The sequence below is a fragment of the Leucobacter viscericola genome, assembly GCF_011299575.1.
Lineage (GTDB): Bacteria > Actinomycetota > Actinomycetes > Actinomycetales > Microbacteriaceae > Leucobacter > Leucobacter viscericola.
The window spans coordinates 2357493-2415163 of record NZ_CP049863.1 but is presented as its reverse complement, the minus strand read 5'-3'; the positions used below and the strand labels follow the sequence as shown (position 1 = coordinate 2415163).

48 protein-coding genes, 1 tRNA gene and 1 pseudogene (2 of these 50 cut by a window edge) are annotated in these 57671 nt (G+C 63.6%); 19 read left to right on the top strand and 31 right to left on the bottom strand.

Translation table 11 applies throughout. The features are described from left to right. Nucleotides 1-179 carry the 3' end of an MFS transporter gene (locus G7068_RS10560; protein WP_166291851.1) on the top strand. The gene continues 1234 nt to the left of window position 1, outside the view, so only the last 179 of its 1413 coding nucleotides appear in the window; the start codon falls outside the window, past its left edge; the stop codon is at nucleotides 177-179. Between the two features lie 73 nt (nucleotides 180-252). Here G7068_RS10560 and menD read toward each other — a convergent pair whose 3' ends face one another. Both menD and G7068_RS10550 read right to left on the bottom strand, forming a co-directional pair. Next, a complete protein-coding gene (menD, locus tag G7068_RS10555) occupies nucleotides 253-2094 on the bottom strand; it encodes a 2-succinyl-5-enolpyruvyl-6-hydroxy-3-cyclohexene-1-carboxylic-acid synthase (protein ID WP_166293125.1) in 1842 nt (613 codons plus the stop codon). A 35-nt stretch (nucleotides 2095-2129) separates the two neighbouring features. Next, complete coding sequence (locus G7068_RS10550) at nucleotides 2130-2609, bottom strand: PLD nuclease N-terminal domain-containing protein (RefSeq protein ID WP_166291849.1); 480 nt, start codon at nucleotides 2607-2609, stop codon at nucleotides 2130-2132. A gap of 76 nt (nucleotides 2610-2685) precedes the next feature. Between G7068_RS10550 and G7068_RS10545 the strand changes: the two genes are divergently transcribed. Then, complete coding sequence (locus G7068_RS10545) at nucleotides 2686-3117, top strand: DUF4229 domain-containing protein (RefSeq protein ID WP_244304445.1); 432 nt, start codon at nucleotides 2686-2688, stop codon at nucleotides 3115-3117. 186 nt (nucleotides 3118-3303) lie between these two features. On the opposite strand, the gene G7068_RS10540 is transcribed toward G7068_RS10545, so the two are convergent. Beyond that, nucleotides 3304-3591 (bottom strand): hypothetical protein, encoded by a 288-nt coding sequence (locus tag G7068_RS10540; RefSeq protein ID WP_166291847.1) that lies wholly within the window; start codon nucleotides 3589-3591, stop codon nucleotides 3304-3306. A gap of 26 nt (nucleotides 3592-3617) precedes the next feature. Between G7068_RS10540 and G7068_RS10535 the strand changes: the two genes are divergently transcribed. Next, nucleotides 3618-4241, top strand: coding sequence for a PadR family transcriptional regulator (locus tag G7068_RS10535; protein ID WP_166291845.1), 624 nt, complete (start codon nucleotides 3618-3620; stop codon nucleotides 4239-4241). Next, on the top strand, nucleotides 4238-5752 hold the full coding sequence (locus G7068_RS10530) for a DHA2 family efflux MFS transporter permease subunit (protein WP_280116195.1): 1515 nt from the start codon (nucleotides 4238-4240) through the stop codon (nucleotides 5750-5752). Before G7068_RS10535 ends, G7068_RS10530 begins: the two co-directional genes overlap by 4 nt. 135 nt (nucleotides 5753-5887) lie before the next feature. On the opposite strand, the gene G7068_RS10525 is transcribed toward G7068_RS10530, so the two are convergent. The 3 genes from G7068_RS10525 to G7068_RS10515 form a co-directional block, all read right to left on the bottom strand. Further along, entirely contained in the window at nucleotides 5888-6844 is a 957-nt protein-coding gene (locus G7068_RS10525; protein WP_166291843.1) for a 1,4-dihydroxy-2-naphthoate polyprenyltransferase, read from the bottom strand. Further along, nucleotides 6841-8085, bottom strand: a complete 1245-nt coding sequence (locus G7068_RS10520; RefSeq protein WP_244304444.1) for an AMP-binding protein — start codon at nucleotides 8083-8085, stop codon at nucleotides 6841-6843. Before G7068_RS10520 ends, G7068_RS10525 begins: the two co-directional genes overlap by 4 nt. Before the next feature lie 403 nt (nucleotides 8086-8488). Next, nucleotides 8489-9415: a 1,4-dihydroxy-2-naphthoyl-CoA synthase gene (locus G7068_RS10515; protein ID WP_166291841.1), complete on the bottom strand. Its 927-nt coding sequence runs from the start codon at nucleotides 9413-9415 to the stop codon at nucleotides 8489-8491. 74 nt (nucleotides 9416-9489) lie between these two features. On the opposite strand from G7068_RS10515, the pseudogene G7068_RS10510 reads away from it, so the two are divergent. Beyond that, nucleotides 9490-10490 (top strand): annotated as a pseudogene (locus G7068_RS10510) (o-succinylbenzoate synthase). Between the two features lie 190 nt (nucleotides 10491-10680). On the opposite strand, the gene G7068_RS10505 reads toward G7068_RS10510, so the two are convergent. After that, nucleotides 10681-11301 carry a hypothetical protein gene (locus G7068_RS10505; RefSeq protein ID WP_166291839.1) on the bottom strand — a complete coding sequence of 207 codons (621 nt, stop codon included), beginning with the start codon at nucleotides 11299-11301 and terminating at the stop codon, nucleotides 10681-10683. A gap of 648 nt (nucleotides 11302-11949) precedes the next feature. On the opposite strand from G7068_RS10505, the gene G7068_RS10500 reads away from it, so the two are divergent. Next, nucleotides 11950-12375: a VOC family protein gene (locus tag G7068_RS10500; RefSeq protein ID WP_166291837.1), complete on the top strand. Its 426-nt coding sequence runs from the start codon at nucleotides 11950-11952 to the stop codon at nucleotides 12373-12375. Between the two features lie 12 nt (nucleotides 12376-12387). On the opposite strand, the gene G7068_RS10495 is transcribed toward G7068_RS10500, so the two are convergent. Further along, nucleotides 12388-14145, bottom strand: a complete 1758-nt coding sequence (locus tag G7068_RS10495; RefSeq protein WP_166291835.1) for an AMP-binding protein — start codon at nucleotides 14143-14145, stop codon at nucleotides 12388-12390. An 80-nt stretch (nucleotides 14146-14225) separates the two neighbouring features. On the opposite strand from G7068_RS10495, the gene G7068_RS10490 reads away from it, so the two are divergent. Beyond that, entirely contained in the window at nucleotides 14226-15170 is a 945-nt protein-coding gene (locus G7068_RS10490) for a methyltransferase family protein (RefSeq protein WP_166291833.1), read from the top strand. A 12-nt stretch (nucleotides 15171-15182) separates the two neighbouring features. On the opposite strand, the gene G7068_RS10485 is transcribed toward G7068_RS10490, so the two are convergent. Then, a complete protein-coding gene (locus G7068_RS10485) occupies nucleotides 15183-15740 on the bottom strand; it encodes an adenine phosphoribosyltransferase (RefSeq protein WP_166293121.1) in 558 nt (185 codons plus the stop codon). 163 nt (nucleotides 15741-15903) lie between these two features. Between G7068_RS10485 and G7068_RS10480 the strand changes: the two genes are divergently transcribed. Beyond that, nucleotides 15904-15977, top strand: a tRNA-Arg gene (locus G7068_RS10480). Between the two features lie 59 nt (nucleotides 15978-16036). Here G7068_RS10480 and G7068_RS10475 read toward each other — a convergent pair. Further along, entirely contained in the window at nucleotides 16037-17578 is a 1542-nt protein-coding gene (locus G7068_RS10475) for a CitMHS family transporter (protein WP_166291831.1), read from the bottom strand. A 167-nt stretch (nucleotides 17579-17745) separates the two neighbouring features. On the opposite strand from G7068_RS10475, the gene G7068_RS10470 reads away from it, so the two are divergent. Both G7068_RS10470 and G7068_RS10465 read left to right on the top strand, forming a co-directional pair. Then, nucleotides 17746-19518, top strand: a complete 1773-nt coding sequence (locus tag G7068_RS10470) for a sensor histidine kinase (RefSeq protein WP_166291829.1) — start codon at nucleotides 17746-17748, stop codon at nucleotides 19516-19518. Next, on the top strand, nucleotides 19515-20183 hold the full coding sequence (locus G7068_RS10465; protein WP_166291827.1) for a response regulator: 669 nt from the start codon (nucleotides 19515-19517) through the stop codon (nucleotides 20181-20183). The genes G7068_RS10470 and G7068_RS10465 overlap by 4 nt, the downstream gene beginning before the upstream one ends. 46 nt (nucleotides 20184-20229) lie before the next feature. On the opposite strand, the gene G7068_RS10460 is transcribed toward G7068_RS10465, so the two are convergent. After that, entirely contained in the window at nucleotides 20230-22305 is a 2076-nt protein-coding gene (locus G7068_RS10460) for a leucine-rich repeat domain-containing protein (protein ID WP_166291825.1), read from the bottom strand. Nucleotides 22306-22623: 318 nt separating this feature from the next. Between G7068_RS10460 and G7068_RS10455 the strand changes: the two genes are divergently transcribed. Next, nucleotides 22624-25125 (top strand): helix-turn-helix transcriptional regulator, encoded by a 2502-nt coding sequence (locus G7068_RS10455; RefSeq protein WP_166291823.1) that lies wholly within the window; start codon nucleotides 22624-22626, stop codon nucleotides 25123-25125. A gap of 8 nt (nucleotides 25126-25133) precedes the next feature. On the opposite strand, the gene G7068_RS10450 is transcribed toward G7068_RS10455, so the two are convergent. From G7068_RS10450 to G7068_RS10440, 3 genes are read right to left on the bottom strand one after another with little or no spacing between them, the layout of a single operon-like run. Beyond that, nucleotides 25134-25907, bottom strand: a complete 774-nt coding sequence (locus tag G7068_RS10450) for an anti-sigma factor (protein ID WP_166291821.1) — start codon at nucleotides 25905-25907, stop codon at nucleotides 25134-25136. Continuing rightward, on the bottom strand, nucleotides 25904-26503 hold the full coding sequence (gene sigK / locus G7068_RS10445; RefSeq protein ID WP_205881277.1) for an ECF RNA polymerase sigma factor SigK: 600 nt from the start codon (nucleotides 26501-26503) through the stop codon (nucleotides 25904-25906). The genes G7068_RS10450 and sigK overlap by 4 nt, the downstream gene beginning before the upstream one ends. A 42-nt stretch (nucleotides 26504-26545) precedes the next feature. Beyond that, nucleotides 26546-28264 (bottom strand): cytochrome c biogenesis protein DipZ, encoded by a 1719-nt coding sequence (locus G7068_RS10440; protein WP_166291819.1) that lies wholly within the window; start codon nucleotides 28262-28264, stop codon nucleotides 26546-26548. Between the two features lie 324 nt (nucleotides 28265-28588). Between G7068_RS10440 and G7068_RS10435 the strand changes: the two genes are divergently transcribed. After that, the gene (locus G7068_RS10435) at nucleotides 28589-29263 is read left to right on the top strand and encodes a fasciclin domain-containing protein (protein ID WP_166291817.1); all 675 of its coding nucleotides are present in this window, start codon (nucleotides 28589-28591) and stop codon (nucleotides 29261-29263) included. Nucleotides 29264-29330: 67 nt separating this feature from the next. Here the strand turns inward: G7068_RS10435 and G7068_RS10430 are convergent, their stop codons facing one another. Continuing rightward, a complete protein-coding gene (locus G7068_RS10430) occupies nucleotides 29331-29951 on the bottom strand; it encodes a GNAT family N-acetyltransferase (RefSeq protein ID WP_166291815.1) in 621 nt (206 codons plus the stop codon). Between the two features lie 126 nt (nucleotides 29952-30077). After that, nucleotides 30078-32477, bottom strand: a complete 2400-nt coding sequence (locus tag G7068_RS10425; RefSeq protein ID WP_166291813.1) for an MMPL family transporter — start codon at nucleotides 32475-32477, stop codon at nucleotides 30078-30080. Between the two features lie 80 nt (nucleotides 32478-32557). Between G7068_RS10425 and G7068_RS10420 the strand changes: the two genes are divergently transcribed. After that, complete coding sequence (locus G7068_RS10420; protein WP_166291811.1) at nucleotides 32558-33130, top strand: TetR/AcrR family transcriptional regulator; 573 nt, start codon at nucleotides 32558-32560, stop codon at nucleotides 33128-33130. A 239-nt stretch (nucleotides 33131-33369) separates the two neighbouring features. Here the strand turns inward: G7068_RS10420 and G7068_RS10415 are convergent, their stop codons facing one another. The 6 genes from G7068_RS10415 to G7068_RS10390 are packed head-to-tail and all read right to left on the bottom strand — an operon-like array spanning nucleotide 33370 to nucleotide 41237. Then, entirely contained in the window at nucleotides 33370-34059 is a 690-nt protein-coding gene (locus tag G7068_RS10415; RefSeq protein WP_166293119.1) for a response regulator, read from the bottom strand. After that, a complete protein-coding gene (locus tag G7068_RS10410) occupies nucleotides 34055-36649 on the bottom strand; it encodes a DUF4118 domain-containing protein (RefSeq protein ID WP_166291809.1) in 2595 nt (864 codons plus the stop codon). The genes G7068_RS10415 and G7068_RS10410 overlap by 5 nt, the downstream gene beginning before the upstream one ends. 2 nt (nucleotides 36650-36651) lie before the next feature. Further along, a complete protein-coding gene (kdpC, locus tag G7068_RS10405; protein WP_166291807.1) occupies nucleotides 36652-37263 on the bottom strand; it encodes a potassium-transporting ATPase subunit KdpC in 612 nt (203 codons plus the stop codon). A 10-nt stretch (nucleotides 37264-37273) separates the two neighbouring features. Beyond that, entirely contained in the window at nucleotides 37274-39472 is a 2199-nt protein-coding gene (gene kdpB, locus G7068_RS10400) for a potassium-transporting ATPase subunit KdpB (protein WP_166291805.1), read from the bottom strand. Between the two features lie 2 nt (nucleotides 39473-39474). Continuing rightward, entirely contained in the window at nucleotides 39475-41148 is a 1674-nt protein-coding gene (gene kdpA / locus G7068_RS10395) for a potassium-transporting ATPase subunit KdpA (protein ID WP_166291803.1), read from the bottom strand. Next, entirely contained in the window at nucleotides 41148-41237 is a 90-nt protein-coding gene (locus G7068_RS10390; protein WP_166291801.1) for a potassium-transporting ATPase subunit F, read from the bottom strand. The genes kdpA and G7068_RS10390 overlap by 1 nt, the downstream gene beginning before the upstream one ends. A gap of 271 nt (nucleotides 41238-41508) precedes the next feature. Between G7068_RS10390 and G7068_RS10385 the strand changes: the two genes are divergently transcribed. Then, the gene (locus G7068_RS10385) at nucleotides 41509-43173 is read left to right on the top strand and encodes a SulP family inorganic anion transporter (RefSeq protein ID WP_166291799.1); all 1665 of its coding nucleotides are present in this window, start codon (nucleotides 41509-41511) and stop codon (nucleotides 43171-43173) included. 80 nt (nucleotides 43174-43253) lie between these two features. Beyond that, nucleotides 43254-43667: an EVE domain-containing protein gene (locus G7068_RS10380; protein ID WP_166291797.1), complete on the top strand. Its 414-nt coding sequence runs from the start codon at nucleotides 43254-43256 to the stop codon at nucleotides 43665-43667. A gap of 73 nt (nucleotides 43668-43740) precedes the next feature. On the opposite strand, the gene G7068_RS10375 is transcribed toward G7068_RS10380, so the two are convergent. The 3 genes from G7068_RS10375 to G7068_RS10365 all read right to left on the bottom strand — a co-directional run bounded on the left by G7068_RS10375 (nucleotide 43741) and on the right by G7068_RS10365 (nucleotide 50507). Continuing rightward, nucleotides 43741-45624: an ABC transporter ATP-binding protein gene (locus tag G7068_RS10375; protein WP_166291795.1), complete on the bottom strand. Its 1884-nt coding sequence runs from the start codon at nucleotides 45622-45624 to the stop codon at nucleotides 43741-43743. 61 nt (nucleotides 45625-45685) lie between these two features. Further along, the gene (locus G7068_RS10370; protein ID WP_166291793.1) at nucleotides 45686-50065 is read right to left on the bottom strand and encodes a DUF7507 domain-containing protein; all 4380 of its coding nucleotides are present in this window, start codon (nucleotides 50063-50065) and stop codon (nucleotides 45686-45688) included. 130 nt (nucleotides 50066-50195) lie between these two features. Next, complete coding sequence (locus tag G7068_RS10365) at nucleotides 50196-50507, bottom strand: thiamine-binding protein (protein ID WP_166291791.1); 312 nt, start codon at nucleotides 50505-50507, stop codon at nucleotides 50196-50198. A gap of 88 nt (nucleotides 50508-50595) precedes the next feature. On the opposite strand from G7068_RS10365, the gene G7068_RS10360 reads away from it, so the two are divergent. Then, nucleotides 50596-51141, top strand: a complete 546-nt coding sequence (locus tag G7068_RS10360) for a MarR family winged helix-turn-helix transcriptional regulator (protein WP_166291789.1) — start codon at nucleotides 50596-50598, stop codon at nucleotides 51139-51141. A gap of 33 nt (nucleotides 51142-51174) precedes the next feature. Here G7068_RS10360 and G7068_RS10355 read toward each other — a convergent pair whose 3' ends face one another. The 4 genes from G7068_RS10355 to G7068_RS10340 all read right to left on the bottom strand — a co-directional run bounded on the left by G7068_RS10355 (nucleotide 51175) and on the right by G7068_RS10340 (nucleotide 54401). Then, on the bottom strand, nucleotides 51175-51600 hold the full coding sequence (locus G7068_RS10355) for a DoxX family protein (RefSeq protein ID WP_166291786.1): 426 nt from the start codon (nucleotides 51598-51600) through the stop codon (nucleotides 51175-51177). Nucleotides 51601-51683: 83 nt separating this feature from the next. Further along, nucleotides 51684-52133: a cytidine deaminase gene (locus G7068_RS10350; RefSeq protein WP_166291784.1), complete on the bottom strand. Its 450-nt coding sequence runs from the start codon at nucleotides 52131-52133 to the stop codon at nucleotides 51684-51686. A gap of 220 nt (nucleotides 52134-52353) precedes the next feature. After that, nucleotides 52354-53499, bottom strand: a complete 1146-nt coding sequence (locus G7068_RS10345; protein WP_166291782.1) for an ABC transporter permease — start codon at nucleotides 53497-53499, stop codon at nucleotides 52354-52356. Continuing rightward, nucleotides 53496-54401, bottom strand: coding sequence for an ABC transporter ATP-binding protein (locus tag G7068_RS10340; RefSeq protein ID WP_166291780.1), 906 nt, complete (start codon nucleotides 54399-54401; stop codon nucleotides 53496-53498). The genes G7068_RS10345 and G7068_RS10340 overlap by 4 nt, the downstream gene beginning before the upstream one ends. A gap of 144 nt (nucleotides 54402-54545) precedes the next feature. On the opposite strand from G7068_RS10340, the gene G7068_RS10335 reads away from it, so the two are divergent. Both G7068_RS10335 and G7068_RS10330 read left to right on the top strand, forming a co-directional pair. Beyond that, nucleotides 54546-55844: a sensor histidine kinase gene (locus G7068_RS10335; protein ID WP_166291778.1), complete on the top strand. Its 1299-nt coding sequence runs from the start codon at nucleotides 54546-54548 to the stop codon at nucleotides 55842-55844. Beyond that, nucleotides 55841-56524, top strand: a complete 684-nt coding sequence (locus tag G7068_RS10330; protein ID WP_166291776.1) for a response regulator — start codon at nucleotides 55841-55843, stop codon at nucleotides 56522-56524. Before G7068_RS10335 ends, G7068_RS10330 begins: the two co-directional genes overlap by 4 nt. Before the next feature lie 77 nt (nucleotides 56525-56601). On the opposite strand, the gene G7068_RS10325 is transcribed toward G7068_RS10330, so the two are convergent. Further along, a complete protein-coding gene (locus G7068_RS10325) occupies nucleotides 56602-57186 on the bottom strand; it encodes a GNAT family N-acetyltransferase (RefSeq protein WP_425280479.1) in 585 nt (194 codons plus the stop codon). Nucleotides 57187-57263: 77 nt separating this feature from the next. Here G7068_RS10325 and G7068_RS10320 point away from each other — a divergent pair, with 77 nt between their 5' ends. After that, nucleotides 57264-57470, top strand: a complete 207-nt coding sequence (locus G7068_RS10320; RefSeq protein WP_166291772.1) for a hypothetical protein — start codon at nucleotides 57264-57266, stop codon at nucleotides 57468-57470. Between the two features lie 3 nt (nucleotides 57471-57473). Here G7068_RS10320 and G7068_RS10315 read toward each other — a convergent pair whose 3' ends face one another. Next, on the bottom strand, nucleotides 57474-57671 hold the 3' portion of the coding sequence (locus G7068_RS10315) for a DapH/DapD/GlmU-related protein (protein ID WP_244304442.1). It continues 381 nt past the right edge of the window; 198 of the gene's 579 nt are visible here — the last part of the coding sequence; its start codon lies off the right edge, out of view; the stop codon is at nucleotides 57474-57476.

The following is a 57671-nucleotide window of genomic DNA, read 5'->3' as shown; positions in this document are numbered from 1 at the left end:
GCATCATTGCGGTGTCGCTCTTCGTCTACATCTTCTTCTTGAAGAACAAGGGAACCAACTGGCTCGACAACGAGGCCGAAATGAACGCCAAGGTCCTGGGGCGGCAGAGCGCACCGCTCGACGCGCAGCGGGTCGAGGCTGCAGGTGTGAGCGAGTCGGTTTCGAACTCCACGCGCTAGACCGTTGGGGCGTGCGGGTTGTGCGGCGGATCGTCGTTCAGCCCGCCGCCAAGCGCTTCGAACTAAACACTGTCTACCGCCCCAGCGGAACCTCCACCAGCATCGGCCCGGTAACCGGCACCGTAAGCAACTGCTCAAGCTCGCCGCGGGTCGACACGAGTCGATACTCCCACCCGTAGGCCTCGGCCAATGCCGAGAGCGACACCTTCTGCGGGGTGTACAGCACCCGGTCAAAGGCCGATCGTGAGGCGGATCCCGCAACCTCAAGACCGTCAAAAATCGTGCCACCGCCGTCATTGCCGACAAACAGCTGGATGCGCGGGCGATCCTCACCCGCTGCTAGGGCCAGTGATCCGGCGTCGTGCAGCAGCGCGAGATCACCGAGCAGCACGCGGGTGGTGCCGACAGACTGAGCAGGATCCTGCGCGGCCTGGCTGGCAGTAGCAACACCGAGGGCCGTCGCGACCGTACCGTCAATGCCGGCGAGTCCGCGGTTCGAGCACACCTCGAGACGGCGCGCGGGGGCGAGGCCGTCGAGCACCCGCACCAGGCGAGACGCCGCAAGCATCAGGCGGTCGTGCGGCCACGTCGCCCGCCACACACTTTCAACGAGCAGTTCACGGGTCACGCCCTCGCGCATCACCGCAACCTCGGCGCGGGCGTAAGCGTTGCGCTCCTTGTAACCGCTCGCGAGAGCTGCATCAAGATCGGGTTCGTGCAGGGTGCTGCGCTCGCGCTGCAGGGCGCGATCCGCAACGACCCACGCTCCCAGCCAGCCGTGCAGAGAACGCGGATTGTGTTCATCGGCCACAATCGCGGATCGCACGATGCGAGCGCGGCGACTCGGGTTGAAATGGTCCGTACTGGTGTGCGGGTCCACAACAATCACTTCGACGTCATCGCGTTTTAGCAGTGCAGGAACCTGCCTGGTCAGCGTGGGGTGCCCGAACACGATCGCCTGCTCAACAAGGCCCCCAAGCCGGGGATCGTCGAGCAGCGTCGAGTACGCGGTGATGGCCTCACGCCCAAAGCGCGCTCCACTCACGACCTCGGCGAGCAGCGGGATGCCTGCTGCGTGCGCGAAGGTTTCGGCCTCGGGGCCTGCACCCTCACCCGCAACGACGACGGCGAACGGAGGTTCGGTTGGCTCAGGATCGGCGCCGCTCGACGCCGAGCCACTCACGGCCCCGAACACAAATGACTCCGAGTCCGACCACTCGCCCAGGTGGATCTCCCAGCCCTCTGCGGTGCTTCGCTGCACGGCCCCGCGCGGTCGCTGAGCCGCCGCGTCGGCCGCATACGCGGCATCCTCCGCCGCCTGCTCGAACCCGGCGGCGATCATCTCGTCAAAACCTGCCGTGCCCGAAAGTGGCTCAGCAAACGCCAGGTTCAACTGCACAGGGCCAGCGGGCGCCTCACCTGGAAATCCGTTCGCCGCAGCGAGCGCTGCGATTGCAAGGCGGCTCGGATCCCGGTCGTCATCACGACGCAGATCCCCGTCATCGCCGAACTCAGGCGCGGGTACGTTGAGAGACAGCCGCGCGAAACGCTCAAACATGCCGGCCTGCGCCGTAGTCTGGTTGCTGCGAATACCGTGCAGCTCGGGCGGTCGATCCGCCGTGAGCAGGATCATCGGCACGCGTGCCTCGTGAGCCTCCAGCACGGCCGGAGTCAGGTTTGCAACGGCGGTCCCGCTCGTCACGATGACGGGGGCGGGTTGCCCGGTTTCACGTGCAACGCCGAGGGCAAAAAACGCAGCGGAGCGCTCGTCCGAGCGCACATGCAGCCGCATCGCCCCCGCCTGCTCGGCCGCGGCCGCGGCAAGAGCGAGGGCCTGGGATCGGGATCCGGGACAGACCACAACATCACGAACTCCACGGCGGATCAGCTCAGCGAGCAACTCCACCGCAAACATCGACGCTACTGCCGGTGCCGGCGATTCAACACCGCTCACTTGCGGGCCGCGCCTGCGTCGCCGTCAGGTTTTGGTTTGACCTCGGGGTCGGTTGTATCTGCCTTGCCGTCGTCAGGCTTCTGGGGGGCCGGATCCTGAGCCGCAGGCTTCTGGCCCGTTTGCGGCGCGGGATCCTTCGCCTTTGCCTGATCCTCACCCGGAAAAACCTCGTCGTCGAGCTCGCGAAGGCGGGCCTCGAGATCACGCATGTGCTCGTCTACGGCGGCCTTCGACATGCGGGTTCCGGCGAATCGTGGATCGTCGTCTGGCGGGGTGGGTCGCTTCGCCGGTGTCGCTCCCTTGCCGATCATGAACCACAGCAGACCGCCAATAACGGGAAGCACAATCACAAGCAGAACCCACACGGGTTTACTCACTCCGCGCGCGCGGGCGCCATCAGTCATCGCCGCATCGACCAGCGCGTACAGCGTAAACGCTACGGCGATGACAATTCCGATGATCACGAAACGCACCATACCGCAATGCTACCCGTTTCACCTGGTATCGGGCGGGGCGTGCGAAGTCTCAGAAGGCCCGGGTAAACTCGGTCGGGTGAGTAACCCCCGTTCTGCCTGGTTCATATACATCGTGCTGCGTCTGCTCTTTTTCGTGGCGCCTTTTGTGGTGCTGATGTTGCTCGGGATCTGGCCGTGGCTCTCCGCCGTGTTTGCCGCCCTGATCGGGGTATCACTCTCAATCATCTTCCTCGCAAAGCCACGCGCTGCCGCCTCCGAGAGCATCTACGACTGGCGCAACCGCGAGCGCACCGCTGACGACATCGTTGAGGATGACGCACTGGATGGCGCTGAGGATCCGGCTCCCGCTGCCGAAGCTGCACCTGCTGAGGCGAGCGACGGCTCTGAGGTTGGCATCGATTCTGATACCGCTGGCGATCCCGACGCCGCTGGTGATCCCGACGTCGCTGGCGATCCCGCCGATGCTAATGATCCCGCCCCTCAAGACGAGCAGGGCACGCGAGCTTAGTTTCGCCCGAAAGAGATTGCAGCCGACGCTGCATCTCGGGCTCGAACCTGCATCGCGGGCCCGAACCTGCACCTCAGGCCCGAACCCGCGTCTCGGGCGCGATCCTGCATCTCAGGCTCGAACCTGCATCTCAGGCTCGAACCTGCGCCTCGGGCCCGAACCTGCGGTTCACCGCTGAGCCTGCAGTTAGGGACCGCAGGCTCGGCGGTCAACCGCAGGCTCGGCGGTGAAACGCAGGCTCGGCGTTGAAACACGGGATCGATGGTGAAACGCGGGTTCGGCAGCGAACTGCAGCCTCGACACTGAACCGCAACTTCGAGATCGAACTGCGCTCGCGGCTAGTTCTGCTTCTCCGACCGCAACTGGTCGCGCCCACGCGAGCAGCCCCGCAATAAAGCGCGGATTCCACAGCGAAACACGCACGATCCCCACCCCGGGCTTGCGCGCAACCCCACCCGCGGTGCTATAGTCCATACGAACTATTACGAATGGACCATCTCATGCCTCGCACTGCCGTCAAGCTCACTCCCCTTGGGATCATGCTGCTTGCACTGCTCTACGAAGACGACATGCACCCCTACGAGATGCTGTGTCTGCTGAAGCAGCGTAAGCGCGATCGGCTCGTTTCCGTCACCAAGGGCGCGCTCTACCACACGGTCGCGAAGCTTGAGAAGGAGCAGTACATCGCCGAGGTGCGCGTGGATCGCGAGGGCAACCGCCCCGAAAGAACCACCTACACGCTCCTTGAGCTCGGTCGCGAGGCCGTGACCACCTGGGTGCGCCACGAGCTTCCTCGCATCGACCACCCCATCGCCTACGGAGTTGCCCTCGCGGAGGCGCACAATCTGCCGCTCGAAGAGGCCGTCGAACTACTCACTCAGCGGCGAGACGCTCTCGCAGAGGCCCTCGTCACCGTGGAGGCCGAGCTCACGGCCACCCGCCAAGAGGGCACGCCCGAGCAGTACCTGCTCAACTTCGAGCGCACGGCGATCCTGCTCGATGCCGACCTACGCAGCAACACCGCAGCGATCGAGTGCATCTCGACCCCCAATTTTCCGTGGGGTGGCGGCATCACCGCCACCCCTGCCAAATATGAACTGCACCGAAAGGCAGCACAGCAGTGAACTCCACTACAAAACCACGCAGCCCGTGGCCCGCTCTCTGGGCCATGGTCATCGGGTTCTTTATGATCCTGGTCGACACCACGATCGTGTCCGTCGCGAATCCCGCAATTAAGGCCGCGCTGGATCCCAATACCAACAACCTCGACAACGTCGTGTGGGTGACCAGCGCTTACCTGCTCGCGTACGCCGTGCCGCTGCTGATCACCGGACGCCTCGGCGACCGCTTCGGCCCGCGCAGCATCTACCTCATCGGGCTCGGGATCTTCACGATCTCGTCTCTGGGTTGCGGCCTCTCGACGTCGCTCACCACACTCGTCATTATGCGCGCGATCCAGGGCATCGGCGCGGCACTCATGACGCCGCAGACGATGGCCGTAATCACCCGCACCTTCCCGCCCGCCAAGCGTGGCGCGGCGATGGGTCTGTGGGGCGCTACCTCGGGTGTTGCCCTGCTGGTTGGTCCGCTTGCCGGCGGTCTGCTGGTCGACGGACTCGGCTGGGAGTGGATCTTCATCGTCAACGTGCCCGTTGGTGTGATCGGGTTTGTGCTTGCGTGGATTCTCGTACCCAAGCTCGAGACGCACCCACACCGCTTCGACTGGTTCGGAGTTGTGCTCAGCGCCATCGCGCTCTTCCTGATCGTGTTTGGCCTGCAAGAGGGTCAGACCTACAACTGGGGCGTCATCTGGGGCCCGATCTCGGTGTGGCTGCTGATTGGCTCCGGCATCGTGGTGCTCGGTCTCTTCATCTGGCAGCAGGCGAAGACCCGCAGCGAACCGCTCGTGCCGATGGCCCTGTTCAAGGATCGCAACTTCTCGGTGGCCAACCTCGGCATCGCGACCGTCGGCTTCGCCGTGACGAGCATGTCGCTGCCACTGATGTTCTTCACGCAGCTCGCCCGTGGGCTCACGCCGACCGAGTCAGCGCTGCTGATGATTCCGATGGCCCTCGCCGCCGGCATCCTGTCGCCGTTCGCGGGCAAGCTGCTGGATCGCCTCGACCCGCGCCTGCTGCTCGTTCCCGGGCTGTCGTTCGTGGTCATTGCGATGGTCTGGTACTCGTCGCTCATGAACGTTGACACCCCCATCTGGATGCTCCTACTGCCCTCAACCCTCATGGGTATCGGCAACGCAGGTATGTGGGGCCCACTCGCCACGAGTGCGACCCGAAACCTCGATCCGCGTCAGGCGGGCGCCGGATCCGGCATCTACAACACCACCCGCACCATCGGCTCCGTGCTCGGTTCGGCTGCGATCGCCGCGTTCATGCAGGCGCGCCTCGAGGCGAACCTGCCCGCTGCCGCTGAGGCTGGCTCCGGCGGATTCGGTGGCGGCACACTGCCCGAGATGATCGCGACACCGTTCGCGACCGCCATGTCGCAGACGATCCTGCTGCCCGCCGCCGTGCTGGCGGTCGGCGTGATCTTCGTGCTGTTCATGAAGAAACCGCCGATGCTTGCGGGCAAGAGCAAGACGGTGACGGCTCCGGCTGCCGCGACGTCCAAGCCCTAGCCTTTCTCAATCCGGTGTAGCCATATTGCTAGTTGAGCGAATGCCAACTAGCAATATGGCTACACCCGTTTTGGGGGTTTGGGGGTTTGGGGTTTTGGGGCACGGGTGTAGCGGCCCCTGGGTAGCCACGCCGCGCTAGAACGCGAAAGCGACACCAACCAGAACGCCATACGCAAGCGCCGCGAAGCTCGTCAGCTGCAACACCAGGATGAGCTCTCGCGGCGTTTTTGCCGTAATCACAATGATGACTGCGGGCAACACCAGCACCAGCACAAACCACACCAGGATCATGCCCGGCAGCAGCGTGCCGTACAGCAGCGGCAGCAAAAACGGCAGCAGCACACAGGCGATGTAGAGCGAGCGCGAAGCCCGATCCCCCATTCGCACGGCGAGGGTGCGCTTGCCCGCGAGTGTGTCTGTCGGAATGTCGCGCAGGTTGTTCACAACGAGCACGGCCACGGCAAACAGGCCGACCCCGGCTCCGGCCACCCAGGCATCCTGATTCTGGATCTCGGTCTGCAACCACACCGTTCCGACGGTCGCAACAAGCCCGAAGAAGATGAAGACCATCACCTCGCCGAGGCCAGCGTAACCGTAGGGTTTTTTGCCCCCGGTGTAGAACCAGGCGGCGAGGATCGCAACGGCTCCGAGTGCGAGGAACCACCAGCGCTCGCTCATCACCACGGCGATCAGACCTGCCACTGCGGCAAGCCCGAAGAAGACCAACGCCGTTACGAGGACCTTTTTGGGTTTCACCAAACCGGAACCGGTGAGGCGGGCCGGTCCGACCCTAAAGTCGTCCGTGCCGCGGATGCCGTCGGAGTAGTCGTTCGCGTAATTCACGCCGATCTGCAAGAACACGGCGACGGCGAGGGCAAGCAGGGTCAGGGGCCACGAGAACGCGTGCAGCATCTGTGCGATACCCGCGCCCGCCGCAACCGGCGCGACCGCGAGCGGCAGCGTGCGCAGTCGCGCCCCGTCAACCCAGTTTCGCCAGGTGATGCACGGGAGTTCGCCCGATTCCATCTGACGCTCGGCGGCGGCGCGCTTTGCGGGATTGCCGGATCGGCTCAGATTCTTGGGGTGGCTCACTTGGTGTCCTTACTATCTGCGTTCAGCCGCGCTGGCTGGGCGACCTGTGCAGCGCGGGTCTCCCTAAAGCTCGCGCGCAGTTGCCGCAACCATTCTTCCACCGCGACAAGATCTGGTTTGCCACCTGGCAGACGTGGGATCTCTTGCGATTCGGTTACCCACTCCGGGGTTGCCGCCGGTCCGAGTTTTTCGCGGATCGCGGCGCGCACCTCGTCGAACGGCACGGATCCTTCTCGAGTCTCAACAACCAGCATTGGCCGCTCGCCCCACTCGGGATGCTCGGTCGCGAGGGCGATGGTCGTCTCCCAGCCCGCAAATTCGCGGGCAACCTGCTCGATTTGGTCGAGCGAGACGTTGACCCCTCCCGAGACCAGCACCCGGTCGAGGCGGCCCGTCACGGTGAGCATGCCACCGAGCAGTTCACCCGCGTCGCCGGTGCGGTACCAGCGGTTGAGTTCTCCGTTGCGATCCGTCTCTTCGATGAAACTCGTGGCGGTCAGCTCGGGATCGCCAAGGTACCCGAGAGCCAGCGCTGATCCTGCCAGCTGCACTTCGCCGCCGCGGATTCGCACTCGTGTGTCGCCGATCTCAACGCCGTCGTACACGCAGCCGCCGGAAGTTTCGGTCATGCCGTAGCTGCGCTTGAGCGCGACGCCGAGTTCGTGGGCGCGCTGCCGCAGCGCGAGCGAGATCTGTTGCCCTCCAACGAGCACCGCGTCGAAACGGCGCAGTGCATCTGCCGCTTCTTCGTCGCTCTCGGCGAGGTCGAGCAGGCGCGCGAACTGCACGGGAACCAGGGAGACGTAGCGCCGCCCGACGTTCATGCCCTCAGCGGCATGTAAGAGTTTTTCAGGATCAAACGGGCCGTCGACGAACACGGGATCGATGCCCGAGGCCGCGCTGCGAACCAGCATCTGCAGCCCAGAGATGAGGTGGATCGGCAGCGCGACAAGCCAGCCCCCCGGGCCTCCGAGCGCCTCGTGGGTTGCCTCGGCGCTCGACTTGAGGGCCTTGGCCGAGAGTGCGACCGCCTTGGGAACACCGCTTGAGCCGGAGGTGCGAATGACAAGCGCGGTCTCTGCCGGCAGCGGCTGCTCGAGGATCCGCTCGACTTCTGCGGAATTCACGCCGTCTGCGACGGGCAGTACGGGTGCGCCGCCCTCAAGCGCATCGGCGAGAGCGGCCAGCAGCCAGGCGCGATCCTCGGTGGGAATGGCACGGAGTCGGTGTTGCGAAGTCACGGTTTAAGGGTACTCGGTGGCTCTGACATTCGGCGGGCGGGTGCCTATCGCCCTCGATTTACGGGTCAGAAATATGTATTAAGCCGCGATTTAGTACCTTTTTCTGACCCGCAAACTTCGGGGATGATCGCGCGGGCGAATAAACTGGACGCCCGCGAGAAACCTCGTGATCATCACTAACATCAGGAGAAAGAATGGGCCGCAAAAAGAGCGGCAAGCTCAAACCCGTCAAAACCAGGAACGAGAAACTGGCCGAGGGCATGCGACAACTTGCGCAGTCAAGTGCAGCTGGCACGCACGACCCGAGGCCACGTCGGCAGCGAACTCGCGCCGACTCGAAACGCTCCGCCATCGCCTACGATCGCGGGGCGTTTTCCGTTTTCTGGCGTGTTTGCCGGGTCTCCTAGAAGGCGTACGGAAACGGGCTCCAGTCAGGATCGCGCTTCTGCAGGAACGAATCGCGACCCTCGACGGCCTCGTCAGTACCGTAGGCTAGACGCGTCGCCTCACCCGCAAAGAGCTGCTGGCCAACGATGCCGTCGTCGACCGCGTTGAAGGCGTACTTGAGCATGCGAATCGCGGTCGGTGATTTGCCGAGGATCTCGCGCGCCCATTCAATCGCGGTCGTCTCAAGCTCGGCGTGCGGCACGACCTCGTTGACGAAGCCGATCTCGTAGGCGCGCTGCGCGTCGTACTCGCGGGCGAGGAAGAAGATCTCGCGCGCTACTTTCTGACCGACCTGGCGCGCAAAGTAGGCGCTGCCGTAGCCCGCATCGAACGACCCGACATCGGCATCTGTCTGCTTGAAGCGGGCGTGCTCTCGGCTCGCCAGCGTCAGATCGCAGACCGCGTTCAGCGAGTGCCCGCCGCCAGCGGCCCAACCGGGCACCACGGCGATGACGACCTTCGGCATGAATCGAATGAGCCGCTGCACCTCAAGAATGTGGAGTCGCCCGGAGCGCGCGGGATCCACCGCGGTATCTGCCTCTTCGGCCGAAGCGTTGGCCGCTGCGTACTGGTAGCCATCGCGTCCGCGGATGCGCTGATCCCCACCCGAGCAGAATGCCCAGCCACCGTCTTTCGGGCTCGGCCCGTTGCCGGTAAGCAGCACAACACCGACGCGCGAGTTGGTGCGCACACGCTCAAGAGCGTCGTAGAGCTCGTCGACCGTGTGCGGCCGGAACGCATTGCGCACCTCGGGCCGGTTAAACGCGACGCGCGCGATGGCCCCGTCGTGGCTCAGGTGAGCGGTGATGTCGGTGTAGTTCTCGGCTCCGGGAGCGACCGCCCACACCGTGGGATCAAAAATGTCAGAGACCTGCTGCGTCATGGGTACCAGCCTAGTCAGGGCCTCTGGGGCGTTCGCGCAGTCTCAGCTGGATCCCTCCTGCCTAAGATGAAACCATGTCCCTGCCGCTTCCCCCATTGCAAGAGGTGCTCGACTGCGCACGCGTGGTTGCGATCCCGACCCGCACTCGGTTTCGCGGGGTGAGCGTGCGCGAGGCCATGATCCTCGATTCTCCACTGGGAGCTAGCGAGTTCTCGCCGTTCGTTGAGTACGACGATGCCGAGGCCGCGACCTGGCTGGCCGCCGCGCTCGATTTCGGGTGGCAGGATCAGCCCGCGCCCCTGCGCGATGTTGTTGAGGTGAACGCGACGATCCCCGCGGTTACGGCCGAGCAGGTACCCAATATTCTCGCCCGCTTTCCCGGGTGCCGCACCGCCAAGGTGAAGGTTGCGGAGCGGGGGCAGTCCCTCGCAGATGACCTCGCTCGGGTGCGCGCCACGCGGCAGGCTCTCGGCGACGATGCGAAGGTGCGCATTGACGCCAATGCGGGGTGGAGCATCGCAGAAGCCGTCACCGCACTCGAGGCGCTTGCGCCGTTTGGGATCGACTACGCCGAGCAACCCTGCGCGACGGTTGCCGAGCTGGCTGCGGTTCGGGATCAGCTTCGCGCTGCAGGGGTTGCCGTGCGTATTGCGGCCGACGAGAGTGTGCGCAAGGCCGACGATCCCCTCGCCGTTGCCCGGTCGGGGGCCGCGGATCTGCTGATTATCAAGGCGCAGCCGCTCGGGGGCATCCACCGCGCGCTCGATATTGTGGCCCAGGCGGGGCTGCCGGTTGTGGTGTCGAGCGCGCTCGATACCTCTGTCGGCATCTCGATGGGTCTGCGCCTGGCCGCCGCGCTACCCGCCGACATGCTCGACGGAGCGTGTGGGCTCGGCACGGTCGCGCTGCTTGATGGCGACGTCACCGCCGATCCTCTCTTGCCCGTCGACGGCCGGATCGCGGTGCGCAGACCGCGGCTTGATACTGAGCGGCTCTCTCGCGTGGCCGCCTCCCCGAGCGCACTCAGTGGTGGCGGGAGCGGATTGCACGCTGCTACGCGATCCTTGCGGTCTAGGGGCCACGCTATTTCCCCGGGCTGCCCGGTGGGCGCGGCACGGCCGGCACGCCCGGTGGGCCCGGTGGGCCCGTCGCACGTCAATCCGGTGTAGCCATATTGCGGGTTCAGAGCGTCTCAACCCGCAATATGGCTACACCGGATTGACAAGGCATCCCAGTTTCGGGGCAACCGGCGAACGAGACGTCAGTCATCCACGCCAGCCGCGGCGAGCCAGCGCATCACGAACCTGAGTGAGAAGCTTTTTCCTCCTGGAATACAGCAGCCACTTCGTGACTCGAATCACTTCCCAATCCACCCGCTTGTAATCTTCATACTTTTCAAGATCACGATTCCACTGGCGAGTTTTCGTCCGATGGTGGTCACCCTCGTACTCAAGCGCGATCTTAAACTCCGGGTAAGCGAGCTCAGAACAGCCTAAGAATCTGCCCATGCAGTCGTAAACGTCAACGTCAAGTTCAGGTTCTGGCATGCCCGCATCAACGATAGCCAGCCGCAGATGCGTCTCAGGCGCCGAAACAGCTCCGTCTCGCAACAGCGGCAGCGCCTCGATAAGCAGTCGCCGACCAGGCCTGCCTTTTGTGTGCGCGATCCTGCCCAGAGCCTCAGGCGTCGCGAGTTGCACACCGCTGGGCGTGCCCAAATTGCCGGGAAACCTTGGGGTTCGGATCACGGAATCCCCGAGAGCAACTCGGTCTGGGAGGTCCAACCGCGGCCCGAGCACCGCCCATACGCTCGCCGGATCCAGCACATGCAGGCCCTCTTTGTAGTTAGTTCCCGCGAGAAAGGGCCGGATCTGTGATCCGCTCACGCCTACCCCTCGAGGGGGTCGGCGAGGGGCAAAGACACTGACTTCGATGTGGTTCATGTCTCTGACTCGGCCGAACGGTATGGGCAGTTTCCAGAGCACAGCCGCTGACCAGCCCGAGAAGAACTGGTGATTCTTCATCACAACTGCGTATTCATCCATCGCAAGACGGTGACGTTCTCTCCACACCTCTGCCGGGTGTCTGATTTCCGCTTCATCCTGCACCGCAGGGTGTCCCTGTCGCCTTACACCGTGGAAGGGTTTCTTGAGGTCTTTGGCTCTCAGCCGAGACGCACTCGCCCCCTCTGAGATCGCAAGATTTCGAGTAAACACCTCGCCTAAGTTGATGGGCAGAGGTTTCGGAGCGTTGACCATGCCTCTATGTTTCCGGTGCGAGAAGGGGCTCGCGGGCCCAACCCGAAGAATGTGGATAACCGACTCCCCTTGCCGAGTTGTGAGCGAAGTTCAAAGGCATCCGTCGGCAATCCGGTGTAGCCATATTGCTAGTTGAGAAGCCTCCAACTAGCAATATGGCTACACCCGATCGAGGGCGAGGGGCGCGGTCCTAGTGTGCCGGGCAGATTGGGTGCAGACTAGGTTGAGAGATCCTCGGCGATCAACTCACGCATATAAACCCCAAAGGAGCAGCTCATGGACGAGAACACCACCGAAGAGGCCTCATTCGGCAAGGGACGCCCGGTTCACTTCGAGATTCACGCGGCCGACCCGAACCGAGCGGTCGAGTTTTACACGACCGTGTTCGGGTGGAAGATTGAGGACTGGAGCGATTTTGCGGGCATGCCCTACTTTGGGCTGCTCACTGGCGAGGGCATGGGGATCAACGGCGCGATCATTCAGCGAATGGGCGACAACCCGGCTGTGGGCGGTGCCGTTGCCGGGGCCGTGATCACGATGGGTGTTGAGTCGTACGACGAGATCGCCGAGCAGATTCTTGCTGCGGGCGGCACCGAGGCACTTCCGAAGCAGGCGCTACCCGGTATGGCGTGGCAGGGTTACTTCCACGACACTGAGAACAACATTTTCGGTATTCACCAGCCCGATCCCGAGGCGAAGTAGGCGCGGGATCGCCTAACCCTTCAGGCCGGGGAAGTCTTCCTCGCGCCACTCGGTTGTGATGCGCTCACCCGCGTCGGCTGCGGCAACCTCGCGCTGCCGCAGCTCGATGCGGCGAATTTTGCCAGAGGTGGTCTTCGGCAACTCGAAGAATTCCACGCGGCGAACCCGCATGTATGCGGGCAGCGCCTTGCGGGCGTGCGCAAGGATGGCGCGGGCGGTGTCGGCGTCGGGCGCCGCACCCGGTGCGAGCGCCACGTAGGCCTTCGTGAGGTTCAGGCGGGTCTCGTCAGGTGCGCCCACCACAGCTGCCTCTGCAACCAGTTCGTGCTCGATGAGGGCGCTCTCAACCTCAAACGGCGACACCTTGAAATCGCTCGACTTGAAGATGTCGTCGGTGCGGCCCACGAACGTGAGCACGCCGTTTTCGTCGCGTTGGGCGACGTCGCCGGTGTGAAAGTAGCCGCCCTCGGTCGCGCGCGCGGTCGCCTCGGGGTTGCCGTAGTAGCCGGGCATGAGGTTGACCGGTGGCACTGCGCCGAGCGGCAGGCAGATCTCGCCCTCGTCGACAACGGCCCCGGTGAGCGGATCCACGAGCACAGCTTCAACTCCGGGCAGAGCCTTGCCCATGGCCCCTGGCACAATCGGGTCACCCGGCATGTTGCCGATCAGCGCTGTGGTCTCGGTCTGGCCGTAGCCGTCACGAATCTCGAGCCCCCACCAATCCTTAATCTTGGCGATGACCTCGGGGTTGAGGGGCTCACCGGCGGAGACAACCTCGCGCAGCGCACGCGGTTTGTTGGCGAGCTTGTGTTGGATCAGCATGCGCCACACGGTTGGCGGTGCGCAGAACGTGTTCACCTCGGCGCGATCAAGCTCGGCAACCAAGAACTCAGCGTCAAACCGCGCGTAGTTCGCGACAAAGATCGTCGCGCCGACGTGCCACGGGCTAAAGAAACTGGACCAGGCATGTTTGCCCCACCCCGGCGCGCTAATCACGAGGTGCGTGTCGCCGGGCCGAACGCCGATCCAGGAGAGTGTGGAGAGGTGCCCGAGCGGATAACTCGTGTGCGAGTGGACAACGATCTTGGGCAGGCTCGTGGTTCCCGAGGTGAAGTAGAGCAGCACGGGATCTTCGCTCGCCGTCGCCTTTGTGATCGGCGCGAGTGAGGCCGCGCTCGACTCTTCGTAGCGGATCCAGTTGAACAGCATCGCGCGCTGATCGTCGGTGCCCGCGTCCATGCCGACGCTGATCCCTCTGTAGTCTCCCGGCACACCCACGAACTTCACCGCGTCTTCGGGGGCCGCAAACACCCACTTCACGGTGCCGCGCTCGACACGATCCTCAAGCTCGAGCGCGCCGAGCACCACCGAGGTCGGCAGCAACACCACACCGATCTTCATCGCGGCGAGCATGATCTCCCAGAGCTCCACGCGATTACCGAGCATCAGCATGGCCACATCGCCGCGCTTCATGCCGGTGCGCAGCATCCAGTTTGCAACCTGATCGGAGCGCTGCTTCATCTGCGCGAAGGTGCGCTTGAGTTCGCTACCGTCTTCCTCCGCAATCCACAGAGCAACGGTGTCGTTGCCAGCCCCGTCATTTCCCTCGGCGATCCTGTCGAACACGTCGTGGGCCCAGTTGAAGTGCGCGCCTACGTCGGGCCAACGGAACTCGCTTCGAGCGCGGTCGGGATCGCCCGCAGCCTCAAGAAGAAAATCGCGCGCGGCAAAGAAGGCATCGGTGGCTTCCGTGGAATGTGTGGGGGTCATGGGTCCATTCTCTCCTGTGCCACCGACATTCTCGTGCGGCGCGACAAAATGGCGCGGATTGAAGCGTCTAGGCTAATCGCATGACCCTGCTCCTCGCGCTCAAACATCGCGGCAGAACGCTCGGGCGGGCATACTTCGCAGTGCAGGCAGTTGCCGGGGCGCTGTGGTGGGTTGGCGTGTTCACGCTGCCCCAGGTTCGTGAGGCAACGCTGGGCGGTCTCGATCCTGTACTCACTGCGGCCCTCGATATTCCGCTGTTTGTGGTCGCATCAGGCGTCGCCGCCACCGCGTTTCGCCCGGCCGTGTGGGTAGCCACCGTCTGGACCGCGTGCGTGACAGTCGCCATGATGCTCTACGCGACCATCACGCAAGAAGCCGGGTGGGGCGCACTCGCAATGATGGCCGCCGCTGCAGGCAGCGTCGCCGCCGCGCTGCTAATACAAACAGGACGCCTACCAACGGAGCTAGTGCTGTTTGGTCCCTTCGCGTTTCACCTCGCACGACCAGCGAGTGCGGCTCGTAACGCCGCCCGCACCGGCCTGCAGATTGTGGTGTTCTGGGGGCTCGCTCTGGGAGTTGTTCCGGTGATCATCGCGACCGTCGAGCAGCGCTGGAAAGTATCGCTCGTGCTGCCGGAAGGTTGGGCGAACGGGGTGAGGATCGCGGGCGTTGCCCTGTTCCTTGCCGCGAGCGCGCTCGGTCTGTGGTCGGCAGCCAGCATGTCCACAAAGGGCGAGGGCACTCCCCTGCCCTCGGCAATGCCTCGAGCCCTCGTCGTGAGCGGCCCGTATCGCCTCGTCAGAAACCCGATGGCTGTCGCGGGCATCTCCCAGGGGGTCGCCGTTGGTTTGATGATGAACTCGTGGCTGGTTGTTGTCTACGCGCTCAGCGGGTCACTCGTGTGGAACTGGGTGATTCGACCGCTGGAAGAGGCTGACCTGGCAGAGCGCTTCGGCCCGGCCTTCGAGGAGTATCGCGCTCGGGTGGCGTGCTGGATCCCGCGCCGACCCGCTCGAAATAACTAGCGCGACCCAAACTCAGCTGTGAAAGACGGTGTACAGCCTCGGGTCGTTCACCGTGTCGCGGCCGCCAAGGCCCTCGATCTCAAAGAGCACCGCGGTGCCCGCGATCTCGTAGTCGAGTTCACGCAGCAGCTCGTGCGCCGCGACCAGGGTGCCACCGGTGGCGAGCACATCGTCAATGACGAGCACACGGCTGCCCTGCGGCATGTCGGCGTGGGCCTCCACCTCGGCGACACCGTACTCAAGCTCATATCCGACAGCGGCTGCCGGGCGCGGCAGCTTGCCAGCCTTGCGGATCGGCACGAGCCCCTTGCCACTGGCGTAAGAAGCAGCGCTGGCAAGCAAAAACCCGCGCGCCTCAAGACCCGCGATGTAGTCGTAGGTACCCGCGAACGGGGCAATGAGCGCGTCGACCGTCGCACGCAGGGCAGCGCCGTCGGCGAGCAGCGGGGTGATGTCGCGGAACAGGATCCCCTCGACCGGGTAGTCGGGAATCTCGAGGATCAGCGACTCCGCCCGTGCCAGCTCAGCGCTGGGTTCGGGAAAGTGCGGAAGGTCGAGCTGATTGTTCATCGCGTTCGTTGCCACGCACACAAGGGTACCTGGCCGCGAAGGATCGCGGGATCCTGGGCCCCTTCACCGTCGGCAGCGACGCGCCACATGCCCGGGATACCGCCTCAGATTTTCATTTTCGCGCGAGTTCGTGTAATGTCTTTCTGGTTGGCATGCCGACAATGCGCCCCTAGCTCAGCTGGATAGAGCATCTGACTACGGATCAGAAGGTCAGGGGTTCGAATCCCTTGGGGCGCACAAGTAAAACACCCGGTCAGTGGAAACTGACCGGGTGTTTTGTTTTGTGCGCTGCCCCCCTACACGAAGAACGGAATAGCGCCGGTAAGGATCCCGATCGCAAGCATCACGAGCGAAACGATCGCCGCGCGCCACAGCACCTTCTTGTGGTGGTCACCGAGGTTCACCCCGGCGAGCGAGACGAGAAGCAGGATCGCCGGCACGAGTGGGCTCTGCAGGTGCACCGGCTGGCCGATGATCGACGCGCGCGCCATTTCGACCGGATCAATGCCGTAGGCGGCGGCGCTCTGCGACAGCACAGGCAGGATGCCGTAATAGAAAGCGTCGTTCGACATGAAGAACGTGAACGGGATCGACAGCACGCCCGTAATCGGCGCGAGGAACGGACCGACCTCGTTGGGCAGCACGGTTGTGATCCAGTTGGCCATCGCGTCAACCATGCCGGTTCCCGAGAGCACACCAACGAGCACACCCGCCGCGATCACCATCGAGACCACACCAACGATGCTCGGGGCGTGGGCGACAATCTCGCCCGCCTGATCCTTCATCTTGCTGAAGTTGAGCACGAGGGCGAGGCCAGCACCAACCATAAACACGTAGGGCAGGGGCATGATGTCAATGACCAGCAGCACCATCACGGCAACCGTGAGCAGCAGGTTCCACCAGATCAGCTTCGGTCGCAGCGTCGCGCGGTTGGGGTCGAGCATCGTGTCGGCCATGGCGGTGTCGGCCGGGTCGACCTCCGCGACGGCCACGGGGGTGTGTCCGCCCGCGATCGTCACGAGGTTGCCGGTGTGCAGCGAGGCGCGGGCACCCGGGCGGCTGTCAGCACCACGGAAGAGCTTGGGTACCCCAGCGAGCAGGCCACCCTCCGGGCTGCCGTCGAGGCGTTCGTAGTCGAGCGCGCCGAGGCGGCGACGCTCCTGCAGGCCGAGCATCCAGGCGAAGCCGAACGCCACAACGAGGCCGATGAGCATCGCGGGGATCATGGGCACAAACACGTCAGAGACCTGCAGGTTGAGCGCGGTTGCGGCGCGCACGGTGGGCCCGCCCCACGGGAGGATGTTCATGGTGCCGTTCATCAGGCCAGCAACGCAGGTGAGCACAACCGGGCTCATGCCGAGGCGCAGGTAGATCGGCAGCATCGCCGAGGTGGTGATGATGAAGGTGGTGGATCCGTCACCGTCGAGTGAAACGGCAGCCGCGAGCAGCGCCGTGCCAATCACGACCTTCGCGGGATCGTCGCCGAGCAGGCGGGTGATGAACCGAATCAGCGGATCAAACAGGCCCACATCAATCATGATTCCGAAGAACATGATCGCAAACATGAGCAGGGCGGCCGTTGGTGCCATGTTGCCAATGGCCGTGAGCACCATGTCGCCAAGTCCGAGCCCGGCACCAGCGAAGAGCCCAAACACCGTGGGCACAAGAATGAGCGCGACCATCGGGGTCAGTCGCTTCGTCATGATGAGGGTCATGAAGACCAGCACCATGGCAAAACCGAGAATCACGAGCACCCATTCCGGGGGTATGAATGCGAGATCGTATTCGGGCTTCTCGTCGGCTGCTCTGAGCACGAGAGCGGGCAAAACCGTGTGCATGAATAACTCCTTTGTCAATCGGCCACAAGCGGCGTCTCGCGCCAAGGCTAAGGAATCGGCAGCACGGGGGCGAGATAGCTCGCATTTGCTCACGTTTTGCGCGTAGGGTTGGTTTTGCGCATTGTGCTCGACGATGATTCGATGCGTGACTTGAGAGAATGAAGGCGATGCATTCATCAGACCGCGCGCGTCAGAACTTGCCCGGCGCCTCGCGCACCCGCTTCGCGACTCGCGCCCTGTTTCTGCAGTTGGGCACCGTGATTCTTGTGGTGGCCCTCTGCACGGGTGTGTACCTCGCGCTTGCCATGCAGCAGCTGCGCAAAGAATCAGAGACTTCTGCCCTGAATATCGCCCGCACCATGGCCGAGGATCCGACGGTGCGCCAATTGGTCACCGAGTTCTCTGCGGATCCGGGCACACCCCTCGCCGCCGACCTGCGCGACGGTGAGCTGCAGTACACGGCGAGGGCCATCATGGCCCGCACCGGAGGGCTCTTTGTTGTGGTCACCGACGACCACGGCATTCGCCTCGCGCACCCCAACGCCGATCGGCTCGGCAAAGAGGTGAGCACGCCATACGCAAAGGTGCTTGAGGGCCACGAGGTTGTGGACTGGGAAGTCGGCACACTCGGCGAATCTGCCCGCGCCAAGGTACCGATCTACGCGCTGCAGCCCGGCGAGTTCGTGTCCAGCCGCGAGCAGCCCGTTGGCGAGGTGAGCGTCGGCTTCGAGCGCGGCAGTGTGTTCACTGACCTGCCAATGCTGGTGGGCTCCATCACGCTTGCAGCGCTCGGGTCACTGGCTCTGGCAACCCTGGCGATGCTGCTCATGCGGCGACGCCTGGAACGGGCCACACTCGGCCTGCAGCCAGAGGACCTCGCAGCCCTCGTGCAAAACCAGACGGCCGTGCTCGACGGCGTGGGTGACGGGGTGCTCGGCATCGATCCTGACGGGATCGTACGCGTCTGTAACTCCGCGGCCGAGCGCATGCTCAACCTCGTTGACCCCGTGGGGCAACCCATCACCGCACTCGGTCTTTCAGATGCCCTCCTCGCCTCCCTCGCACTGCCCAGCACCAGCGACGAGGATCGCACCCGCGCACTGAACGAGGGGATCGTTCACGGTGAGCGGATCCTCTACCTCGAGCAGCGTCCGGTGGAGCGCAACGGGCAACAGCTCGGCAGGGTTGTAATTGTGCGCGACCGCACGGACATCGTCGCCCTCAGCCAACGACTCGAAACCGTGAGCGCCATGACGGGAGCCTTGCGAGTGCAGCGGCACGAGTTTGCCAACCGGATTCACGTTGCCACCGGCCTCATCGACGCGAAGCGGGTCGCGGAAGCGCGCGAGTTTCTGGGTGAGCTCTTGCAGCGCGGATCGGTCGAGTATCCCGTTCCCGGCCTCGACACCCTCGGTGATTCGTTTCTACAGGCATTCCTCGGGGCCAAGGCGCTCGAGGCGGGAGAACGCGGCGTGCGGTTGCGCATCGCCGAAGACTCGCACGTGCACGGCACGGTGTGCCGCCCCGAAGACACCGCCGCGGTGCTTGGCAATCTGGTCGACAACGCGATCTCAGCGGCCGTGCGCGGGCCGGCCCCGCGCTGGGTCGAGGTCGCGCTGTTCGATGACGCTTCAGAGCTGGTGCTCACCGTCGCCGACTCCGGCGACGGAGTTCCAGCGGGCAGAGACCCGTTTGCCGGGCACGGTGACAATCAGGATCTGTCGTCAGACGCGAGCACCACCGACGAAGTTCACGGCTTCGGTATCGGGTTGCCGCTGTCACGAGAGATCGCCCGGGCAACGGGCGGCGAACTGTGGCTCATGGATGCCGGCGGCACATTGGGTGCCGGTGCGGGTGCCGGTGCCGTCTTCGCCGCGCGACTCACAGACGCTGTCGAACCGCCCCGCTCTGGCGAGGGGCATTCGGAGGAGAGAACATGACGGATCCCATTCGCACCCTCGTGGTCGACGATGATTTTCGCGTGGCCGGACTCCACCGCGAGATTGTGGCCGCACGACCGGGCTTTCTCGCGCTTGAGCCGGCCCTGTCGGTCGCCGCGGCACAGACGGCGATCCGCGTGAACCAGCCAGACCTGCTGCTCGTTGACGTCCACCTGCCCGACGGTGACGGCGTCGAGCTCGTGCGCTCCTGCAACATCGACGCGTTTGTCATCTCGGCTGCAAACGACGCACCCACCCTGAGGCGAGGGTTGCGGGCCGGCGCTCTCGCCGTGCTCTTCAAACCGTTCGAGCCACGCCTGCTCGCTGAGCGGCTTGATCGTTATGCGCGCTACCGCAACCTCGTGAGCGGCACGGGCCCACTCGTGCAAGACGAGCTTGATCGCGCGCTGGCGATCCTCAACGGCTCAAATGATCCGGTCACACTCTCGAGATCCGCGACAGAGAAACTGATTCTCGAGGCCCTCAGCACCGAGGAGGCCTCTGCCAGCGAGGTCGCCGAGTTGACCGGGGTCTCGCGAGCCACCGCGCAGCGTCACCTCGTGGCGCTCGCGGCCCGCTCGCTTGTCGAGGTGCGTCTGCGCTACGGGGCGACCGGACGGCCCGAGCACCGCTACGCGGTCGCCGACACAGCAAAAGGGGTGTGAGGCCGCGGCAGTTCTGCCACTTCCCCACACCCCTGAGCGGCGCAAACTACGACGCGCGGTACTCGGTTACGAGTCGGTAGATGAACGCGGCCATCGCCTGACGCGACAGGTCGTCCTTCGGCCAGTACTCCTTGGTGTTGCCGACCTTGTTACCGGTCGACAGACCCTCGCTGTACATCCACGAGATCTCCTTGTAGAACTTCATCCCCGGCTTCATATCGGCCATCGGCGACTTCGCGGGAGCCTTGTAGCTCTTCGCGGCAGGATTCGTTGAAGCCTCAAGACGGTAAATGAACGCGGCCATCGCTTCACGAGACAGCGGCTCGTGCGGACGATACGTCGGCTTCCCCGACGGCTCAGCCCAACCGGTGGCGTAACCCTTCTCGTACATCCACGCCATCTCGGTGTAGAACGAGTCTCCAGGCTTCACATCGGCAAACGGAGACACCTTCGGCGCCTTGTACCCCTTCGGGGCTTCCATACGGAAGATGAACGCTGCCATCGCCTGACGCTCGAGGTTGTCCTGCGGTTTGTAGAGCGGCTTACCAACGGGCTGGCGCCAGCCGGTGGAGTACTTCATGCACTCCATCCAGTCGATCTCTTTATAGAACTTGTGCGACAGCGGGGTGTCCGCAAACACCGGAACCTTACGCGGCTCCGAGCACGGTGCCACGACAGCGGTATTGATCTCGGTTGTGAACTGGCGGCTCGCGGATCCGGCGGCATTCTTGACCGTGACGGTGAACGTGAACTTGCCTGCCTTAGAGGGCTTGCCGGTGATCTTGCCCGAGGCCGGATCCAGTTTCAGTCCGGTTGGCAGCGATCCTGCGCTCACCTCGTAGGTCAAGGGAGCCGAACCGGTCGCCTCGATCTGTGTCGAGTAGGCCTCGCCAACCTTGCCGTTAGCGACCTTCGTGGTGATGATGCTCGGTGCCGTCTGGGCTGCCTGCACGGTCGCCGTCACAAAGCCACTGAACTGCTTCGGCCGGTTGCCCGAGCTCCAGGTGAACTCGTACGTTCCCGCCTCGGGGAAGGTGAGCATGCCGGTCTCGGCGTTGTAGTACTCGCTGTCCAGCGGAAGGACGCTGCCGTCAACGTCGATAACCGTGAACTCAAACGGCTTGCCAGCAATGGGCCCGTCGATTTCGAGGATCTGGTCAGCGGCGTTGCGCGTCGAACCCTTCGTGATGCCCGCCAGCGGCCTGGCATCAAGAATCTGGTTGTACGGCAGGAAGAGCGAAGTCAGGTTCGTGAGACCCGTAAGCGGCGTGATGTCACTGATGTTGTTGCCCGTGAGCATGAGATTCGTGAGCGCGGTGTGGCCCGCGATCGGAGTGAGGTCAGTGATGTTGTTGAACCCAACGGACAGATCGACCAGCTTCGTCATGGCGGCAACCTGGTTCAGATCACCGATGTTGTTCTGCGCCACGTTGAGCTTAGTGAGCGCGGGTGCGTTCACAAGCGACGAGACGTCGGTGAGCTTGTTCTGCGAAAGCGTGAGGCTGGTCATGTTCGGCAACGAAGAAATCGGAGTCACGTCAGAGACCAAGTTCGTACCAAACTCAAGAGACTTGAGGTTGACCAATCCCGAGAGCGGGGTGAGGTCCGAGATTTCGTTGCTCCACCCGTTGATCGACGTCAGCGCGGTCAGGCCCGCGAGTGGCGAAAGATCTGATGCCTGGTTTGTGGAAAAGTACAGGCTCGTCAACCCGGTGAGACCCGAGAGCGGCGAGAGATCGCTCACCTGATTTGACGAGAACGTCAGTGACCGCAGGCTCGATAGCTGAGACAGCGGCGTAAGATCGCTGACCGAATTGTTCGAGAACTGAAGCGTCGAGAGCTTCGTAGCGTACTGGAGACCCTCAATCGAGGTAATTCCGGCGTTTGAACACACGAGCGCGGTGAGGCCCTCAAGGTCCTTTTCAGTCACCACCGTGTCTACCGGTCGCACCAGTTTGGTGTTGACGCAGCTCTGCAGTCCAGCTTCGAGCGTTACAGGATCGGTCGGTGCAGCACTCGCGCTCTGCGCGGTGAGCGTGAGCCCCGTGAAAGCCAGGGTTGCGGCAACTAGACCAGCTAGCGCTCGCTTACCCGACACGGTCGCTCGAGAAGAATTATTCATAAAAACTTTTTGTCCCCCAGTTTTTTGCTGCCGGCCCCTATCCAGGCAGTCTCGAAATCAATCATGAGCCGGGGTTCTACGTGGGCGTATAGGAGGTCGTCGAAATAGGTGCAGATTCGATCTCGGTTGGGAGCCAAAATGCTGCTTTTGAGTGACCCCCATGCTGGCAACTAGGTGAGTTTGGTACTGAAAAATGAGTGACCAAATACGCACACACAACCCTCTACAGCCCTGTCAACCCCCCATTTTTGAGAGGGTTTTTCGAGGCGGAGCCGGCGAACCCATTTAGACTCAACCCAGGGGAACGGTCGGGGGACAATGTTTATTTTCGAGGAAGCATCAGAGAGGGCATTTGCGGCAATTCGCGCGGGTCAGCACGTGCGCGTTGTAGGCAGGCGCCTCAGCGGTCGCAGCTCTGTGCTGCGCGAGCTTGTCTCAGCGCTGGAGAGCTCGGGAATCCCCGTCATTGCAGCATCAGGCGGCACCATCGCAAACGGCCAAGTCGGCTACACCATCGACCAGGTCGCCGCGAGTCTCAACCTCGAGCTTGACGCTCGCAACGCCTTTGCCACGGTCGATTCCCTCTCGCAGGCGCTCAGCCCGGGAACCGTGATCGCCCTCGACAACGTGCACAATATGGACGCGCTCTCGTTGCAGGTGCTCTCAGCGGTTCGCGAGAGGATCGGCCTTCGTTTTGCGACAACCGAGCTCCCCGGGAAATCCCGAATCGCTGACCTACCGCCGGTATGGCCCGAAACGCTCATCTGGGTGCCCGATCTTGACCTCACGAGCAGCGCGCTTCTGGCGCACCACACCCTGGACGGGCCGGTTGACACGCGCCTGCTGTCGCTCGTCTACTCGAAGTCGGGCGGCAACACCGGCCTCATCGTTGCGCTGCTTGAAAGCGCAAGAGACACGGGCTTACTTGAGCTGCGCAACGAGGTGTGGGTGTCGCGCACCGGCCACCTCTGGAACGCGAACCTCACCTCACTTCTCGACGGGCTTCTGTATGACCTTTCCGAGGAAGAGCTCGGCCTCGTGACCTGGCTGGCGAAGGAGGGACCGGTTCCCGTGAGCGTCGTTCTGCAGGAGCACACCGAAAAGACCCTGCATCGCCTCTTCGAGCAGCGATTTGTTGCGAGGGTTGGCGACGAAGAGTCGGGGCTCATCCAGGTCTGGCCACTCATTCTGTCGGCGCGATTCCAGCAGGCAGACACCTTCTCCGTGCCCAGGCCTCTGAGCCACGGGGAGGTCTTCGCCGGATTAACTGCACACAGAACGCACGCCTTTTCTTTGCCACTTGAAGGAGGCGACCTTGCCTACATTGCGCGCGGTTTTGCCTCCCACGAAGAGACCACAATCCAACAGTCTTTTCTCACCTGGCAGGCCAATCCCACAACGGAAAACGCGCTGAACTATCTCAACGTAGCTCTCGGGTTTGACGAAGAACGTCTCAATATTTTGAGCGTGTTTGACGCGAGCCTGAAAGATAGCGCAATATCAGACCGCAATGACGCGGTGCTCTATTACCGCTACGTCCAATGGCTACTGCTTGTTGAACACGACCGAGACCAGGCACGCGCGCTCGTAGAAGCTCTCTTTGTGAGGTCGCCGCAGTGGGGCCCCGTAATCTCTGACATTTTCAATTTCCTGCAGGCCCTGCACGGCGCTCCCGCTCGGGCGGCCTCGCCCAAACAGATCGGCGACAGTGACGACGTTCTGAGGCACGATGCCCGGCTCGGAACTGCCTTGATTCACGGAGACGTCAGTGCGATACGTGAGGGGCTGGAAGCGGTCAAGGGGCGTCTGAGCCTCAACTATGTTCGCAGCTATATTGAGCCGGCGCTGCTATTCCTTGACGGAAGCGTGAGAACAAGCATCGACACCGCCATCGCCCACCGCAAGGAGGCACTCGCACGATTCGATCGTGTCAGCTACCTCACGCTCTCGTACACGATGGCGCTTGGTGCGCAGTACCTCGGCGACGATCAGCTCATGTCGACCTCGCTCTCTGAGGCGAGCATCATCGGGCGACCGGGGATCGTGTTCAGCTCCATCCACGGCGCGATCTTTGCCCTCAAAGCAATCGAATCGCATCAACACGGGCACCATGCCCACCGCGATGATCTGCTCCGTGAGGCGAAGACGGTCGCACCGGCAGTTGGCCCGTTCTTTGGCATGGGCACCGACTTTCTCACCGCATTCTTCGAGCTTGAGGATCAACCCGAAGACTTCGACAGGGCCATGGCCGAACTCACTATGAGACACGTGAAAATGGGCTATCACGTGGGAGCCATCCAGGTAGCGGTTGCGGCGCTCATCGCGCAGTGGGGATCCCGCACCGTCACTGCACTCGGCAAAGCATTTGACGCGGCTCCGCTGAACTCCTACGCGAGGATCGTGCACGCCGCCAACCTTCTTGAGGAGGGTGACGCCCAGGCTGCCACTGACTGGGCTCACACCCTTCCCGAGTACGCGGAGGAGTGGCACCTGATTGGGCAGCTGTGGAGTTCTGCCGTTCGAAGCGCCGCGCACGATGGCCGCGAGCACGACGCGAAGAGCCTCGTAGAAGGATTTCCCCGCCCCCTCGACTCACAAGACACAGACTCCCACGACACGGCTCGCGAAAGCCTCGAGCGGCTGAGCAAACGAGAGCGTGAAATCGGTCTTCTCGCTGGTGAGCTCTCGAATCCCGAGATTGCAGAACGGCTGAGCATTAGCCGCCGTACCGTCGAAAATCACATCTCTAGCGCGCTGAAGAAGACCGTAAGCAGTGACCGGGCAGAGCTCTCACTGCGCCTCAAATCGTTCAGTCTGTGACCCGCGCGCTACGCCGTGGTGATCGCCAGGATCGGCTGCGAGGTGGGCTTGCCCGTGGGTGAGCCCCCCGCGGGTTCGACGGTCACGGCAACCACGTCACCGGGAGTGAACGAGTCGGTGACAAACATCGCGTCCTCGCCGTCGGTGGGTCGCATGAGGCCGAGCGAGATCGCCTGCTCACCTCGTACGATCCACAGCTCGTAGTCCTCGCCCTTCTCGGCCGGAGCCATGTCTTTGGCCACCAGCACGGCGCGGCCCTGCGAGTCAGACCAGTGCAGGGTCGCCGTGGCGTCCCCCACCTTTGCGGTCTCCGAACCGGCGTCGGGCGCGGCCTCGATCTCCTGCAGCGCGGCAACCGCGGGGGCCTTCGGCGCGAACGACTCCAGCATGCTCGGGCCAAACAGCACCAGGGTGAACAGCACCACCGAGGCGGCGAGCGCAAACGCACCGATCCGCCACGTGCGACGCGAGCGGGTGCCGTCGTCCTTGGCAGGAGCAGCAGGCTCAGGATCGGCCGCGCCAGCTGTCTGCTCAGCGGTTGACTGCGCGGGCAGCTGTGGGGCCGCATCAATCGCTCCGAGAATCTGTTCGCGCAACTCGGGGCGAGGCGGCACCTCAGGCATGCTCCGTCCGAGCTCGGCCGCTACCGCGAGATCCTCGTCAACAATCTGCTGCCACTCGGGGTGCGCGGCGAGCGCCGCCTTGAAGGCTTGCTCTTCTTCCGGGGAAAGCGCGCGCAGCGCATGCCCCGACGAGAGGTCGCGGAATTCTTGGGGATTCATCGCGCCACCTCCATTTCTGTTCTGAGTCGCGACAGTCCGTCGCGCATGCGGGTCTTGACGGTTCCGAGTGGGGCACCGAGCAGTGCTGAGATCTCCCGCTGGCTGTACCCACCAAAGTAGGCGAGCACGATGGTCTGTCGCTGTGATTCGGGCAAAGTGTCGAGGGCTTGGGTGGCCCTGGAACCATCGACAAGCACCTGCACGTGATCCTCGACCGATGCCACCGGAGAGTGCAGATCCTGCAGCCCCACCCGTTCTTCGCGGCGAGCGCGAGAGGAGGCCGAGCGCACTCGGTCAACTGCGCGGCGGTGGGCAATCGTGAGGATCCACGACCTGGCACGTCCGCGATCCTGATCGAACGATGCCGCGGACTGCCACACCTCGAGGAAGACCTCTTGCAGCACCTCTTCGCTCTGCGAGCGATCCACCAGCACTCTGAGGATCAGGCCGAACACTCTCGCTGACATCATGTCGTAGAGCTCCGCGAACGCGTTGCGGTCGCCAGAGGCGGACCGGGCAAGGGCGGTGTCGGCGGGATCGCTCCCGCTGCCGTCCTCCGGTATCTCCACTCCGTCAATAACCATCTCCATAAGCATGCCCTATCCACCTCCTCTCTGACTCCCCTTGACACCCAGCTGTTACCCGAAGGTAAACGAGTAGACCTGCACCCCCGGCGGCACCTTCACCTGCAGCATGCCCTTGGTGGCGGCGTCGCCCTTGAGTACCTTGTAGGAGCGCGGGGTACCGCTGACCTTTACGTCGGGCATTGGTTTGCCGTCGCGGCTCACGGCGAGGGTTCCCTCGCCCGAAACAACGATCCGCACCTCGCTGGCGCGATAGGCCAGCTGGATCGTGCCCTCCCTGTCGACCGGCGTCGCAAACTGGGTATCAACCTGCCAATCGCCGCTCAGGGCGAAGGTGTCACTCTTCTGGTCTTTGGGCAGATGGTACGTGTGCTCGCCAGCGCTGTACTTTTCTGGCCCGGCGAAGTTGACGTCTTTCGAGGATCCGAGGAACGTCTCTCGTGTTGTCGCGCCCTGCTCGGGGGTGCGGTCTGCGACCTCGGTCGCTGCTGGCAGCTGTGCGTCGGGGTTCGCGTCTTTCAGCAGTTCTCGAATCAACTTCTCGGTCGCGGCGTAGTTGCCCTCACCAAACGAGATGTGTCGCACGGTGCCCGTCGCATCGATCAGGTAGTGCGCGGGCCAGTAGCGGTTGCGGTAGTTGGTCCAGGTGGAGAGATTGTTATCGAGAGCAACCGGGTACTTGATGCCGAAATCCTTGGCCCCGGCTTCTACGTTTGACCGCTCTTTTTCGAACGCGTACTCGGGTGAGTGCACGCCGATCACCTGCAGGCCCGCGTCGCGGTACGCCTTGTCCCAGGCGACCACGTGGGGAATCGAGCGCTGGCAGTTGATGCAGGAGTAGGCCCAGAAGTCGACGAGCACCACCTTGCCCTTGAGGTCCTTCAGATCGACTGGATCGCCGTTTGGTGTGTTGAGCCACGAGTCGATGCCCCTAATGCTCGGTGCCGTGCCGCACGATTCGAGCTTTTCGGCTCCGTTGGTGCACTTGTCGAGATCGCGGTTTTCGTCGGTGACGAGTCCCCCGAGGTTCAGCGCGCGCTCCCCCGCGTCACTCGACGCGAGATCCTTCTGCAACCCCGCGGTGTAGTCGGGCAGGAGGCGCTGTATTGCCTGGGGCACATTGAATGCGAGCCCCACGGCCAGCGCGATCATGGCAATGGCGGCAGCGATCCGGATCCCACGCTCCTTGCTGCGGAAAAACTTGATGCGCTCAACGAGTCCTCGACCCGCGAGGGCAAAGATGAGCAGCGGGATCGCGACCCCGATTGCAAACGAGACCGTCAACAGCACAGTGCCGACGCCGATTGCCCCAGTCGCGCCGGCGACGATGATCGCGGCAAGCACGGGACCGGCACACGGCACAAACACCGTGCCGAGGGCGAGACCCATGCCAAATCCGTTGCCCTTTTCGTTCACCTTGCGTCGGGGCAACCACTGGAAGGGCTTTTCGAGCAGCTGCTCAAAACGGGGAAACAGCATGCCAACACCGATGATGAGGAGGACCGCGACGCCCGCCCAGCGGATCGCGTCTTGCGGCAGTGAGAGTAGCCCGAGCAACAGGGATCCCAGCAGCGTCACAACGGTGAAGCTCGTGACGAGCCCCGCGATCACAAAGTACGGCCTGCTGCGCGGCGCCTCAATCACCTCGGGTTTGCTGCCAGCCCCCGCCGACTGCGCACCCGCGGTGAGAAAGATGACCGGCAACACCGGCAGTATGCAAGGCGAGATGCCGGTAATGAGCCCACCCAGCAGGCCGATCAGAATGGTGTCCATGGGGTTCCTCCGAGCCTCCGGTGTTGCTGTCACAGAGGTATTCGGAACGGAGGGGCATTTGGATTGGTGCGGGTCTTGATCCTGCGCTCCCTTCGGGCCTGCATCCCGCGCGCTCGGACACCCGCACCACGCGTGTCGGCCGGTACTGGCAAGCCAGCCGGTCCATAGCGGCCCCGTCGATCCGGCAGACGCGTGAGTACCGGCTGACATGTGGGGCACCACCCAAAAACTTTTTCAAAAAAGTTTCCATCCACTTTCGCGAGGGCTCCGAATCACTTTCAGACCGCGGAACACCGCGGTGCACCACTCGAAGAGGAGCACACCATGTTTACTACCCGGAAGACCCTCACCACAGCTTTCGCTCTGACACTCGTCGGTGCGTTCGCGCTCACGGGCTGTTCAATGGAGGACACGTCAGCATCGAACAAGCAGGAGCAGACCACCACACCCGAGACCACCACACCAGACAGCAGTGACAGCATGTCGACCGCTGATCCGGCTGCGAATCTTGTCGGGCCGGGCTGCGCCGCCTACGCCAAGGCAGTGCCAGACGGTGCGGGATCCATCATGGGCATGTCGCAGGATCCAGTGGCGGTAGCGGCCTCCAACAATCCGATGCTGAAGACCCTGGTCTCCGCGGTGAGCGGCAAGCTAAACCCCGACGTCAATCTCGTTGACACCCTCAACGGTGGCGAGTTCACGGTGTTTGCACCGGTTGACGACGCGTTCGCGAAGATCGATCCGGCAACCATCGACTCGCTGAAGACCGACAGCGATACGCTGACCTCGATCCTGACCTACCACGTGGTTCCCGGACAGATCGAACCTGCCGACATCGTGGGTACCCACAAGACGGTGGAGGGTGACACCCTCACGGTCACCGGCTCGGGCGACTCACTCAAGGTGAATGACGCGGGTGTCATCTGCGGAGGCGTGCAGACGGCCAACGCAACGGTCTACCTCGTTGACACGGTGCTGATGCCGCCGGCAAAGAAGTAGTTCAAAACAGCTAACAAACCACGGGAGGGTGAGTGCGATTCGCACTCACCCTCCCGAAGTTTTGCCCCTACTGCGCGTCGCGCCAGTAGGTCTGCACAAGCTGTCCGCCAGCCAGTTTGATCTGGCCCTGTGGCAGGTAACCCTCACGTTCGTAGCGCGCATCGTTACCGGGGTTGGACGATTCAAGGTAGGTGTCGAGACCGGCAGCGTCGTAGCGCGCGGTTGAGAGGCGCAGCAAGCCCATACCCTCACCGTTGCCGCGGGCCTCGGGAGCAACTGCCAGCAGTGAGAGATAGGCGTGGGGTTTCTTCGGCCGAGCCTCGCCGAACACGTCCCCCGCGTCAAACAGTGCCTGCGCAGGCTCCGGCGGCAGGATCCGCTTCACCAGTTCGTCGTAGGCATCGTGCGAGTCCGCGGCGACCTCGTCCTCTCCCGGCGGAAACCAGATCGCGAGCGCCCGGATCGCACCGTCAGCACCCACCGCGACCAGCGACTCATTCCAGCGCAGTCCCTGGTCGGCCATGAAGGTCCAGTACTCGGTTGCCTGCGCGCGACGCTGCTCGGGATCCGGGAACGTCGGTCCCCACACCGGATCGTCGAAGAACGCCTCCGTCAGCACGCGCGCAATCTCCGGCAGGTCAGCGGCGACGGGCTGGCGAACATTCGAGGGCAGAACGAAGTCGGTCATGAGGTGATCCTACTCCCCGCTCTGCGCTGCGTTGTCTCTACGGCCCGGGATTTGCGGGTCAGTTTCTGGTAGTAAACCGAGATTTAGTACCAGAAACTGACCCGCAAATCGTGGACGCCAGCGGCCTTACTCGTGCAGCCCGTGCGTGCGCTCGAGCGAAGCGCCCTCAACGTCGACGTTCGGCAGCAGGCGGTCGAGCCACTTCGGCAGCCACCAGGCCGACTTGCCCAGCAGGTGCATGAGCGCGGGCATCAGCAGCAAGCGCACGATGAATGCATCGAGCAGCACACCAACCGCGAGGCCAAAGCCGACCGAGCGGATCATCATCGACTCCGTAAACACGAAGCCGCCGAACACCGAGACCATAATCAGCGCGGCCGCAATAACCACGGAGCGACCCGCCTTGAAGCCCTGCGCAACGGCAAGTCGCGCGGAAGACCCGTGCACGTATGCCTCGCGCATGCCGCTCGCCAGGAACAGCTGGTAATCCATGGCGAGTCCGAAGAGGATCCCGACCAGAATCACCGGCAAGAAGCTGAGGATTGGGCCAGGCGTGGTGATCCCGAACAGCTCGCCCAGCCAGCCCCACTGGAACACCGCAACGAGCGCTCCATAGGTCGCAAAGAGCGACAGCACAAACCCGACCGTCGCGACAAGCGGCACGAGAAGCGAGCGGAACACGAGGATCATGATCAGCAGCGACAGCCCGATAACAACGGACAGGTAGAGCGGCAACACATCAGCGAGCTTCTGCGAGATGTCGATGTTGATCGCGGCCTGACCAGCCACACCCAACTCGGCGCCCTTGAGGCTCGTGCCTTCGAGCACGTCGGGATCGCGAAGCGCGTGAACGAGCTTCTCCGTCGACTCGGCATTCGGGCCCTCGGCGGGCTTCACCTGGAACGCGGCAAGGGTGCCGTCGTCTGACACCGCGATCGGCACGACCGCCTTCACGTCGTCCAGGCCGTCGATGGCCTTTGCCACCTCGAGCTGTGTCGCCGTCGTGTCTTGCTCGCTGAGGCCAGCGGGCAGCTTCACCGTTGCGAGCAGCGTTGCGTTGGTGCCCTCACCGAAGGCGTCCGCGCTGATTTCGTAGGCGTTATTGGTGGTGGAGTCCTTGGGCTCAGAACCGCCATCCGGCAGCCCCAGTCGCATCGACAACACCGGTGCCGCAACGAGCAGCAGTACGACCGCGGTGGCAACGATGGTGAGGATCGCGCGCACGGTGTTCATCGGCTTCGCTTTGGCGCCGCCGGTGGCCTTGGCCTCCAAGCGGGTGCGGGATCGCCGACCCAGCACACGCATGCCAATCAGTCCCAGCAGGGCGGGGGTCAGCGTGACGGCAATCACAACCGCGATCGCGATACACACGGCGCCCACGGTTCCCATTACTCCGAGGAACGACACCCCTGTGACGTTGAGCGCGACAAGCGCCACGATCACCGTGGCCCCGGCGAACAACACGGCGTTGCCGGCGGTGCCGTTTGCGAGCGCGATGGAGTCTTTGACCGCCATGCCCTGCGCGAGCTGCCTGCGGTGGCGGTTCACGATGAACAACGAGTAGTCGATACCGACGGCGAGGCCGAGCATCACACCCAAGACCGGCGTGATCGAGGCCATCTGCAGTATTCCCGAGAACGCGAGCGAGGCGAGCACACCAATCGCCACACCGGTAATCGCGGTGACGAGCGGCAGCGCGGCCGCAATAACCGAGCCCAGCATGACCAGCAGCACAACGGCGGCGATGACAAGACCGATTGCCTCGGCCGGGCCAAACAGCGCGGGCACACTCTGCGCGATGTCCGTGGAGTAGTCAACGCTGATTCCGTCGACGCCGTGCTTGTCGAAGTAATCGATGACCGACTGCTTCGCGTCTTCCGAGAGCTCAAGCCGGGGCTCATTGAAGGCGACGTTGATGACCGCGACCGAGCCGTCCTCCGAGACGAGCTTTACGTCACTCGCGAGCTTCAGCAGCTCTGCGCCGTTTTCGAGTTGGGTGCTCTGCGCTTCAAGCTCTGCGAGGCTGTCGTCGAGCTTCTGCTGCTGGGCCGCGAGCTGATCCGCAGGCAGCATCTGTTTTGCCGCGTCGAGCTGAGCCTGGCCCTGCTCGATTTGAGTGCGGCCCTGCTCGATCTGAGCACGGCCATTTTCAATCTTGGCCTGCTGATCCGCCCGCTGCTTTTCGCTCGCGAAGGGATCAACCACGGAGGTGACGTCGGGAAGGTCGCCCGTCGCCTCCGAGATGATCTTGGCGTACTCGGCCTTTTGCTCGGCGGAGAACGGCTTGCCGTTGTCGGTGTGGATCACGACGAGCCCTGAGGCGCCGCTGAAGTCAGGCAGTTTCTCCTGCAGCTCGTCGATCACCTTGGAGGAGGCGGTGCCCGGAATATCGAAGCTGTTCGCAAGGGATCCGAACCCGGCAATAAACCCACCTACGGCGAGCGCGAGAATAACCACCCACGCGCCGATCACTCTCCAGCCGTGATTTGCCGACCATCGACCCACACGAAATAACAGCTCGGCCACTCGGCACTCCTCCACTATGGAATTGAAACAAACAATACGATACGTTGCGTCTAGCAATTCGTCAATGTAACATGCTGAACATGACCGAGGTGGGGCGTCGCGGGCCAAAACGAAATGAACAAGCGCGGATCGCGATCCTGCAGGCGACCTCGGCGCGTGTGCTCGAAAACGGCTACGACCAGCTCACAATCGAGGGTGTCGCCGCAGACGCCCGCGTGAGCAAACAGACCATTTACCGCTGGTGGCCGTCGCGCAGCGCCCTCGTGGCCGAGTGCCTCGCCGAGCGGATGCTGCTCACCGAATTTTTTGTGCCCGAGGACTCGGGCGACCTGCGTGCCGACGTGATTCGCTGGCTTGAGAACATCATCGGGTTTCTGGGGAGTCCGGGAAACTCGGGTCTGCTCCGTTCGCTGCTGATCGCGGCCACTGAGAACACCGAAGTCGCGACCCACCTCAATGAGCGCCTTGGCATGTGGGAGATGCTCGGCGAGCGCTTCACCGCGGCGATCGAGGCCGACCAACTCCCGGCAGACACGCCACTCGCCGAGCTCGGAGACGCGCTCATGGGCGCGCTCGTGGTGCGAGACCTGCGCGGAGCGGGGTTCGACAACGGTTTCGCGAAGAACCTCGCCATCCTGCTGCTGCCCGCCTGATCCTGCACGTGGGTCCGGCCCCAGCCTCAGCCCGACCTCTAGTCCCGGTTTTGGTCCCAGCCGCCCAACCTCCAGCCCCAGTCCCAACTTCCAGCCCAAGCCCCAGTTTTGGGGTCAGTTTCTGGTACTAAACGGCGTTTTAGTGCCAGAAACTGACCCCAAATCCGGGGGTGTGGAGCGGATCCCGGGGGGGGTGGTGGAGCGGATCCCGGGAGTGGGGCAGGCCCCGGGGGCCGAGGTCAGCCCTCAAGCTGCAGCCGATACCCCATCCCGGCTTCGGTCAAGATGTGCACCGGGTCACTCGGGTTCCGCTCGAGTTTCTTGCGCAGCTGGGCGATGTACAACCGCAGATACCCCGAGTCACTCACGTGCTCCGTGCCCCAGATGCTCGAGAGCAGGGTCTGCCGCGTCACGAGTTTGCCCGGGTTACGCAGCAGCAGCTCAAGCACGTGCCACTCGGTAGGGGTCAGCCTCACGTTGTGCGTTTCACCACCGCTGGTGCGCGTGACGCTGTGGGAGGCGAGGTCAACCGACACCTCACCGAAGGCCACCACGGGGTCCGGCTCGTGCTGCGGCGCACGCCGCGTCAGCGCGCGGATGCGCGCAAGCAGCTCCTCGATCGAGAACGGCTTGGTCACGTAGTCGTCGGCTCCAACATCAAGCGCTTCAACCTTGTCGGCGGCTCCGGTGCGGCCGGACACAACAAGGATCGGCGCGGCCGTCCACCCCCGGATCCCCTGAATCACCGTCATGCCGTCCATTTTTGGCATACCGAGGTCGAGCAGATAGAGGTCGGGCTGGTGATCAACGGCGGCCGACACCGCTGCCGCGCCGTCCTGGGCGGTGAACACCTCGTAGCCCTTTGCGGTGAGGGTGATGCTCAGTGCACGCAGAATCTGCGGATCATCATCCGCGATCAAGATCTTAATCATCTGCTCCGTCACCCCGTTCTGCGGCCGACTCTCCCAAGGCTTCGGGCAGCGCGATCACCATCGTGAGACCCCCTCCCGGGGTATCCTCTGGCTGCAATTGTCCACCCATCCCCTCGATAAAACCCTTCGAGAGCGCCAGCCCCAACCCGAGACCGGTCGAATTGTCGGTGTCGCCTAGGCGCTGGAAGGGCACAAACGCGTCGTCGCGTCGCTCCGGCGGAATCCCTGGCCCGTGGTCAATGATGCGAATCTCAACCACGTGGTCGAACTCACTCGTGGTGATGCGCGGTCGCTTGTCTGGTGGACTGTGCCGAGAGGCATTCAGCAGAAGGTTGACGATGACCCGTTGCAGCAGCACAGGATCGGCCGCGACCGCCGGCACGTCTGCGTCGAGCGAGATCTCAACCTGGTCAGGCCCATACTCAAGTTCGTCAAGCGCGGTCGCGATGGCCCCCGAGCAGTCCACCGGCATGAGGGTGATACCCAGCACCCCGGCCTGCAATCGGCTCACATCGAGCAGGTCAGTGACGAGCTTTGCGAGGGCCTGCAGGCTCTCATCGGCGGTGGCCAGAAGCTCCTTGCGATCCTGCTCGCTCATGGCACCACCGGCGGCGCGCAAACCACCGACGGCAGCGGCTGCACTCGCGAGGGGTCGCCTGAGATCGTGGCTCAGCGCGGAGAGCAGTGCGCTGCGCACGCGGTCACTCGCGGCGAGCGGTTCGACCTCACTGGCCGCATCTTCAAGATCGCTGTGTTCAAGCGCCGCGTTGATCTGTGCAGCGATGACCGCGAGCAGGCGTCGCTCGGAAGCCTGCAGTTCGGGGCCGTACATTTCAAGAGACGCGCCGTCTTCAAGCTCCACAACGTTGGTGGGGAGGGCCGCAGGCACGGCAGGGCCGTCAACGATTGCGGCCGAATCGGGTTCGGGATCACCCGCGCCATCGGTGATCCCACCGGATTCGCTCGGCCCGCCCGACTCAGCAAGCACTCGGTCCTGCTCCATCAGTCGCACATAGTCGAGCCCGAAGGACTCCCGCGTGCGCTCAACCAGTGCCGGGATCGCTTCATCCCCGCGCAGCACACTCCCCGCAACTGTCTGCAGCAGATCGGACTCAGCCGCCGCCCGGCGAGCAACACGCGTCTGGCGCGCGGCGCGATCGACCACAAAACTCACGATGATCGCAATCGTGACGTAGAGCAGGATCGCAACAAGGTGCCTCGGCTCGTTGATCGTGATGGTGTGGTGCGGATCTACGAAGAAGTAATCAAGAGTTAAGCCGGAGAGCAACGCGGCGAAGACTGCGGGCCAGATCCCGCCGACGAGCGCGACAATCACCACGAGCAGCTGGTAGCTCAGCACCTCGGAGGTGATCGACTCGGGCACGTGCATCACCTTCAGCGCCCAGGTCAGCAGCGGACCACCCGCGAGTGCGAGCAGAAAACCCGCGATGCGGCGCTTCGGAGACAGCGCTCCGCCGATCTTCGGCAGCAGGCTTCCCCCGCCTGCCGCCTCGTGATTCACGATGTGTACGTCGATGTCGCCGGCCTCGCGGATCACGGTGGCGCCGATCCCGGGGCCCGTGAGCAGCGCGGAGAGTCGGCTGCGGCGGCTCACGCCGAGCACGAGCTGTGTTGCATTGACCGAACGAGCGAACTCGACCAGGGCGGTGGGCACGTCTTCGCCCGTGACCTGGTGGAACGTGCCGCCGAGCTGCTCGACCACACTTCGCTGTTGGGCGATCGCTGCCGGATCGTTGCCACGAAGGCCATCCGGGCTAATGATGTGAACCGCGATCAACTCGCCACCCGAGGATCGGGACGCGATCCTCGCCGCTCGCCGCAGCAGTGTCTCACCCTCGAGTCCACCCGCGAGGGTGACCACCACCCGCTCCCTCGCCTCCCAGGTCTTGTCGATCTTGTGCTCGGAACGGTAGCGCAGGAGCGCCTGGTCGACCTCGTCGGCGAGCCAGATCAGCGCGAGCTCACGCAGGGCGGTGAGGTTGCCCAGGCGAAAGTAGTTGGAGAGCGCGGCGTCGATGCGCTCGGCGGGGTACACGTAACCGTCGGAGAGTCGATCGCGCAGGGCCTGCGGGGCGAGGTCAATTACCTCGACCTGGTCAGCGCTGCGCAGCACCTCATCGGGTACGGTTTCGCGCTGCGGGATGCCGGTGATGCGCTCGACGACGTCGTTGAGCGATTCGATGTGCTGAATATTGACCGTGGTGATGACGTTGATGCCCGCCTCGAGCATCTCCTCCACGTCTTGCCAGCGCTTTTCGTTGCGGGTGCCGGGTGCGTTTGTGTGTGCGAGCTCGTCAACGAGTGCGAGTTGCGGGTGCCGCTTGAGCACGGCTTCGAGGTCCATCTCATCGAGCTCGATGCCGCGGTGGCCGTGGGTGCGCATGGGCAAGCGCTCAAGTCCCGCGGTCATTGCCGCGGTCGCCGCGCGGCCGTGGGTCTCGACAATCGCAATCGCGACGTCTTTGCCCTCGCCGACGAGACGACGCCCCTCTTCGAGCATCGCGTAGGTCTTACCGACGCCGGGGGCAGCGCCGAGCAGCACTCGCAGCCGCCCGCGTTTCGACACGTTTACCCCTCTGTCAGCTCGTCAAGTGCAAGGTTTAACTCCAGCACGTTTACTGTTGGCTCTCCCAAGTATCCAAGATTCCGGCCCGCGGTGTGCGCATCTACCAACTCACGCACCTGCTCGGCTGTAATGCCGCGCGCCTCAGCGACTCGGCTGACCTGAATCGCGGCATATTCGGGGCTGATGTCGGGATCAAGCCCAGAGGCAGACGCGGTGACGGCATCGGCGGGCACCTTACTCTCGGGCACACCCTCCAATTCGGCGATCATTGTCTTGCGCTCTTGAATGGCCGCAACCAGTTTCGGGTTCTCCGGGCCGAGATTGGTGCCGCCCGAGGCCTGGCCGTCGTAGTCGTTTGCCGACGGCCGCGATTGGAAGTACTTCGGGATCGGCGCACCGTCAGCATCGGTAAAACTCTGGCCGATAAGCGAGGATCCGACAGCCGCACCCGACTGATCGTGCACCAGCGAGCCGTTCGCCTGGGCGGGCAGTAGCAGCTGGCCGATGCCCGTCAACACGAAGGTGTAGGCGATCCCAAGCACGATGGTGAACAGCACCACCGCACGAACGGCGACCCACAGGGTTCGGCTGGTCGAGCGCATTGAGGTGTTCATGGTGTGTTCCTTAGAATCCCGGGATCAGTCGAACGACAAGGTCGATCAACCAGATGCCAATGAATGGAGTGATGACGCCGCCGAGGCCAAAGACCAGCAGGTTGCGGCGCAGAATGCTGGAGGCATCGCCCGGGCGGTACTTCACGCCGCGCAGGGCGAGCGGGATCAGAAACACAATCACAACCGCGTTGTAGATGATCGCCGAGAGTTCCGCCGAGGCCGGGGAATGGAGCCCCATGAGGTTGAGTGCGGCAAGCTGCGGAAAGACCCCCATGAACATCGCGGGCACAATCGCGAAGTATTTCGCAAGGTCGTTGGCGATCGAGAAAGTGGTGAGCGATCCGCGCGTGATGAGCAGCTGTTTGCCGATGCGCACGATCTCAAGCAGCTTCGACGGGTCTGAGTCGAGGTCGACCATGTTGCCCGCCTCCTTCGCCGCCGAGGTGCCGGAGTTCATCGCGACACCCACATCGGCCTGCGCAAGGGCGGGGGCGTCGTTGGTGCCGTCGCCCGTCATGGCAACGAGGTTGCCGCCCTCCTGCTCCTTGCGAATGTAGGCGAGTTTGTCTTCGGGGGTCGCCTCGGCGATGAAGTCGTCGACCCCAGCCTCCTCAGCGATCGCCGCGGCGGTGAGTGCGTTGTCGCCCGTCACCATCACGGTGCGAATACCCATGGCGCGCATCTCGACGAACTTCTCGCGCAGGCCCTCTTTCACCACGTCTTTCAGGTGCACAACCCCGAGCACCCGGCCCCTGCCTGCCGGGTCCTTCACCGCGACCGTGAGTGGGGTGCCACCACTCTGCGAGACACGGGCGATCTTCTCCTGGAGCTCGGCAGCCAAAACGGCAGACGGCGCCTGCCCGTCGGCCTCGAGCCAGGCGGCCACCGCCGATCCTGCGCCCTTACGAATCTCGGTACCGTCGGGCAGATCCAACCCCGACATGCGCGTCTGCGCGGTGAAGGGCACGATCTCGCCGCTTGTGTTGTGGTCAATCGCTTCACCGCTGCCCTGCGCAATCAGCGCTTCGGCGAGCTCCACGATCGACATCCCTTCGGGTGTCGGGTCAGCGAGTGATGACAGCGCGGCGGTGCGGATCAGCTCCTCGCGGTCCACCCCGGTCAGCTCCAAAAAATCGCTCGCCCGGCGGTTGCCGTACGTAATCGTGCCGGTCTTGTCGAGCAGCAGTGTGGTCACGTCGCCCGCCGCCTCAACCGCGCGGCCCGACATCGCGAGCACGTTGCGCTGCACGAGACGATCCATGCCCGCGATGCCGATGGCGCTCAGCAGTGCGCCGATAGTGGTCGGGATCAGGCAGACAAGCAGGGCGACGAGTACCGGCACACTCACTGGTGCCGCCGCGTACGAGGCAATCGGGTTGAGTGTCAGCACGACCACAACAAAGATGATCGACAGGCTGGCCAGCAAGATATTGAGGGCGATTTCGTTGGGCGTCTTCTGCCGCGCCGCACCCTCCACGAGCGAGATCATGCGATCGACGAAGGTCTCCCCCGGCTTTGAGGTGATCCTCACCACGATGCGGTCCGAGAGCACCCGCGTGCCGCCGGTTACCGCCGAGCGATCACCACCCGACTCGCGCACGACCGGCGCTGACTCACCCGTGATCGCGGACTCGTCAACCGAGGCGATGCCCCACACGATGTCACCATCGCCCGGGATCAGCTCGCCCGCTGACACTACGGCGATGTCGCCCAAGCCCAGCTCAGACGAGGCGATGCTGGTGATGGTCGCGTGCTCGGCCGCGGGATCGGCCTTTTCGTCGTAGCCGTCGACCCGGTTGGCGATCGTGCTCGTGCGTGTCTTCCGCAGGCTCTCCGCCTGCGCCTTGCCTCGCCCCTCGGCGACCGACTCGGCGAGGTTGGCGAATAGCACGGTCAGCCACAGCCAGATCGCGATCGCGGCCGTGAATGATCCGGGCACCGTCGTGCCACCCGACTCGGCCGGGCCTCCCAGAAACGGCTCCGCGATCGCGAGCAGCGTCGTGAGCACCGCGCCGACCCAGACGATGAACATGACGGGGTTGCGCAGTTGCTCGCGCGGGTTGAGCTTGCGGAACGCACCCGGCAGCGCCGCGCGAATCTGCGACCACGAGAGACCGCGAGAAGCGGGTTTTTCGTGGTGGTGATGCTCGGCCGCCTCAGCCTGCACAGCGTGCTCGGCCTCGGTGTTCGGAACAGTAGTGAGAGACATGATTACAGCAGCCCTTCAGCCAGTGGAGCCAGCGCCAGAACGGGAAAGAACGTGAGTGCGCTCACCAGAACGGTGACCACGGTGAGCAGTCCGACAAACAGCGGGCCGTGCGTTGGCAGTGTGCCGGCGGTGATGGGCACACGATCCTGAGCCGCGAGCGACCCGGCGAGCGCCAGCACAAACACAATCGGCAGGAACCGCCCAAGCAAGATGATCACGCCGAGCACGACATTCAGCCAGGGGGTGTTGGCGGTGAGCCCGGCAAACGCGGAACCGTTGTTGTTCGCCGCCGAGGTGAAGGCGTACAACACCTCGCTCATGCCGTGGATACCGGGGTTGAGAATCGACACCTGTTCAAGCTGCTCGCGCACCCCGGGCAGCGCGAAGCTCAGAGCGGTCCCGCCAAGCACCAGCGTTGGCGAGACGAGGATCGTGAGCGCCGCAAGCTTGATCTCCTTCGGCCCGAGCTTTTTGCCCAGGTACTCGGGGGTGCGGCCGATCAGCAGACCCGCGATGAACACCGTAATGACGGCGAGGATCAGGATCGCGTACAGCCCCGAGCCGACCCCGCCCGGCGAAACCTCACCGAGCATCATGTTGAGCATCGGCATCATGCCACCGAGTGCCGTGTACGAGTCGTGCATCGAGTTAACCGCGCCGGTCGACGTGCCGGTGCTGGTCGCTGCGAAGAGGGTTGAACCGAGAATGCCGAAGCGCGCTTCTTTGCCCTCCATGGCGGCGCCCGCGAGCTGCGGGGCTGCGCCACCGCCGGCTGATTCGAGGGCCGTGAGGATCACAAACGACGCCGTGTAGAGCGTCGCCATGACACCGAGGATCGCGTAGCCCTGGCGATTATCACCGATCATCTTGCCGAGAGTGCGCGGCAGCGAGAACGGGATCGCGAGCATGAGCACCACCTGGAACAGGTTGGTGAGCGCGGTCGAGTTTTCGAACGGGTGCGCCGAGTTCGCGTTGAAGAAACCGCCACCGTTGGTGCCGAGCAGTTTGATAGCCTCCTGCGAGGCGACGGGTCCGCCCGGAATCGCCTGCGATCCTCCCGCCAGCGTCGTGACGTCGGAGAAGCCGTTGAAGTTTTGGATCACGCCGCCGACGATGAGCACAATCGCGGCGAGTGTGGCCAACGGCAGCAGCACACGCACGGTGCCGCGGGTCAGATCGACCCAGAAGTTGCCGATGGTGCCGGATCGGCGCAGCGCGAAGCCACGCACGAGCGCGATCGCGATCGCTAGCCCAACGGCCGCCGAAACGAAGTTCTGCACGGCGAGCCCGGCGAACTGCACCGTGTAGCCGAGGGTGGTCTCGGGCGAGTACGACTGCCAGTTCGTGTTACCGACGAACGAGGCGGCCGTGTTGAAAGCCAGATCGGGCGAGGGTGCCTTCAGGCCAAGGGAGTACGGCAGCCACTCCTGCACCCGCTGCAGTGTGTAAACGAGCAGCAGGCCAACCGCCGAAAAGGCAAGCACACCCCGCAGATAGGCTCGCCAGGTTTGCTCCGCCTTCGAGTCAACACCGATGAGCCTGTAGAAGCCGCGCTCGATCCACCAGTCTTTGCCCGAGGTGTAGACCCAGGCCAGGTAGTCGCCGAGCGGGCGGTAGATGACCGCAATAATCAGGGCGACCGTGGCATATGAGAGCAGCGCAAGAAGCCAAGCCATCAGAACTTCTCCGGCTTCACGAGGGCGATCACCAGGTAAACGAGCGCGCCGATCCCGAGCACACCCGCGATGATTTCGAAGACGATCACAGCTTCTCCACCGCCTTAGCCAGCAGGCCGATGGCAGCAAACAGGGCGATCACGCCAACTACAACCAGGATGTCGAACACTTTGAATCTCTCCGATGCCACTCGCCGGTTTTCACCGGGCACCCTTGGGGGTGCAAGATCAGGTTTAGTCCTCCGCGGGGAGGGTTTGAGGGATCCTAACGGTATCCATACGGTCAGACATCGAACGCTAACGGGATCCCTACGGTCTTGCCCGATCCGCGAGAATTCTCGGCATCTCGTAGGGTGGAGGTATGCGGGCCAATTTGCGGAAGGGTCACGCGCTCTCCCAGCTACGAACTCTCTTGCCCTCACGGGCGGACTATCGCGGGCTGCGCAAAAGCTGGCGGGCAGATCTCGTTGCGGGTCTGACGGTCGGGATCGTCGCGCTGCCGCTCGCTCTCGCCTTCGGGGTCAGCTCGGGCGCGGGAGCCGAAGCCGGGCTCATCACAGCGATTGTCGCGGGGCTCGTTGCTGCGGTGTTTGGTGGATCCAACGTGCAGGTCTCCGGCCCAACCGGGGCGATGGTTGTGGTGCTCGCTCCGATTGTGGCGGCGCACGGAGTTGGCGCGGTTGCCGTCGTCAGCATTATGGCGGGGATCATCGTGTTGGCAGCGGGGATCGTGCGGCTCGGCCGAGCGGTGAGCTACATTCCGTGGCCGGTGATCGAGGGATTTACCGCGGGCATCGGGGTCATCATCTTCTTGCAGCAGGTGCCCGCCGCGGTTGGGGTTGAGGGCACGGGCCACTCCACCAACGCCGTTGTCGCAGCGTTCCAGTCAATCGGTGAGGCGAGCTGGCCCGGAGCCCTGCTGCCAATCGGGGCGGTACTTGCGGTTGCCGCGATCATGTTGCTGTCGGGCAGGATCAGCGCCGCTCTGCCTGCCTCCTTCATTGCCATTGTTGTTGTGTCGCTCATTGCTGTGCTGACGCAGCTGCCCCTCGACACGATCGGCGCGCTGCCCCAGTCGCTCCCGGCCCCCTCACTCCCGGCGCTGAGCCCGGAGTTGCTCGCGAGCCTCACCGGCCCCGCCCTTGCGGTCGCCGCACTCGCCGCCATCGAGTCGCTGCTGTCGGCGCGAGTCGCCGCCACGCTTGCAGACACCGGGCAGGTCAACGCGGATCGCGAGCTCGTTGGTCAGGGGCTCGCGTCACTCGCGTCGGGGCTCTTCGGGGGCATGCCCGCAACGGGCGCCATCGCACGCACCGCGGTCAACGTGCGCAGCGGAGCCAAGACACGACTCTCGTCCGTTATCCACTCGCTCGTGTTGATGCTGGTGGTGCTCGCGGCGGCGTCCGTCGTAGCGCAGGTACCGCTCGCCGCGCTCTCCGGGGTGCTCATGATGACCGCGGCTCGCATGGTGTCACTCTCGACCATGAAGCGGGTTGGGCGCTCCGGCCGCTCAAGCACGGCCGTGTTTGCGATCACCCTGTTTGTTACTGTCGCCTTCGACCTGGTTATCGCGGTCTTTATCGGCCTCGCAGTTGCCGCCTTCTTCGCGCTGCGCGCGCTCAGCCGCCTGAGCGGCGCTCACCGTCGAGAACTGCCCGGCGATCCCGAACCCGGCGACGAGCGCATCGCACTCTTCCAGATCGAGGGGTCGCTCTTCTTTGGTGCCGCCGATCGCCTCGTCGACGAAATCACCAACGAACCGGGTGTAGAGGTGGTGATCCTGCAGCTTTCCGCATTGCAGTTCATCGATGCCACCGGGGCGAATGCACTCTCTGAGCTTGTGGGTGCCCTCGAACAGCGTGGAGTCACGGTGCTGCTGAAGGGGATTCGCCCTGAGCACCGCCCTATGCTGCAGAAGCTCGGGGCCATCGATGCGCTGCGGCACCCCAATCACCTCTTCAGCGACCTCGATCCCGCGCTCGCGCACGCGAGGTCGCACATTGCGCGGTCAGCGGACCTCACATAGCCCTCCGCAACAAGGGGTTTGCACTGCTTCATCGATCCACTTATACTAAGTGCGCTTAGTAATTGGAAAGATGGTGTTTTATGGCTCAGAACGGCTGGCTCGGGGTCGTGTCAGCGGCGCATGTGCGCCGTGCGCACTCCCTTGGGATAGTGCAGGTCAACCACGGAAAGCGTGCGCCGCTCGCCCGAATGAACCCCGGGGACCCATTCATCTACTACTCCTCGGTTGAAGAGCTCGGTGACACGACACCACTACGCATGTTCACCGCGTTCGCGAAGATCGAGGACGGCGAGATCTGGCAATCCGACGAGGGTTGCTTCAAGCCGTTCCGGCGGCGAGCGGAATATTTGGAAACGCGGGCCGTTCCCCTCGCGGAGGTAAAACCCTTACTTCATCTCACGAGTGGGCCAAACTGGGGGTATCAATTGCGTCGTGGACTCGTGCCGCTCGATGCACACGACATCGCGATCTTACGCGAAGCCATGGGAGCATGACTGGCCAGTGAGCGCGGGGTCACAGGCACCACCTGGAGCCCTTCAGAACACGAGTGGCAAGCCTGACAACCCGTCACCCAGCACGGTGCTGCTGCTCAAAGAGCGTCGCGTAGGCGCCCTCACGGGCCAGCAGCTCTGCGTGGGTGCCCTGCTCAAGAATGCGGCCCCCGCCGACCACGTAGATGCGGTCCGCCTCGAAGATGGTTGAGAGCCGGTGCGCAATCGCGATTGTCGTGCGGCCGCTACGTGCACCGTCCAGGGCCCGCTGCACGATGCGCTCATTCACGGTGTCGAGGGCACTCGTCGCCTCGTCGAGCACCAGCACTCGCGGGTTTTTCAGCAGCACCCGCGCGATCGCGATCCGCTGCTTTTCACCGCCGGAAAGCCGGTAACCGCGCTCACCAACGATCGTGTCGTAGCCGTCAGCAAACGATTCGATGGTGTCGTGAATGTTCGCGAGCCGTGCCGCGGCCTCCAACTCAGCATCGGTCGCATCGGGTTTGGCGTAGCGCAGATTCGCGGCGATCGAGGCGTGGAACAGGTAGGCCTCCTGCGTAACCACCCCGATCCGATCCATCAGTTCACCCTGCCGCAGCTCGCGCACGTCGTCGCCGCCGTAGCGCACGACACCCGAGGTCGCGTCGTAGAGCCTGGGAACGAGCGAGCCGATGGTGGTCTTGCCTGATCCTGACGCCCCCACAAACGCGACGAACTCGCCGGGCGCAACGCTGAACGACACTCGGTCGAGTGTGGGCGGCTCGTCAGAACTGGCGTCGGGGTAACGGAAAGTGACCTCTTCAAACTCAACGCTGCCGTCGTGTGACTGCTCCATCGAGGGCGTACGCGCATCGGGCAGATCGACGATCGTGGGCTTCAGGTCGAGGTACTCAAAGATGCGGGCGAACAGTGCGCGTGAGGTCTGCAGATCGAGCGCAACACGCATCAGCGCCATCAGCGGGAACAACAGCCGAGACTGCACCGTGGTGAACGCCACGATCGTGCCCGCGGTGATGCCGGGATCAAATCCCGATCCCTGCGCCCCCGAGATCAGCCAGCCAGACACCAAATACACGATCGCTGGAATCGCAGACATGAACACACTCACGAGCGCGAAGAACACCTGACCGCTCATGGTCTGCCGCACCTGCAGTTCGATCTGGGTGTCGTTCTCCCCCGAGTAGCGCTCGGTCTCTGCTTGTTGCCTCGAAAAGGTCTTCGCGAGCAGCACCCCCGAGATCGAGAGTGTCTCTTGTGTGATCGCGGTCATCTCTGACAGTGACTCCTGGGTGCGACCGGCAATTTTCGCGCGCACCTGACCCACCCGGCGCTGCGCGAACACAATCACGGGCATCAGCACGAGCGCGATCAGCGTCAACTGCCAGCTCAACAGCAGCATCGCAACAACGGCCGCAATCACGTTGACGGTGTTCCCGATCACGTTCGACACCGTGTTGGTGAGCACGTTTGCGACCCCACCGACGTCGTTCTGCAGGCGGGACTGGATCACACCGGTCTTCGTGCGGGAAAAGAACCCCAGTTCCATCGACTGCAGGTGCTCAAAGAGCCGGATCCGCAAGTCTCCCATGACCCGGTTGCCAACGCGGGCTGTAAACAGGGTCTGCACGATGCCGAGCCCACTGGAGAGCACGTAGGCAAAAATCATGCCACCCACCAGCCAGGCGAGCACGGTCATGTTCGGGGCACCACTCGGCGGGAACAGCCCGTCGTCAAACACCCTCTCGGTGAGCAGCGGGGGCACAATGCCGAGTGCCGCTGAGATAAGCACCAGCACAACGATGACCACCAGCCGACCACGATAGGGCTGGAAGAGCTCGGCGATCCTGCCTCCCAGTCTTGGGATCTCAGGCGCCTCTTTGTTCATCTCGCGCTGCAGTTTGGTGTCGCCACCAGACACGCGGGAGCCTCGCCCGCCTCGTACACCACCCGCCATGCTCATAGTTCGCAGGATAGTCCTGCCCTCAGACATTTGCGGCTGCGTACGCTGAAGGCGTAGGCAGTTATGCGCTCAGCGCGGATCTCCTCCGTGCGGCGCGGACGGCAAGCACCCCGCCACCGAGCCCCAGCAAAACCGCCGCCAGCAGCCAGTCAGTCGCGCCAAACCCGGTCACCGGCATGGCAGGCACCAGTTTCAGAACCGCGGTCGAAGCTGCGGAATCAACGGACACACCGTCTCCGTCGAAACCGTGCGCGATCGCTGTGTTCTCGATCCGCTGCGCGCCAGAATCCTGCTCCGTGAGCACGTAACTCGCGGTGCAGACAACACTCTCACCGGGGTTCAGGATCGCCGGCGAACTGGGGCAACTGGCCACCGGCCGGGCGCCCGAACCGCTAAACGAGGTCTCCTCGATCGTGATGCTGTTCACCGCAACGTCTCCGGTGTTCGCGACCACAAATCGATAGTTCAGCACGGTGCCGGGTTTGAACTCCGTGAGCTGCGCCGGGTCGACAAACTTCGTCAGGCTGAGCGCCGCGCCCACGGCGGGCGGGTCCGCGGTTACAACAGCCGCCGAGGGATCCGACACGACTGGCGTTCGTGCCGCACTCGTGCTGCTGCCCCTTGCCGTTGCAACGTTATCGAGATGCGCCGTGGCGGCATCTCGCGCCGTGGCCCGATAATCCGCGGTGCACGTGAGCGCCTTTCCGGGAGCTAGGGTCGCCACTGCGGGGCAGGTCACATTCGGGATCGGGCCCGAACCGTTGAAGTTGATCTCGTCAACGGCGACACCAGCGAGTGTGGTGTTGCCCGTGTTTGTCACGAGGAACGAATAGTGGATCGTATCGCCCTCGCCATACCTGGGTTTGTCAGCCGTCTTCACCACTGACAGCGCGGGGGTCGCAATCGAAGCAAACGTCGCCTCGGATTCTGGACTCTCGACAGCCGCGCCCCCGCCCGGCGGTGTACCGAGCGCGATTGCGGAGTTCGTGACGGTTCCGTTGTCTACATCACTCTGAGTCGCCCGATAAGACGCTGTACAGGTCAAAGACGACTGCGGAGCAAGCTGCGTCGAGGGGCAAGTCACCACCGGAACCGGCCCGCTCCCCGAGAACGCTCCCTCAGCGATTTCGACGCCGGAGAGTGTGACGTTACCGGTGTTGGTCACGACGAAGGAATACTGCACCGTGTCACCCACCTGTGTGACCGCCGCGGGAGAAACCGACTTCACAAGCTCAAGCGCGGGTGAGGCGACAACCGGCACGATGACGGTCGACGGTGGTGAGATTTTGGGATCCCCTCCCGCCGGCGGCACCCCAGAGGCAGAGGCCGTATTACTGACTCGACCTGCGTCGAGATCGCGCTGCTGCACGGCAACGGTCGAGGTGCAGGTAACGCTCTCACCGGGTGCAAGTGTTGAGGTGGGGCAGCTCGGTGCGCTCCTCACGCCCACACCCGTGAAGATTCCCTCGACCACACGAACGTCGTGCAGGGTCACGTTGCCCGTGTTCGTTATCTCAAACGAGTACTCGATGATGTCACCGACCGCAGAAACGGTACCGACGTCGGCGGTCTTAATGATCGTGAGGTTCGGGGTAGCCCCGGCCGTGACGGTCGCCGTTGAGGGGTCGGAAGTAATTGTTCCCCCGCCAGCGGGCGCCGTACCCGAGGCGACCGCGGTGTTGTCAACCGACCCCGCATCAATATCCGCCTGGGTAATGGCGTAGGAGGCCGTGCAGGTGACGGAGTCGTTCGGAGCGAGCGACGCCGCCCCCGCGGGGCAACTCACTACTGGCGCCGTGCCCGATCCTGAAAATGCGGTCTCGGCAACGGTGATGTTGCTCAGCGTGACCGTTCCCGTATTGGTCACGAGGAAGGAGTAGTCAACGGAGTCGCCCGCGGCAGACACCACGGTCGGCGATGCCGATTTCACGAGCGAAAGCGACCGAATTGGCGCTATGTCAACCGTCGCCGTTGAGGGCGGTGCATCAACTCCGGCGCCAGAGGGCGCTATAGCGGAGGCCGTTGCCGTGTTCGTGAGCGTACCGGCGTTCACATCGGCGACGGTAGTCACGTAGCTCGCCGTGCAGGTCAGCGTTTCTCCCGGCACCAGTGTGGTCGGGCCCGCTGAGCAATCAATCGTGGGAGCAGGCCCGGATCCACTGAACTGCGTCTCAGCGACCGCAACCGTGTTCACCGTGACGTTGCCGGTGTTCGTCACAACAAAGCGGTAATTTACGGTCGCGCCGGCTGCGTTCACGGTCGTGGGATCCGCAAACTTTTCGAGCTGCAGGGCCGGCAGCTGATCGGCCGGAAGATCCACGGATGCCTCCGGCGATGTGATCGGATCACCGTCGGGCAGCGTGCCGAGCGCGACAGCGCTGTTCTTGAGTGTCCCCGCGTCAACGTCTTGCTGCGTCAGCACGTAATTGGTGTGGCACACGAGCTGGTGACCCGGCTCGAGAGAATCAGCACCTGGGTCGCAGACGATCGGACCGATGGGACCACTTCCCGTAAACGCGAGCTCTTCGATCGCAAGATCGTTGACGGTGATGTTGCCCGAGTTCGTCACCACAAAGGTGTAGGAGATTCCCTGGCCCACCACAAACGAGGCCGAATCGCTGGGGTCAGCTGATTTGGTCAGCTGCAGCGAGGCATCCTGGTTCGCCAAGACCTCCACCGATGAGGGGTCAGACACCACCGGACCGTTCGCTGTTCCGCTCGCGGTCGCCGTGTTGGTGACGGAGCCGCGGTCAACATCCGCCTGAGTGGCCGTGTAGGTGGCCCGGCAATTCATTGCCTGGGTCGGCGCCAACGAGGTTGTGGGGCAAGAGATGGCCGGCGCTGATCCCGAACCCGAAAAAGAAACCTCGTTGATGACGATGTCAGAGACCGGCACGTTGCCCGTGTTTGTGACCTCGAAGTCGTAGATGTAGGAGTCACCAGCCCGCGAAATGAAATTGACGAACGCCGACTTCACCAGCTGCAGGGCTGGCGCCGCGGCCGTTACCGGAGTTGAGGTCGAGGAGGTGTTCGAGGTGATTGTTGCGCTGGAGCCGGTGGGGGTGCCGGTCGCAACGGCTACGTTGAGCACCGTACCTCTCGACACGTCTGCCGCAGTGATCGTGTAGTCGCTCGAGCCCGCGCACTCCCTCGTCGCCCCCGCGGCAAGCGGCCCGGTCGGGCACGTCACGGATCCGAGCAGAGGATCATTCACCACGACGTTCTCCATCGGCAGCACGCCGGTGTTGGTGACCGTGAAGGTGTATCCGATCGTGTCTCCCGCATCGGTGATCCCGTTGCCATTAACGTCCACGGGAGTGCCCGCGGTTTTTTGCAGGGTGAGCCCCACCTCTTTGGCGGTATTGGTGATGGTGCACGAGATCAGCTCGCCGATTGCCGGGGCGACGGTCGCCGAGGATCCAACCTGGCCCGTCGGCAGGCTCGGATCAGCTTTGCCGTCGCGTGTACAGGCCCAGCTCGTGATGTACCCCGAGAGGCTGCCGGGCGCGGAGGTTTCGGCGAGGGTAAACGGGTCGCCCTTTGTAGTGCCAATGGTCTCAACCTCACCCGTCGTGCCGGTGGCTGTTGTGCCCGTGGTCCCCGTCGCGAGCACGCTGCCGCCCTGGGTGGCGACCGAGAGGGAGAACGCATCGTTCGGATCGATGCGCCCGTCGACCACCTTCTTCAGCTCCACCTTTGGCAGCAGCACGGCGTAGGCCACACCCTGCACACCCTGCGTCGCGTTCTGCATGCGCTGGCCCATGAACGTGGGGTTCTCGGCCGCGAGCATGGCCGTACCGGTGCGTGTGAGAGTGTCATTCGAGGCGCACACCACCGTTGTTGTGCCGACACCCGTGAACGTCTGCGGGCAGGAGTTACCCTTCGGAATGATCTGGTTCATCGGCTTATCGGAGGTCCAGGTGTCAGTCTCACCGGTCGTTGTCTGTTCGACGTCGACACCAACGATGGAGAACGCCGTCACGGGGTTGCCGTTCACGTCGCGCATGCGGATGTCGGTCATCTGCAGCGTGGTGCTGGTTGAGGGATCGACCGCACGATTGACCTGGTAGAGGCCCGGTCGTCCGGCGACACCTCCGTAGTGACCGCCGGTGCCAATGTAGGCGCTCGGGATCAGCGGAAGTGGTGACGACGACATCTGTCGGCCGCTGCGCTGGATCGTGTAGGTCATCGTGTAGCCGCCCGGCAGATTCAACACCATCTGCTGGCCGTTGCCCACACCGGCGGCCGCGTCAGAGTAGGCGGTCATGTCGATCCAGCACAGCGTTCTGGCATAGGTGCCCTGGCCAGCCGCCGCATAGTTACATCCCTGCGGGGTCGGTGCTGCGCTTGCCGGGGCCGCGCCGATGAGGGTTCCAGCAACTGCAATTGCGAGCGCTACAAACGCCCGCATCCATTTTTCCGCCGTCGTTGCAGCGCGCATACCACTCCCAGTTCCCCCTAGGAATAAGTTGCGGCGGCTTCCCCCCGCCACACCTTACCAACTGTTGGTACAGTGTCGCATTTTGTGGGGAACGGGGGCAAGGGGGTGAGCTGGGGTTCGACGAACGTGGTTAGTCGCCCGACCGCTCAACCGCCCGCTCAAGCCGTTCAAGCTTTGCGTCGAGCTCGTTCTCGAACCCGGGGCGAATGTCGGCCTTCATGACGAGTGAAACCCGCGATCCAAACGGCAGCACCGCCTCGGTCGCGCGCTTGACCACGTCAAACACCTCGTCCCATTCGCCCTCGATCTCGGTGAACATGCTCGAGGTGCGGTGCGGCAGACCGGAGTCGCGCACCACTCGAATCGCGGCGGCAACGGCCTCGCTCACAGAACCATCGGCGTTTTCGCCTCCCATTGGCGCAACAGAGAACGCAAGAATCATTAGGTTGCCTTTCAGATCGAGGGGCTTTGCATCACAGCGTAGTCGGCTCGGGATCAGGAGCGCCTCGGCACCCTCCTATAATGAGGCCATGAGCGAGTTGTCGCACGGGGAACGGGTAGCGATCGCGCGATTGCGGGCACTCATCGAACTGCTGCCCACTACCCTGGACCGCCACCTTGCCGACTCCGGGATCCACTCGTTCGAATACACCCTGCTGGAAGCGCTCTACGAGGCCGACGACAGCAGACTTCAGCTCAGCGCGCTGGCAACACGCACCAACGCCACGCTCCCCCGGCTGTCTCGCGTGGTCAGTGGGCTTGAGCGTAAGGGCCTGATCGTTCGAGTCGCGTGCCCGCACGATGGCAGGGCGACCAACGCCGAGCTGACCGCTGAGGGTGAGCGAGTTTTTCTCAGCGTTCGACCGCTTTACGATGCCGCCCTGCGCACCCTCATCTTTGACGAGCTCGGTTCCGCGGGCACCTCGGCCCTTGCTGAAATCACCTACACGATCCTCGCCAAACTTGATCCAGGGCACCGATTCAGCGCCACCGATGCCGAGGCAGAGTCGGTCTCTGATTGCGCGGCGGATCCTGCTCCACCCAAACAAGACTGCCCGGCCGACCCCTCGCGGTAGTCGACCGGGCAGAACATCTGCGCCGCTTCTTCGTTACGCAGTCTGCGCCACCGGCTTCTTGCCAAACGGCACAACTGCATCGAGCGAGAATCGCCCGCCACCGAGCAGTGCCACACCCGCGCCCGCAGCCGCGATCAGCAGCACGAGTTCGTAACCACCGTCGTCAACAAACAGTCCGTTTGCGATGTGCATGGTGAACAGCGCCGCGAGCCCGACGCCGACTGTCAGCACTCCGGCGACGCGCGTGAACAGGCCCAGGATCAGCAGCACACCCGCGCCAACCTCAACAATCGGAACGGCGTACGCGAGCAGACCGGCAAACGGCACACCGAGCTCACCCAGCACACCCTCAAACCCGGCGACGGTGTACACGGCGAACTTCTGAATGCCGTGGGCCAGCATGATGACACCCAGAACGACTCGGACAATTGCGATTCCAGATGAATTGAAATTTCTCATGTGAGCATCGTGACAGAAATTTAGTTTCACCTACAACTAAATCACGACAGATGTAGGGGATTCACAGCGGAGAGGCACTTCGCCTACGCCATCGCTGCCGGGCCGAACGCCTGCGGCAGCAAGTCCTCGATGGTGCGCACGCCGTCGGGAGTGTTCAGAAGCAGCCCAGGAGCGGCGGCCTCGAACAGCAGTTGGCGGCACCGTCCGCAGGGGGTGATGGTGTGTGCGGCAGGATCGGCACTGCGCTCAGTATCCGCTCCAGTTTCAGCGTCACCCTCTTTCCTCGGCACCCCCACACAATCAAAGGCCACGAGCTTGCCACCTCCCCCAAGGTGCAACTGCCCAATCATGGCGCACTCCGCGCAGAGTGTCACCCCATAACTCGCGTTCTCAACGTTGCAGCCGGAGATCACACGGCCATCGTCCACGAGAGCCGCACACCCAACCGCAAACCCTGAGTAAGGCGCATAGGCCTGGTGAGCTGCAGCGAGCGACGCCTCGCGCAGAACAGCCCAGTCGACAGAAAGATCCATGCCCAAATCGTAGTGGCCCCGACCCACCCCCACATTTGCCCCGCCGACAGGCCACCAACTCGTCGAGAAGCCACCCTAGACGATGGCTTCTCGACGAGTTGATAGCTTCTCAGCGGGGTGGGGGCACCCCGGCGCGAAACTAGACACCGAGAGTTGCAGCACGCAGCAACAGCAAAGGGGCCAGTGAGCGGAACGCTCACTGGCCCCTCCTGCAGGGCAGCTACCCCTTGATCGCGTCAGCGATCTTCACGCGGGCACCCGTGCGCAGGATCGAGTTGCTGTAGATGCGCGCGCCGATCCAGAGCACAATTGCGATGGTGACGGCGAGGATGCCGAGCGAGACGATCGGCTCCCACCACTCAGCGGCACCGAGGTACAGTCGCACCGGCATGCCAACAGGTGCCGAGAACGGGATGTAGCTCATGATCGCGAGCGCCTGCGGGTTGTCGTAGAACATGATGACGGCAATGTAGGGCAGCATCACGAGCATCATGACGGGGCTCGTGACCGATCCAATGTCTTCCTGGCGTGAGACGAGGGATGCGAGCGCCGCATAGAGCCCGGCGAGGAGCACAAAGGCGAAGGCAAACAGGATGCCGAACCAGATAAGTGCGTTACCAAGCTCACCAAGCAACAGGTCTTGACCCGTCGCGAGCATGCCAACCGAAGCGAGCGCCGCAATCGCCACAACCTGAGCAAGCGCAAGGATGCTGTTGCCGAGGATCTTTCCGGCGAGAATCGTTCGAGCGGTCACCGTGGCAAGCAAGATCTCAACGATGCGAGTCTGCTTCTCTTCCACCACACTCTGCGCGATGGTCGTACCGAAGGTGATCGCGCTCATCATGAACACAACACCAAAACCGATCGCGATGATGTACGCGAGGAACGGGTTCTGCGCAGAGGGGTCAAGCAGTTCAACCGAGGGTGCGGCCGAGAGCGACTGCACCAGGTCCATCGGGGCGCTGTCGAGTGCGATCACCGTGAGGTCAACGGGACCCTCACCGCCGGGCACAATCGCGGCTTCTACGTCGCCATTGCGCACCAGCTTCTCAGCTGCAGCACGATCCGCGACCTCCGTCACCTCGTAGTCTGCACCCTTCAAGCCCTCAGCGGAGGAACCGACCACGGCGACCTTCGTCGCGTCGCCGAACCCGCCCGATTTCGCCATGAAACCGCTGAACAGCACCGATCCCAGCACAAGCAGCAGCAACAGACCCGTGGAGATAAGGAAGGCTTTGCTGCGCAGGCGGGTGGTGATCTCGCGCTCGGCGACGAGCCACGCACCCTGCGCGCCACTCATCGGACGGGGGCCACCCGGTGCAGAGACCGCTGCCGGGTTCGAACGTACTTCGGTCTGTGTGCTCATCGCACGACCTCCTTGAAAATCTGAGCGAGTGAGGGGGTGACGGGCGCGAAGCTGCGCACCGTCGCCACGGAAGGATCAGCCGAGGTTGCTCGCACCAGCACGGCACGGGCCGCCTCGTCGGTGTCGGCGTCAAAGCGCGCGAATCCGCCATCGAGGTGTGTGACTGACACACCGGGCTGATCCCGAACCCAGCCCGCGTCGGCCGCGGTTCCCGCAAGCTCGAGCTCGAAGCTGCGCCCCGAGTGCTCTGCCCGCAGCGCCTCGCGCGACCCCTTGGCAAGAATTCGACCGTTGCCGATCACAACCACGTCGTCACACAGTCGCTCAACGATGTCGAGCTGGTGGGAGGAGAAGAGCACCGGCGCCCCCTTCGATGCGTAGTCGCGAAGCACGGCGAGCACAACCTCAACGGCCATCGGATCGAGGCCCGAGAACGGCTCATCGAGCACAAGCGCACTCGGCTCATGCACGAGGGCCGCCGCGATCTGGGCGCGCTGCTGGTTGCCGAGCGAGAGGCTCTCGAGCGTGTCGTTCATGCGCTCTTCGAGGCCGAGTCGCTCAAGCAGTGCGGTCGCAGACGCTTTCGCGGATCCTGCAGCCATGCCGTGCAAGCGGCCGAGGTAGGTGAGCTGCTCGAGCACCTTCATTTTCGGGTAGAGGCCACGCTCTTCGGGCATGTAGCCGAAGCGTGCACGGTCAGCCTGGGTGACGGGTGAGCCGTTCAGCCGCACCTCGCCCTTGTCTGCCGAGAGCACCCCGAGAATAATGCGCATGGTGGTCGTTTTGCCAGCCCCGTTGCCTCCCACGAAGCCGGTCATACGGCCACTCTCAACACTAAAGCTCACGTCGTTGAGCACTGTGCGGCTACCAAAACTGCGGGAGATTCCTGCGATGTCGATCATCTCGCCCCTTTCGTTACCTCAACGCTACGGGTGACCACCGACATGGCGCTTCCCCCGCAAGGTGGAATCTGCGCAAGCACACAAACCGGCTGCTCCCCCTCTGGGCGGAGGCGTCCTCCCCCGTGAAGCTCTAGCCTGGAACACATGACATCAACCGCGAGTGCCGTTTGGGTGCGCCCGAAACCCGATCGCACCGGAATCCGGGCCGATGCTGCACTAGCGCTCGGTCTCGCTCTCTCAGCGGTACTGACAACCCTGCTCTATCAGCGCATGGAGTTCTACAAACACCCCGCTGACCTCTGGGTGATCGTGCTGGGTATTGGACTCTGCACGCTGCCACTCACACTTAGGCGCCGCTACCCGGTGCCGGTTGCGATTGTGGTTGCGATCGGGTTCTTTGTTTGCGGCCAGTTTGACGTGCCGGAGGTACTGGTCACCAACGTCTCGCTATTTATTGCGCTGTACACCGTTGGTGCGTGGGAGCAGGATCGTCGCCTCGCATTCTGGAGCAGGTTCGGGATCACGGCAGCAATGCTGCTCTGGGTCGTCATCGCGCTCGTCATCTCTTCTTCAGACCCCGACGCCTACCCCGGCGTCCCGCGCACCGGCCTCTTTTCGGCCTTCGCCACGTTTGCGGTGCTGCAGGTGCTCACCAACCTGATCTATTTTGTCGGCGCCTTCCTCTTTGGTGAGCGCTCCTGGCGCGCGGCCCGAACAGTGGCCCGCCTCGAAGCGCAGGGGCGAGAGCTCGACCTTGAGCGGCAAACAAGCGCAGCACAGGCAGTGGCCCTCGACCGCATCACGATCGCCCGCGAACTGCACGACGTTGTTGCCCACCACGTCTCGGTGATGGGCATTCAAGCGGCTGCGGCTCGCCGCAGTTTGGAGCGCGATCCCGATCAGGCATCCCGCGCGCTTGAGGTTGTTGAAGAGAGCGCACACACCGCGGTCGAAGAACTGCGTCGCCTCCTGCACACACTGCGCACGCCCGAGGCGGAGAGCGGATCCACAACCGTCGGCATCGCGCAGCTCGGGGCCCTGGTCGCCGAATCGCAGAGCTCGGGGTTACCGACAACACTGATCGTCGCCGGCGACACGAGACCGCTGCCGCTGCTCGTCGACGTCGCGATGTACCGGGTCGTGCAGGAGGCCCTCACCAACGTGCGCAAGCACGCCGGCCGGGGAGCCGCCGCCGACGTACGGCTGCGCTTCTCACCAGAGGCCGTCGAGGTCGAGGTGAGCGACGACGGAGTCAGGCAGACACTCCGCGGGTCAAGGGGCGCCGGTTCGGCCAGACCAAACGGATCAAGCCTCGGTTTGCGCGGCATGCAGGAACGCATCGGTGCTGTCGGTGGTACCGTCAGTGCGGGGCGTCGCGAACGCGGCGGATTTATTGTTCGAGCATCGGTGCCCCTTGAGGGCGCACAGAAGGGCGGCGCATGATCCGGGTCATGCTGGTTGACGATCAGGAGCTTGTGCGCTCTGGGTTTCGAATCATTCTCGAGTCTGAGCCAGACATTGAGGTGATCGCGGAGGCCGTCAATGGCGAGGACGCCATAGCTGCCGCGGCGAAACACACACCCGACGTGATCTGCATGGACGTCGAGATGCCCCTGCTCAACGGCATCGAGGCGAGCCGCCAGATTCTTGCCGAGCAGCCCGAGACCGGCGTGCTGATCCTCACCACCTTTGGCCACGAACAGTATCTGTTCGATGCGCTCGCGGCGGGCGTGAGCGGCTTTCTGCTCAAAACCTCGCGGGCCGAACAGCTCATCGATGCGGTGCGCACGATCGCCGCGGGCAACGCCCTCCTCGGCCCAGACGTTACACGCGCGGTGATTGAGCGGGTTTCGGCGGACCGCGAGGCCGCGCCCAGTGCTGCCGTGACCGCCGAAGGGGGTTCAGGATCCGACACCCTCAAGGATGCAATGGACGACGCCCGGCTCACTGATCGCGAGCGAGAAGTGCTCAGCCTTGTCGCGGAGGGAAAGTCGAACTCTGAGATCGCGGCGGAGCTGTTTCTCGGTGAAGCCACGGTGAAGACCCACGTATCGAACCTGCTGCAGAAGCTAGGGGTGCGCGACCGCATTCAGGCCGTCGTGTGGGCACACACGCAGGGGTAGACCCAGCAACCCGCTCGAGTGAACCCAAGCCAACATTCTGAACGATCAGAAGGTTGATATGCGTTCACTCGGCGCACTCAGTACTTGCGAAGCCGGTGCTCCAACCCAAGCCGCACCCCGGCCCACTCTGGCTGCGTGATCGAGAACACAACCGTGTCGCGCAGGTAACCATTGCTGTTCTGGTGGGCACGAAGCACACCGTCCTGGTTCGCCCCGAGGCGCGCAATCGCCGCGCGCGACTGGTGGTTATTGAAGTCAGTGCGAAACTCAACCGCCGTGCAGCCCCAGACATCAAAGGCGTGCTGCAACAGCAGCAGCTTCGACTCGGCGTTGGTGCCGGTGCCCTGCGCGCTTGCCGCGTTCCACGTGGAACCAATCTCCACACGCGGGGTCTTCGCGTCGATGTGCATAAAGGTGGTCATGCCGATCAACGCGCCAGTGTCGTTGCGTCGCGAGGCAAAGGCGATCATTGAGCCCTCACGCTGCAGCTGGAGACGGCGCTCGATCTCTGCCGCCATGCCCTCGGGCCGTGGCACCTGGGTGTACCAGAGTCGCCACACCTCACCGTCTTCGGCCGCAGCGCCCAACCCCTCCGCGTGTTCAGCGGTGAGGGGCTCCAGCGTGACGATTCGACCTCGCAGGGTACCTGGATGCTGCAGCAAGTTGACTCCTCCGTCATGACCGAAACACTCGACGTTCAAGTCTGTCATAACAGACAGACTGACTGTATGCTGAGTGGATGAAAACTCCTGGCTTTCTCGGGCTCCCCGAAAATGTTCAAGCCCTCGTACTCGAGCGTCTCGACGCAGAGATCGAGGCCGCAAAAGCGCAGGTTGAAGAAGTCGAGCAGTCAAAGCCCGTCGATCGCGACCTGCTGAAGTCACTTCAGGGTGACATCGCCCGCAGCGAAGACCTGCGCACCCGCATGGTCAACGGCCAGGCCTAGGCGCTACCACCGGCGCTTCACGCTCCCCTTCGGCCCGGCGACAAGGCTCGCCGCCGGAACGTCTTCGGCGACAACCGTGCCCGCCGCAACCACGGCGTCACGACCGATACTGACACCCGGCAGGATCATGGCTCCGGCCCCGATCCACACGTTCTCCGCAACGTCGATTGGTGCGCCCGAAAGAAACTGACGTCGATCCTC

What these genes read in the sequence shown, in the direction of transcription:
- G7068_RS10355 (WP_166291786.1), bottom strand. Translation starts at nt 51,600, where the DNA reads ATGAGAAATTTCAATTCATCTGGAATCGCAATTGTCCGAGTCGTTCTG.
- sigK (WP_205881277.1), bottom strand. Translation starts at nt 26,503, where the DNA reads ATGCTTATGGAGATGGTTATTGACGGAGTGGAGATACCGGAGGACGGC.
- kdpC (WP_166291807.1), bottom strand. Translation starts at nt 37,263, where the DNA reads ATGAACACCTCAATGCGCTCGACCAGCCGAACCCTGTGGGTCGCCGTT.
- G7068_RS10515 (WP_166291841.1), bottom strand. Translation starts at nt 9,415, where the DNA reads ATGACGCAGCAGGTCTCTGACATTTTTGATCCCACGGTGTGGGCGGTC.
- G7068_RS10335 (WP_166291778.1), top strand. Translation starts at nt 54,546, where the DNA reads ATGACATCAACCGCGAGTGCCGTTTGGGTGCGCCCGAAACCCGATCGC.
- G7068_RS10465 (WP_166291827.1), top strand. Translation starts at nt 19,515, where the DNA reads ATGACGGATCCCATTCGCACCCTCGTGGTCGACGATGATTTTCGCGTG.
- G7068_RS10420 (WP_166291811.1), top strand. Translation starts at nt 32,558, where the DNA reads ATGACCGAGGTGGGGCGTCGCGGGCCAAAACGAAATGAACAAGCGCGG.
- G7068_RS10350 (WP_166291784.1), bottom strand. Translation starts at nt 52,133, where the DNA reads ATGGATCTTTCTGTCGACTGGGCTGTTCTGCGCGAGGCGTCGCTCGCT.
- G7068_RS10320 (WP_166291772.1), top strand. Translation starts at nt 57,264, where the DNA reads ATGAAAACTCCTGGCTTTCTCGGGCTCCCCGAAAATGTTCAAGCCCTC.
- G7068_RS10490 (WP_166291833.1), top strand. Translation starts at nt 14,226, where the DNA reads ATGACCCTGCTCCTCGCGCTCAAACATCGCGGCAGAACGCTCGGGCGG.
- G7068_RS10430 (WP_166291815.1), bottom strand. Translation starts at nt 29,951, where the DNA reads ATGACCGACTTCGTTCTGCCCTCGAATGTTCGCCAGCCCGTCGCCGCT.
- kdpB (WP_166291805.1), bottom strand. Translation starts at nt 39,472, where the DNA reads ATGTCTCTCACTACTGTTCCGAACACCGAGGCCGAGCACGCTGTGCAG.
- kdpA (WP_166291803.1), bottom strand. Translation starts at nt 41,148, where the DNA reads ATGGCTTGGCTTCTTGCGCTGCTCTCATATGCCACGGTCGCCCTGATT.
- G7068_RS10550 (WP_166291849.1), bottom strand. Translation starts at nt 2,609, where the DNA reads ATGGTGCGTTTCGTGATCATCGGAATTGTCATCGCCGTAGCGTTTACG.
- G7068_RS10375 (WP_166291795.1), bottom strand. Translation starts at nt 45,624, where the DNA reads ATGAGCATGGCGGGTGGTGTACGAGGCGGGCGAGGCTCCCGCGTGTCT.
- G7068_RS10385 (WP_166291799.1), top strand. Translation starts at nt 41,509, where the DNA reads ATGCGGGCCAATTTGCGGAAGGGTCACGCGCTCTCCCAGCTACGAACT.
- G7068_RS10440 (WP_166291819.1), bottom strand. Translation starts at nt 28,264, where the DNA reads ATGGACACCATTCTGATCGGCCTGCTGGGTGGGCTCATTACCGGCATC.
- G7068_RS10365 (WP_166291791.1), bottom strand. Translation starts at nt 50,507, where the DNA reads ATGATTCTTGCGTTCTCTGTTGCGCCAATGGGAGGCGAAAACGCCGAT.
- G7068_RS10485 (WP_166293121.1), bottom strand. Translation starts at nt 15,740, where the DNA reads ATGAACAATCAGCTCGACCTTCCGCACTTTCCCGAACCCAGCGCTGAG.
- G7068_RS10360 (WP_166291789.1), top strand. Translation starts at nt 50,596, where the DNA reads ATGAGCGAGTTGTCGCACGGGGAACGGGTAGCGATCGCGCGATTGCGG.
- menD (WP_166293125.1), bottom strand. Translation starts at nt 2,094, where the DNA reads ATGTTTGCGGTGGAGTTGCTCGCTGAGCTGATCCGCCGTGGAGTTCGT.
- G7068_RS10535 (WP_166291845.1), top strand. Translation starts at nt 3,618, where the DNA reads ATGCCTCGCACTGCCGTCAAGCTCACTCCCCTTGGGATCATGCTGCTT.
- G7068_RS10370 (WP_166291793.1), bottom strand. Translation starts at nt 50,065, where the DNA reads ATGCGCGCTGCAACGACGGCGGAAAAATGGATGCGGGCGTTTGTAGCG.
- G7068_RS10540 (WP_166291847.1), bottom strand. Translation starts at nt 3,591, where the DNA reads ATGGACTATAGCACCGCGGGTGGGGTTGCGCGCAAGCCCGGGGTGGGG.
- G7068_RS10495 (WP_166291835.1), bottom strand. Translation starts at nt 14,145, where the DNA reads ATGACCCCCACACATTCCACGGAAGCCACCGATGCCTTCTTTGCCGCG.
- G7068_RS10455 (WP_166291823.1), top strand. Translation starts at nt 22,624, where the DNA reads ATGTTTATTTTCGAGGAAGCATCAGAGAGGGCATTTGCGGCAATTCGC.
- G7068_RS10475 (WP_166291831.1), bottom strand. Translation starts at nt 17,578, where the DNA reads ATGCACACGGTTTTGCCCGCTCTCGTGCTCAGAGCAGCCGACGAGAAG.
- G7068_RS10500 (WP_166291837.1), top strand. Translation starts at nt 11,950, where the DNA reads ATGGACGAGAACACCACCGAAGAGGCCTCATTCGGCAAGGGACGCCCG.
- G7068_RS10470 (WP_166291829.1), top strand. Translation starts at nt 17,746, where the DNA reads ATGCATTCATCAGACCGCGCGCGTCAGAACTTGCCCGGCGCCTCGCGC.
- G7068_RS10435 (WP_166291817.1), top strand. Translation starts at nt 28,589, where the DNA reads ATGTTTACTACCCGGAAGACCCTCACCACAGCTTTCGCTCTGACACTC.
- G7068_RS10450 (WP_166291821.1), bottom strand. Translation starts at nt 25,907, where the DNA reads ATGAATCCCCAAGAATTCCGCGACCTCTCGTCGGGGCATGCGCTGCGC.
- G7068_RS10460 (WP_166291825.1), bottom strand. Translation starts at nt 22,305, where the DNA reads ATGAATAATTCTTCTCGAGCGACCGTGTCGGGTAAGCGAGCGCTAGCT.
- G7068_RS10330 (WP_166291776.1), top strand. Translation starts at nt 55,841, where the DNA reads ATGATCCGGGTCATGCTGGTTGACGATCAGGAGCTTGTGCGCTCTGGG.
- G7068_RS10345 (WP_166291782.1), bottom strand. Translation starts at nt 53,499, where the DNA reads ATGAGCACACAGACCGAAGTACGTTCGAACCCGGCAGCGGTCTCTGCA.
- G7068_RS10380 (WP_166291797.1), top strand. Translation starts at nt 43,254, where the DNA reads ATGGCTCAGAACGGCTGGCTCGGGGTCGTGTCAGCGGCGCATGTGCGC.
- G7068_RS10340 (WP_166291780.1), bottom strand. Translation starts at nt 54,401, where the DNA reads ATGATCGACATCGCAGGAATCTCCCGCAGTTTTGGTAGCCGCACAGTG.